Source organism: Bacillus sp. FSL R5-0447 (genome assembly GCF_038606125.1).
Classification (GTDB): domain Bacteria; phylum Bacillota; class Bacilli; order Bacillales; family Bacillaceae; genus Bacillus; species Bacillus velezensis.
On record NZ_CP152012.1, the window covers coordinates 2,422,431 to 2,479,424 of the forward strand.

At 46.8% G+C, this 56,994-nt stretch carries 64 protein-coding genes (2 of these 64 running past the window's edge); 6 read left to right on the plus strand and 58 right to left on the minus strand.

Features of this window, described 5'->3' with window-relative positions; all coding sequences use genetic code 11:
• Positions 1-77: the final stretch of a YppF family protein gene (locus NYE68_RS12105; protein ID WP_003153532.1), read on the plus strand. The gene continues 106 nt to the left of window position 1, outside the view; 77 of the gene's 183 nt are visible here — the last part of the coding sequence; its start codon lies off the left edge, out of view; the stop codon is at positions 75-77.
• 38 nt (positions 78-115) lie between these two features.
• On the opposite strand, the gene NYE68_RS12110 is transcribed toward NYE68_RS12105, so the two are convergent.
• Complete coding sequence (locus tag NYE68_RS12110) at positions 116-484, minus strand: YppE family protein (RefSeq protein WP_061862317.1); 369 nt, start codon at positions 482-484, stop codon at positions 116-118.
• Between the two features lie 45 nt (positions 485-529).
• Positions 530-775 carry a DUF5446 family protein gene (locus NYE68_RS12115; protein WP_014418233.1) on the minus strand — a complete coding sequence of 82 codons (246 nt, stop codon included), beginning with the start codon at positions 773-775 and terminating at the stop codon, positions 530-532.
• Positions 776-980: 205 nt separating this feature from the next.
• Here NYE68_RS12115 and sspM point away from each other — a divergent pair, with 205 nt between their 5' ends.
• Positions 981-1,085, plus strand: coding sequence for an acid-soluble spore protein SspM (gene sspM / locus NYE68_RS12120; protein ID WP_003153525.1), 105 nt, complete (start codon positions 981-983; stop codon positions 1,083-1,085).
• Between the two features lie 43 nt (positions 1,086-1,128).
• Here the strand turns inward: sspM and NYE68_RS12125 are convergent, their stop codons facing one another.
• The gene (locus NYE68_RS12125; protein WP_031304204.1) at positions 1,129-2,091 is read right to left on the minus strand and encodes a DUF2515 domain-containing protein; all 963 of its coding nucleotides are present in this window, start codon (positions 2,089-2,091) and stop codon (positions 1,129-1,131) included.
• Positions 2,092-2,132: 41 nt separating this feature from the next.
• Here NYE68_RS12125 and recU point away from each other — a divergent pair, with 41 nt between their 5' ends.
• On the plus strand, positions 2,133-2,741 hold the full coding sequence (gene recU / locus NYE68_RS12130; protein WP_031304205.1) for a Holliday junction resolvase RecU: 609 nt from the start codon (positions 2,133-2,135) through the stop codon (positions 2,739-2,741).
• 38 nt (positions 2,742-2,779) lie between these two features.
• Positions 2,780-5,563: a PBP1A family penicillin-binding protein gene (locus NYE68_RS12135; protein WP_324636761.1), complete on the plus strand. Its 2,784-nt coding sequence runs from the start codon at positions 2,780-2,782 to the stop codon at positions 5,561-5,563.
• Between the two features lie 77 nt (positions 5,564-5,640).
• Here the strand turns inward: NYE68_RS12135 and NYE68_RS12140 are convergent, their stop codons facing one another.
• The 18 genes from NYE68_RS12140 to NYE68_RS12225 all read right to left on the minus strand — a co-directional run bounded on the left by NYE68_RS12140 (position 5,641) and on the right by NYE68_RS12225 (position 21,856).
• On the minus strand, positions 5,641-6,132 hold the full coding sequence (locus NYE68_RS12140; protein ID WP_061046661.1) for a YpoC family protein: 492 nt from the start codon (positions 6,130-6,132) through the stop codon (positions 5,641-5,643).
• A complete protein-coding gene (gene nth, locus NYE68_RS12145) occupies positions 6,129-6,788 on the minus strand; it encodes an endonuclease III (protein WP_063094937.1) in 660 nt (219 codons plus the stop codon). The genes NYE68_RS12140 and nth overlap by 4 nt, the downstream gene beginning before the upstream one ends.
• Before the next feature lie 18 nt (positions 6,789-6,806).
• Positions 6,807-7,505: a DNA replication protein DnaD gene (gene dnaD / locus NYE68_RS12150; protein ID WP_003153516.1), complete on the minus strand. Its 699-nt coding sequence runs from the start codon at positions 7,503-7,505 to the stop codon at positions 6,807-6,809.
• A 94-nt stretch (positions 7,506-7,599) separates the two neighbouring features.
• Positions 7,600-8,892, minus strand: coding sequence for an asparagine--tRNA ligase (asnS, locus tag NYE68_RS12155; protein WP_012117840.1), 1,293 nt, complete (start codon positions 8,890-8,892; stop codon positions 7,600-7,602).
• A 134-nt stretch (positions 8,893-9,026) separates the two neighbouring features.
• Entirely contained in the window at positions 9,027-10,208 is a 1,182-nt protein-coding gene (locus NYE68_RS12160) for a pyridoxal phosphate-dependent aminotransferase (RefSeq protein ID WP_020955983.1), read from the minus strand.
• A 22-nt stretch (positions 10,209-10,230) separates the two neighbouring features.
• Complete coding sequence (gene tseB / locus NYE68_RS12165) at positions 10,231-10,716, minus strand: cell wall elongation/penicillin-binding protein regulator TseB (RefSeq protein WP_007409483.1); 486 nt, start codon at positions 10,714-10,716, stop codon at positions 10,231-10,233.
• A gap of 9 nt (positions 10,717-10,725) precedes the next feature.
• Positions 10,726-10,896, minus strand: a complete 171-nt coding sequence (locus NYE68_RS12170; RefSeq protein WP_003153512.1) for a YpmA family protein — start codon at positions 10,894-10,896, stop codon at positions 10,726-10,728.
• Positions 10,897-11,043: 147 nt separating this feature from the next.
• Positions 11,044-13,830, minus strand: coding sequence for an ATP-dependent DNA helicase DinG (gene dinG, locus NYE68_RS12175; protein WP_324636756.1), 2,787 nt, complete (start codon positions 13,828-13,830; stop codon positions 11,044-11,046).
• Positions 13,831-13,951: 121 nt separating this feature from the next.
• The gene (gene panD, locus NYE68_RS12180) at positions 13,952-14,335 is read right to left on the minus strand and encodes an aspartate 1-decarboxylase (RefSeq protein ID WP_003153510.1); all 384 of its coding nucleotides are present in this window, start codon (positions 14,333-14,335) and stop codon (positions 13,952-13,954) included.
• Between the two features lies 1 nt (position 14,336).
• Complete coding sequence (gene panC, locus NYE68_RS12185) at positions 14,337-15,197, minus strand: pantoate--beta-alanine ligase (RefSeq protein ID WP_012117844.1); 861 nt, start codon at positions 15,195-15,197, stop codon at positions 14,337-14,339.
• 3 nt (positions 15,198-15,200) lie between these two features.
• On the minus strand, positions 15,201-16,034 hold the full coding sequence (gene panB, locus NYE68_RS12190; protein ID WP_007409480.1) for a 3-methyl-2-oxobutanoate hydroxymethyltransferase: 834 nt from the start codon (positions 16,032-16,034) through the stop codon (positions 15,201-15,203).
• Between the two features lie 244 nt (positions 16,035-16,278).
• The gene (locus tag NYE68_RS12195) at positions 16,279-17,256 is read right to left on the minus strand and encodes a biotin--[acetyl-CoA-carboxylase] ligase (RefSeq protein ID WP_163069093.1); all 978 of its coding nucleotides are present in this window, start codon (positions 17,254-17,256) and stop codon (positions 16,279-16,281) included.
• Complete coding sequence (locus tag NYE68_RS12200; RefSeq protein ID WP_324636755.1) at positions 17,241-18,431, minus strand: CCA tRNA nucleotidyltransferase; 1,191 nt, start codon at positions 18,429-18,431, stop codon at positions 17,241-17,243. Before NYE68_RS12200 ends, NYE68_RS12195 begins: the two co-directional genes overlap by 16 nt.
• 4 nt (positions 18,432-18,435) lie before the next feature.
• Positions 18,436-19,569, minus strand: coding sequence for an N-acetyl-alpha-D-glucosaminyl L-malate synthase BshA (bshA, locus tag NYE68_RS12205; protein WP_324636754.1), 1,134 nt, complete (start codon positions 19,567-19,569; stop codon positions 18,436-18,438).
• Entirely contained in the window at positions 19,566-20,279 is a 714-nt protein-coding gene (gene bshB1 / locus NYE68_RS12210) for a bacillithiol biosynthesis deacetylase BshB1 (protein ID WP_324636753.1), read from the minus strand. Before bshB1 ends, bshA begins: the two co-directional genes overlap by 4 nt.
• On the minus strand, positions 20,272-20,685 hold the full coding sequence (mgsA, locus tag NYE68_RS12215) for a methylglyoxal synthase (RefSeq protein WP_003153499.1): 414 nt from the start codon (positions 20,683-20,685) through the stop codon (positions 20,272-20,274). Before mgsA ends, bshB1 begins: the two co-directional genes overlap by 8 nt.
• A 23-nt stretch (positions 20,686-20,708) precedes the next feature.
• Positions 20,709-21,512, minus strand: coding sequence for a 4-hydroxy-tetrahydrodipicolinate reductase (gene dapB / locus NYE68_RS12220; RefSeq protein ID WP_003153497.1), 804 nt, complete (start codon positions 21,510-21,512; stop codon positions 20,709-20,711).
• Between the two features lie 8 nt (positions 21,513-21,520).
• A complete protein-coding gene (locus tag NYE68_RS12225) occupies positions 21,521-21,856 on the minus strand; it encodes a nucleotide pyrophosphohydrolase (RefSeq protein WP_003153495.1) in 336 nt (111 codons plus the stop codon).
• A 142-nt stretch (positions 21,857-21,998) separates the two neighbouring features.
• Here NYE68_RS12225 and NYE68_RS12230 point away from each other — a divergent pair, with 142 nt between their 5' ends.
• The gene (locus NYE68_RS12230) at positions 21,999-22,871 is read left to right on the plus strand and encodes a YitT family protein (RefSeq protein ID WP_003153493.1); all 873 of its coding nucleotides are present in this window, start codon (positions 21,999-22,001) and stop codon (positions 22,869-22,871) included.
• Between the two features lie 23 nt (positions 22,872-22,894).
• Here NYE68_RS12230 and NYE68_RS12235 read toward each other — a convergent pair whose 3' ends face one another.
• The 35 genes from NYE68_RS12235 to NYE68_RS12405 all read right to left on the minus strand — a co-directional run bounded on the left by NYE68_RS12235 (position 22,895) and on the right by NYE68_RS12405 (position 54,771).
• Positions 22,895-24,070 (minus strand): oxalate decarboxylase family bicupin, encoded by a 1,176-nt coding sequence (locus NYE68_RS12235; RefSeq protein ID WP_020955992.1) that lies wholly within the window; start codon positions 24,068-24,070, stop codon positions 22,895-22,897.
• Between the two features lie 29 nt (positions 24,071-24,099).
• Complete coding sequence (gene ypjB, locus NYE68_RS12240) at positions 24,100-24,882, minus strand: sporulation protein YpjB (RefSeq protein WP_324636752.1); 783 nt, start codon at positions 24,880-24,882, stop codon at positions 24,100-24,102.
• 67 nt (positions 24,883-24,949) lie between these two features.
• Positions 24,950-25,543, minus strand: coding sequence for a DUF1405 domain-containing protein (locus tag NYE68_RS12245; RefSeq protein ID WP_015240097.1), 594 nt, complete (start codon positions 25,541-25,543; stop codon positions 24,950-24,952).
• 106 nt (positions 25,544-25,649) lie between these two features.
• Positions 25,650-26,417, minus strand: coding sequence for a menaquinol-cytochrome c reductase cytochrome b/c subunit (locus tag NYE68_RS12250; protein WP_007409471.1), 768 nt, complete (start codon positions 26,415-26,417; stop codon positions 25,650-25,652).
• 31 nt (positions 26,418-26,448) lie between these two features.
• Complete coding sequence (locus NYE68_RS12255) at positions 26,449-27,123, minus strand: cytochrome b6 (RefSeq protein ID WP_003153485.1); 675 nt, start codon at positions 27,121-27,123, stop codon at positions 26,449-26,451.
• Position 27,124: 1 nt separating this feature from the next.
• Positions 27,125-27,628 carry a ubiquinol-cytochrome c reductase iron-sulfur subunit gene (locus NYE68_RS12260; protein WP_003153484.1) on the minus strand — a complete coding sequence of 168 codons (504 nt, stop codon included), beginning with the start codon at positions 27,626-27,628 and terminating at the stop codon, positions 27,125-27,127.
• A 137-nt stretch (positions 27,629-27,765) separates the two neighbouring features.
• Entirely contained in the window at positions 27,766-28,212 is a 447-nt protein-coding gene (locus NYE68_RS12265; RefSeq protein ID WP_032866304.1) for a YpiF family protein, read from the minus strand.
• Between the two features lie 54 nt (positions 28,213-28,266).
• On the minus strand, positions 28,267-28,806 hold the full coding sequence (locus NYE68_RS12270) for a ReoY family proteolytic degradation factor (protein ID WP_015417715.1): 540 nt from the start codon (positions 28,804-28,806) through the stop codon (positions 28,267-28,269).
• 73 nt (positions 28,807-28,879) lie between these two features.
• Positions 28,880-30,151: a tetratricopeptide repeat protein gene (locus NYE68_RS12275; protein WP_014418250.1), complete on the minus strand. Its 1,272-nt coding sequence runs from the start codon at positions 30,149-30,151 to the stop codon at positions 28,880-28,882.
• Positions 30,152-30,467: 316 nt separating this feature from the next.
• A complete protein-coding gene (gene aroA / locus NYE68_RS12280; protein ID WP_015417717.1) occupies positions 30,468-31,754 on the minus strand; it encodes a 3-phosphoshikimate 1-carboxyvinyltransferase in 1,287 nt (428 codons plus the stop codon).
• 11 nt (positions 31,755-31,765) lie between these two features.
• Positions 31,766-32,881, minus strand: coding sequence for a prephenate dehydrogenase (locus NYE68_RS12285; RefSeq protein WP_061890952.1), 1,116 nt, complete (start codon positions 32,879-32,881; stop codon positions 31,766-31,768).
• Positions 32,882-32,932: 51 nt separating this feature from the next.
• Positions 32,933-34,015, minus strand: coding sequence for a histidinol-phosphate transaminase (gene hisC, locus NYE68_RS12290; protein ID WP_039254705.1), 1,083 nt, complete (start codon positions 34,013-34,015; stop codon positions 32,933-32,935).
• 11 nt (positions 34,016-34,026) lie between these two features.
• Positions 34,027-34,824 (minus strand): tryptophan synthase subunit alpha, encoded by a 798-nt coding sequence (gene trpA, locus NYE68_RS12295; RefSeq protein WP_007409464.1) that lies wholly within the window; start codon positions 34,822-34,824, stop codon positions 34,027-34,029.
• Positions 34,817-36,019 carry a tryptophan synthase subunit beta gene (gene trpB, locus NYE68_RS12300; RefSeq protein ID WP_020954213.1) on the minus strand — a complete coding sequence of 401 codons (1,203 nt, stop codon included), beginning with the start codon at positions 36,017-36,019 and terminating at the stop codon, positions 34,817-34,819. The genes trpA and trpB overlap by 8 nt, the downstream gene beginning before the upstream one ends.
• Complete coding sequence (locus tag NYE68_RS12305) at positions 36,000-36,653, minus strand: phosphoribosylanthranilate isomerase (protein WP_324636751.1); 654 nt, start codon at positions 36,651-36,653, stop codon at positions 36,000-36,002. The genes trpB and NYE68_RS12305 overlap by 20 nt, the downstream gene beginning before the upstream one ends.
• Positions 36,654-36,657: 4 nt before the next feature.
• Positions 36,658-37,410, minus strand: a complete 753-nt coding sequence (gene trpC, locus NYE68_RS12310) for an indole-3-glycerol phosphate synthase TrpC (RefSeq protein ID WP_082998677.1) — start codon at positions 37,408-37,410, stop codon at positions 36,658-36,660.
• Positions 37,403-38,419 (minus strand): anthranilate phosphoribosyltransferase, encoded by a 1,017-nt coding sequence (trpD, locus tag NYE68_RS12315; protein WP_031378983.1) that lies wholly within the window; start codon positions 38,417-38,419, stop codon positions 37,403-37,405. Before trpD ends, trpC begins: the two co-directional genes overlap by 8 nt.
• Positions 38,391-39,938 carry an anthranilate synthase component I gene (trpE, locus tag NYE68_RS12320; RefSeq protein WP_031378982.1) on the minus strand — a complete coding sequence of 516 codons (1,548 nt, stop codon included), beginning with the start codon at positions 39,936-39,938 and terminating at the stop codon, positions 38,391-38,393. The genes trpD and trpE overlap by 29 nt, the downstream gene beginning before the upstream one ends.
• 223 nt (positions 39,939-40,161) lie before the next feature.
• On the minus strand, positions 40,162-40,545 hold the full coding sequence (aroH, locus tag NYE68_RS12325; protein WP_003153463.1) for a chorismate mutase: 384 nt from the start codon (positions 40,543-40,545) through the stop codon (positions 40,162-40,164).
• Positions 40,542-41,630 carry a 3-dehydroquinate synthase gene (gene aroB / locus NYE68_RS12330; protein WP_324636750.1) on the minus strand — a complete coding sequence of 363 codons (1,089 nt, stop codon included), beginning with the start codon at positions 41,628-41,630 and terminating at the stop codon, positions 40,542-40,544. Before aroB ends, aroH begins: the two co-directional genes overlap by 4 nt.
• Positions 41,630-42,802 (minus strand): chorismate synthase, encoded by a 1,173-nt coding sequence (gene aroC / locus NYE68_RS12335; RefSeq protein ID WP_003153459.1) that lies wholly within the window; start codon positions 42,800-42,802, stop codon positions 41,630-41,632. The genes aroB and aroC overlap by 1 nt, the downstream gene beginning before the upstream one ends.
• A gap of 71 nt (positions 42,803-42,873) precedes the next feature.
• Positions 42,874-43,644 (minus strand): protein-glutamate O-methyltransferase, encoded by a 771-nt coding sequence (locus NYE68_RS12340; protein ID WP_015417726.1) that lies wholly within the window; start codon positions 43,642-43,644, stop codon positions 42,874-42,876.
• 189 nt (positions 43,645-43,833) lie between these two features.
• A complete protein-coding gene (gene ndk / locus NYE68_RS12345) occupies positions 43,834-44,280 on the minus strand; it encodes a nucleoside-diphosphate kinase (RefSeq protein WP_015417727.1) in 447 nt (148 codons plus the stop codon).
• A gap of 120 nt (positions 44,281-44,400) precedes the next feature.
• Entirely contained in the window at positions 44,401-45,363 is a 963-nt protein-coding gene (hepT, locus tag NYE68_RS12350; RefSeq protein WP_003153454.1) for a heptaprenyl diphosphate synthase component II, read from the minus strand.
• 28 nt (positions 45,364-45,391) lie between these two features.
• Positions 45,392-46,093, minus strand: coding sequence for a demethylmenaquinone methyltransferase (gene menG / locus NYE68_RS12355; RefSeq protein WP_003153453.1), 702 nt, complete (start codon positions 46,091-46,093; stop codon positions 45,392-45,394).
• A 5-nt stretch (positions 46,094-46,098) separates the two neighbouring features.
• Entirely contained in the window at positions 46,099-46,854 is a 756-nt protein-coding gene (hepS, locus tag NYE68_RS12360; RefSeq protein WP_007409455.1) for a heptaprenyl diphosphate synthase component 1, read from the minus strand.
• 156 nt (positions 46,855-47,010) lie between these two features.
• A complete protein-coding gene (mtrB, locus tag NYE68_RS12365; protein WP_003153449.1) occupies positions 47,011-47,238 on the minus strand; it encodes a trp RNA-binding attenuation protein MtrB in 228 nt (75 codons plus the stop codon).
• Between the two features lie 20 nt (positions 47,239-47,258).
• On the minus strand, positions 47,259-47,831 hold the full coding sequence (gene folE / locus NYE68_RS12370; protein ID WP_003153448.1) for a GTP cyclohydrolase I FolE: 573 nt from the start codon (positions 47,829-47,831) through the stop codon (positions 47,259-47,261).
• 186 nt (positions 47,832-48,017) lie between these two features.
• Positions 48,018-48,296 carry a non-specific DNA-binding protein Hbs gene (gene hbs / locus NYE68_RS12375; RefSeq protein WP_003153447.1) on the minus strand — a complete coding sequence of 93 codons (279 nt, stop codon included), beginning with the start codon at positions 48,294-48,296 and terminating at the stop codon, positions 48,018-48,020.
• A gap of 374 nt (positions 48,297-48,670) precedes the next feature.
• Positions 48,671-50,149 (minus strand): stage IV sporulation protein A, encoded by a 1,479-nt coding sequence (spoIVA, locus tag NYE68_RS12380; protein WP_007409454.1) that lies wholly within the window; start codon positions 50,147-50,149, stop codon positions 48,671-48,673.
• Positions 50,150-50,334: 185 nt separating this feature from the next.
• Positions 50,335-51,069, minus strand: coding sequence for a hypothetical protein (locus NYE68_RS12385; protein WP_014418263.1), 735 nt, complete (start codon positions 51,067-51,069; stop codon positions 50,335-50,337).
• A gap of 19 nt (positions 51,070-51,088) precedes the next feature.
• Positions 51,089-51,292, minus strand: a complete 204-nt coding sequence (locus NYE68_RS12390) for a DUF2768 domain-containing protein (protein WP_003153435.1) — start codon at positions 51,290-51,292, stop codon at positions 51,089-51,091.
• Positions 51,293-51,610: 318 nt separating this feature from the next.
• On the minus strand, positions 51,611-52,648 hold the full coding sequence (locus tag NYE68_RS12395) for an NAD(P)H-dependent glycerol-3-phosphate dehydrogenase (RefSeq protein ID WP_029973642.1): 1,038 nt from the start codon (positions 52,646-52,648) through the stop codon (positions 51,611-51,613).
• 17 nt (positions 52,649-52,665) lie between these two features.
• The gene (engA, locus tag NYE68_RS12400; protein ID WP_003153433.1) at positions 52,666-53,976 is read right to left on the minus strand and encodes a ribosome-associated GTPase EngA; all 1,311 of its coding nucleotides are present in this window, start codon (positions 53,974-53,976) and stop codon (positions 52,666-52,668) included.
• Positions 53,977-54,168: 192 nt separating this feature from the next.
• Complete coding sequence (locus NYE68_RS12405; protein ID WP_015417729.1) at positions 54,169-54,771, minus strand: hypothetical protein; 603 nt, start codon at positions 54,769-54,771, stop codon at positions 54,169-54,171.
• A gap of 76 nt (positions 54,772-54,847) precedes the next feature.
• Between NYE68_RS12405 and NYE68_RS12410 the strand changes: the two genes are divergently transcribed.
• A complete protein-coding gene (locus NYE68_RS12410; protein ID WP_003153429.1) occupies positions 54,848-54,979 on the plus strand; it encodes a YpzI family protein in 132 nt (43 codons plus the stop codon).
• 34 nt (positions 54,980-55,013) lie between these two features.
• Here the strand turns inward: NYE68_RS12410 and fni are convergent, their stop codons facing one another.
• Both fni and rpsA read right to left on the minus strand, forming a co-directional pair.
• Entirely contained in the window at positions 55,014-56,063 is a 1,050-nt protein-coding gene (gene fni / locus NYE68_RS12415; RefSeq protein ID WP_015417730.1) for a type 2 isopentenyl-diphosphate Delta-isomerase, read from the minus strand.
• 14 nt (positions 56,064-56,077) lie between these two features.
• On the minus strand, positions 56,078-56,994 hold the 3' portion of the coding sequence (gene rpsA / locus NYE68_RS12420) for a 30S ribosomal protein S1 (protein WP_003153426.1). 232 nt of this gene lie beyond the right edge of the window; the window shows 917 of its 1,149 coding nt (coding positions 233-1,149); its start codon lies beyond the right edge, outside the window — the gene reads right to left on this strand; the stop codon is at positions 56,078-56,080.

Here is a 56,994-nt window from a genome sequence, read left to right on the forward strand (position 1 = left end):
ATCTCACCGCAACCGAATTTCGAAACAGTATGAAGGTTCTCGAAGCAAGTGGAGCAGAAAACCCGGCGTATGAATAACATACCCGACCCCTTTATATAAAAGAAGGCAGCCGTTTTCAGCTGCCTTCTTTTTCAATTTCATCCCTTAATATACGAAGCGTATATAAAACAGATTCAGTTAAATCCCTGTATCTTTTTTTATGAATATGATGAACATATGATTGGAGCATCAGCTCTCCGAAATTTTCTGTAACGGCCTGAATTTGTGCGTGATGAACGTATTTCGGACGGTTTTCCTGAATAAACGCAAGCGCTGCTTTAGTCCAAAGCGCGCAAAGCCGGTCTCTTTTTTCAACATCGGGTTTAATAATCTCAAAAAAATCATATGAACGGCCGGACTCTTTTCCATCCTGATATCTTTTTTCGGCTTCAAGAACCGCCTCTATCATTAGTTCTGTCAGCTCCAATAACGACTGTGTCTGCAAACGGACTCACCTCAGTACATATGGTACCAAAGTTTTTGCATAAAATCAGCTGATCCGGCAGGCTCTCGGCAAATCCTTTTTACGCCGGTCAGCCAAAAACAGGTCATCAATACAAACATGAAGCTCCCGCGCCTCTTCCTCAAGGCGGGAAAGTTTCTCCTGTCTGATTTCTTCAGCTTCCGCCTGACAGGATCTGACTGCTTGGGTAAGCGTTTTTTCAGCAGCAGAAATCCGGATTTCAATATCAGAAAGCAGACGGAGAATATCAGCCTTGCTCGTGTAAACAGACATTCATGTTCCTCCCTTTTATCACTTGCGTCTCTTTAGAATATAATTCTCGTTTTCATACCGCTCTCCTCTGCACATGACAAAACTAGAAGCAGTTCGGCAAACAAACAGAGATTATCCTAAAAGGCGTGCCTTTCGACAAAAAAGTGCCGCAAACTTTGTATGAACCGGCACGTTAATGCAAACGATACAGTTGAGGAGGTGCCGTATGAAAACGAGACCGAAAAATGCAGGTAAACAGCAAAAAACCGAAGCAAAAACGACTGATACGCTTGATAAAAAATTAGGCGGCCCAAACCGCCCTTCCACGTAACACATCAGCAGCCCGAAACCCCAGCGAACGGTTTCGGGCTTTTTCATTTCTTCAGCCACTCTTTCACCGCGAAGAGCGCATGGAGCTCCCGTCTTTTCTGGAAGTACCAGTCCGTCAGTTCAAGCTGTTTCGGCATTTTCTCCTGTAAGAAAGCCCCTTTTCTTAACCTTTTTTGAAACCAATCCGCCCTTGCGCCGTCTAATGGGTGGGCAACAATGGGATAGGTTGTCCTCAGCATCGGTGATGTTCTTTTTTTGATGCCGATCATTTTCTCCATATCAAAGCGCGAACCGGTATGAGGAACGGTATCAAGAAAACGGTAAAAAGAAGCGTGCAGATCAGGACTGAACAGAAGGCGGGCCAGCTGTTTCCCGAGCGTAATTCTTTCTTCGGTTTTCGAAAACCGTTTGACGGAAATTCCGTATAAATGTCCGTCACATGAAGGGAATACCACCGTATTAAAGTGAAACCAATCACTTAAATAAAAAGGAATCGTGCCAAAAACATTCTTTTTAAACGAAGGATTTTGTATAATAGGTGCTTGGATAGTGTTTTGTTCATTTATAATAAGAGCATACATGAGCCGTTCCGTATCTCCGTCACGCCAAAAGCGGAACCATTCTTCCTGCATAAAAGCCGAGACGCGGAAATGAGGAAGATGACGGAAAAGAGGTTCGCCGATTTGTTTTGACCACTGGTAGACCAGAAGCTGAGGATAGGCATCAGAAAAAATCAGCCAATTCGCCCTTTCATACGAAAGGAAAAACCAGTTTTTCTGACTGCTGTCAAGACCCTCCTGATAAAGGATGCCTCTTAGATCAGTCATCGACCAGCCCGCATTGCGGGACACAAAGGATGCCAAAAGCGGCCACTTGATCTCAGGATGGCGGTCATAATATGCTTTATAGGCATTCGTCCGGGAAATATTATCGGCATTTTTTATTTTCGTCTCTTTTTCGATCAGGCGAAGAATGGCGGTTACGGTCTGTCGTTTATGCACGTTCATTCACTTCCGTCACTATTAGTTTGATAAGGAGGATGGAAAAAGTGATTCGGTACCCGAATGGAAAAACTTTTCAGCCGAACAAAACGGTTTCATCCCAAAACAGCCAGAAACGGTCCCATTCATACAGTAATCGCGGCATGACCCTCGAAGACGACCTGAATGAAACGAATAAGTATTATCTGGCTAACCAAATTGCTGTCATTCACAAAAAGCCGACACCCGTCCAGATTGTAAACGTCCACTATCCGAAAAGAAGCGCCGCAGTCATTAAGGAAGCTTATTTTAAACAGTCTTCAACAACTGACTACAACGGCATTTATAAAGGACGCTACATTGATTTTGAGGCAAAAGAAACAAAAAACAAAACGGCATTTCCCCTGCAGAATTTTCATGATCATCAGATTGAACATATGAAGCAGGTGGTCAGGCAAGACGGCATTTGTTTTGTTATTATATCCGCTTTCGGAAAGGTTTATTTCCTCGAAGCCGACAAGCTGTTTGTCTTTTGGGACAGAAAGGAGAACAATGGCAGAAAATCGATTCGCAAAGACGAATTAGAAGATGCTTCCTTTCCGATTTCCCTTGGATACTCACCGAGAATTGATTATATTAGTATTATTGAACAGCTTTATTTTTCGCAGGAACAGTAGACTGAGCGAAAGGTTGATAAACGAAAGGTTGAGATGTTATGTCAGATCAATTTATGAGCCGTGAAGAACGCCGTAAGGCAAGGCAGACGAAAAGCACTAAGCCCTCTTCACCGAAAAAAGGCAAGAAACAGCGTAAAGGCGGTTTATTCAAAAAGATTGTGCTGTCCTTGGTTATTCTGTTTGTCCTTGGCATAGTCGGCGGAGCGGCGGCATTTGCCGTTTTGGTTTCCGGCGCGCCGTCTTTGGACGAAGCCAAGCTGAAAACGCCTTACTCTTCAACGATTTACGATAAAAACGGCAAAGAAATCGCGGAAGTGGGCGGCGAAAAACGAACCTACGTCCCGATTAAGGATATACCCGATGTTGTGAAAGAAGCATTTATCGCAACTGAAGACGCCCGTTTTTATAAGCACCACGGTATAGACCCGATCCGGATCGGAGGCGCCTTGGTCGCCAACTTTACGGATGGATTCGGTTCAGAGGGAGGAAGCACAATCACCCAGCAGGTTGTGAAAAACTCGCTTTTGACCCATCAGAAAACGATTAAACGGAAAGCACAGGAAGTGTGGCTTTCACTGCAGCTGGAGCGCCATTATTCTAAAGATGAAATCTTAGAAATGTATTTAAACAGAATTTATTTCTCACCGCGCGCCTATGGCGTCGGTAAAGCGGCTGAAGAATTCTTCGGCGTAAAAGATTTGAGCAAGCTTACGGTTGAACAGGCGGCGACGCTTGCCGGAATGCCGCAAAGCCCGACCGGATATAACCCGGTTAAAAATCCGAAGGCTTCCGAAAAACGCCGAAACATTGTTCTCAGCTTAATGGAAAAGCAAGGATTCATTTCAAATTCTGAATACCAAAAAGCGAAGAAAGTGTCCATGAAAGATGAAGGCGTCGTCAGCCAAAAGGAATACGATAAAAAGGACACAAATAAATACAGCGCTTTTGTTGAAGAAGTTATGAAAGAAATTGAGACAAAAGAAAAGAAAGACGTCGATATTTCAACTGACGGACTGAAAATTTATACGACTCTTGATACGAAAGCACAAGATTATCTTGATCAATTGATGAACGGCGACACAGCCGGATTTACCGAAGGCATGCAGGGCGGCGTCACGCTCCTTGATACGACAAACGGAGAAATCCGCGCCATCGGAGCAGGACGGAACAGAACTACCGGGGGATTCAATTATGCAACACAAGGTAAAACCCAGCCCGGTTCAACGATAAAACCGATTCTGGATTACGGCCCGGTCATTGAAAATAAAAAATGGTCGACGTATGAGCAGATTGATGATTCGGCTTATACGTACTCTGACGGCACACCGATTCACGACTACGACAATAAATACAGAAATATGATATCAATGCGAGAGGCCCTCTCAGACTCGCGTAATATTCCGGCTCTGAAAGCATATCAAGCAGCCGGTAAAGATAATGCCGTCGACTTCGCAAATGACTTAGGACTAGGATTAAACAAAGAGAGTGTAACCGAATCTTATTCGATCGGAGGATTTGGTCAGGATAACCGCGGTGTATCTACTATGACAATGGCGGGCGCCTACAGCGCTTTCGGAAATAACGGAACGTACAATGAACCGCATGCGGTCACATCGATTGAATTTAATGACGGCACTAAGCTTGATTTAACACCGAAACCGAAAAGTGCTATGAGCGATTACACGGCATTCATGATTACCGATATGCTCAAAACAGTCGTGCAGTCAGGAACAGGCAGACTAGCTCAAGTACCGAACGTGGAAGTCGCCGGTAAAACGGGTACCACTAACTTTACTAAAGAGGACATTCAAAAATATAATATCGCACAAGGCGGAGTCCCAGACTCATGGTTTGTCGGATACACCCCTCAATATACAGCAGCGGTTTGGACCGGAGTTGAGTCTGGCAACAAAGCAGGTAAGAAATCACTGTCTTCTGCTGACCAGCAAGTCGCAAAACGGATTTTCCAAAAGCTGATCTCATACGTTGATGACGGTAAAGGAAGCTTCAAGCAGCCTGACAGCGTCGTCAAAGAAACGGTTGAGAAAGGCTCGAATCCTGCCGCTTTAGCCGGACCGAATACACCGGATGATAAAAAAGTGACGGAGTACTTCGTGAAAGGAACGCAGCCAACTGCCGTTTCTAAAACGTACACGAAAGAAAAAGCCGATAAACCGACAGGATTGCAAGTGAAATACGACAAAGATAAAAAATCATTAACCTTAAGCTGGGATTATGACGGTGATGCAACATTCAATGTCAAACAATCCGTTGACGGCGGAAGCTATAGTGACATTCAAAACAGTTCGGCAAAAGAAGCCGTCGTCTCAGATGTCACGCCAGGCTCCACATACAGCTTCCAGGTGACAGCGGAAAACGATGACGGAAAAAGCGATACGGCATCAGCATCTTTCAAAGTCCCGAAAGATGAAGAAGACGATGCAGATAAAGATAAAGCGACTGACGATGAACAGAAGTCTGATGAAGATAAAGATAAAGACAAGACGCAAACCGATGATTCAAACACAGATGACAATCAGACAGATACGTCTGACGGATCGGATCAAACACCCACTGATGACTCAGATAAAAATCAGGATCAATCCGATAAGGATCAAACAGATAACAACAATCAGAATCAGCCCGGTAACGGGACCGATAACAACGGACAGCAAGATAACGGCTCTGATAATGATTCCGATTCCGGTTCAGACGGCTCAAACAAACCTGACAGCGGTCAAACGGACAAAAACCAAGACTCATCTTCAAATATCAACGGGCAGTCCAATTCGTCAACCATCCAGTCAAATTCCGTTCATTAGCGGACGAAATCCTTCACCTCAAACAGGTGAAGGATTTTTTTCATTCAAAAAAACCTCCTTATGAGAAAAGGAGGTTTTTAACCTTTGTTCATGGCTTCATATTTATGATATTGTTTCTTCATCTCCGTCATCAATTCATCAAGCTGAATAAACGAGTGATATTGAGTCGGTTTTGTTAAAATAAACGCCATTCGCTCCGCCCAATTGATCGGTTCGGCGGGAAAATGCTTTGTTTCAAGCACAGTCCAGTCGAGTGATGTAACCCGCTCCCCTGCCGTCCAGTGAAAAGCGGCAATCAAACAGGCAATTCCCTTCAGCATGTCATTTTGATCACATCTCGATTTTCTTGTTTGAAAAACGGGAAGCAGCGTTTCTTTCGTTTCGTTCCAAATCTGAAACAGAAACGGGACATATTCGCCCCTTTCCCTCCATGGCTGCACTGTTGGCTGACCGCTGAAATCCATATACAGCGGATGGCGGCGCAGCGCCGTTTTGATCTCGAGGCTTTCCAAGTCCGTAAGACTGCGCAGGTATGTTTCATAGCCTGTCAGAATGTCAATCGCCGTCACCGTCTCACCAGCCCTTTTTTGTCACGCTTCTGCCCTTCTCTGCATAGCGGAAGCAAAGGGCATTCCGCACAGCGGGGAGATTGCGCTTTACAATGATACCTGCCGAAAAATATTAATCTGTGATGCGTAACAGACCAATCCTCTTTCGGCACTTTTTTCATTAATGTTTTCTCTACTTCCAAAACAGAGTCCTTCCAGCGGCAGATACCGAGCCGTTTAGAGACCCGCTCCACATGAGTGTCTACTGCGATCGCAGGTACGCCGAAAGCAACAGAAACGACCACATTTGCCGTTTTCCGTCCGACACCCGGCAGATTCACAAGCTCATCCCGGTCTTTCGGCACTTCTCCGCCGTACTCTTCGATGATCATTTTGCTCAGCTTTTGAATATTTTTGGCTTTATTACGGTACAGGCCGATTGATTTAATATCCTGCTGGAGTTCTTCCAGCGATACGGCAAGATAATCTTCGGGCCGTTTATATTTTTGAAATAGCGTTTTTGTCACTCTGTTGACGAGAGCATCCGTACATTGCGCGGATAATGCGACTGCCACAACCAATTCGAAAGGATTTGAATGGACAAGTTCACATTCTGCGTGCGGAAACATATCGCCGATTTTTTCAAGACAATATTCAATCTGCTTTAAATTTAACACGTTTCTCCCCTTCTCATGTTATTGTTCCAGCCAATTGTAAAAAGGCACCTGCCTCGTATACTCTTTTTGCGGATCATTTTGTTTTGTTTGAACACGCCGGAATTTTTGGCTGTGCGCCTTCGCCTGCTCAACCGTTTTGAAGCCGTTCTTTTTCCATTCAAATAAAATCCTGTCAATATAGCGAAAACTGAGTTTTCCCGATAAAACGGCTTCTTTTAAGGCGTGTTTAATCAGAATCGCATCATGCTGATCCTGATCCTGCCATATGGCCAGCGTCTCGCATTCAAGCGGCGACAGCGGTCTTCCGAACTCTTCTTCAAAGATGGTATACAGGCTTTTTTGTTCTCTTTCTGACGTTCTTTCCTGCGTTTCATTTTGAGAATGCTGCATGTAATCATACAGCTTCGCCCATAACGGCTGCAGAGAATATTTTTCAAACTTTATGCCGTTATGGTCTTCACATTCTTCAATAAACAGAAAACCTTTTTGAATAAACATTCTCAGGCAGCTTGTACATTCTTCAGCAGAGATGGACATGCCTGACTGAAGTTCAAACGGCGTCGGAAAATAAGAGCCCTTTTCCAAATGCATTTTAATCTTCAAAAGCAGGATCAATTCGGTTTCATTCAGCCCGAGCTGCCGGTAATGTGTCAGCAGCAGGTTGGGAATGCTTGAAATGCCGAGTTCCTGCATATCTATAAATTGCTGTTTTTTCATCCTTACACCTCTTACTGTAAAAGGTTATCTCCGGGAGCTTTCCCCTTTACTTAGAAAAAGTCTCCCTTGCAGGAGACTTCGTTTTTCATAACTATTACGGATACAGACGGTTCAGAAGTCTCGGGAACGGAATCGTTTCACGCACGTGAGGCGCTCCGCTGATCCAAGCCACTGTCCGCTCAAGTCCGAGGCCGAAGCCGGAGTGCGGAACAGAACCGTATTGTCTGAGTTCAGCATACCATTTGTAAGCATCTGAATCCAGACCGTGTTCTTTTAATCTTTCTTCCAATAAATCCATATCATGAACGCGTTCTGAACCGCCGATGATTTCCCCGTAGCCTTCCGGAGCGATTAAGTCGGCACATAACACGACATCGTCACGATCTTTGGCAGGCTGCATATAAAACGGTTTTAATGACGTCGGGTAATGAGTGATAAACACCGGTTTGTCATAGCTTTCTGCGATCGCTGTTTCATGCGGCGCACCGAAGTCATCTCCCCACTCAATATCGTCAAAGCCTTTTTCTTTCAGGAATTCGATCGCTTTATCGTACGTAATGCGCGGGAATGGCGCTTTGATTTGTTCAAGCTTCGATGTGTCTCTACCTAATGTGTTCAGCTCGATCTTACAATGTTCCAGCACACTTTGTACGATGTATGCAACATAATTCTCCTGAACTTCAAGGTTTTCTTCAAATTCAACAAATGCCATTTCAGGCTCAATCATCCAGAATTCGATGAGATGGCGTTTCGTTTTCGATTTTTCCGCTCTGAACGTCGGTCCGAAAGAGAATACTTTTCCGAGCGCCATTGCAGCTGCTTCCATATACAGCTGGCCGCTTTGAGACAAGAAGGCGTCTTCATCAAAATATTTTGTCGCGAAGAGCTCAGTCGTGCCTTCCGGAGCGCTTCCCGTCAAAATCGGCGGATCAACTTTCACGAAGCCTTCTTTGTTGAAAAATTCATAAGTCGCACGGATGATTTCGTTGCGGATTTTCATAATTGCGTGCTGGCGTTTCGAACGGAGCCATAAATGTCTGTGATCCATTAAGAATTCCGTACCGTGCTCTTTAGGCGTAATCGGATAATCAGTCGCTTCGTGAATGACTTCAATGGATGTAACAGCAAGCTCATAGCCAAGCGGTGAACGCTCGTCCTCTTTCACAATTCCTTTTACATAAAGTGACGTTTCCTGCGTCACTGATTTTGCGATTTGGAAGATGTCTTCTTCTACTTCAGCTTTGACGACAACTCCCTGAATGAAGCCGGTACCGTCTCTCAGCTGTAAAAATGCGATTTTACCGCTTGAGCGTTTATTAGCGACCCAAGCTCCAATCATTACTTCCTCGCCTGTGTGTTTATACACTTGGTTGATTGTTGTTTTCAAACTCTTTCCCTCCAGAACAAGAAAGACATTCAGGAATCTGCCTGAATCTCTTTTTTCATCACTTTATTATACCCGTTCTACTCTAACGGGGTCAATGCAAGTGAAAAGCGGCTTTAAAAGCCGCTTTTTCAGAATCAGCTGTGTTTTTCCGTGAAGCGGCGGATTCTTTCGACCGCTTCTTCTAAAAGATCGAGTGACGTTGCGTAAGATAAACGGACGTTGTCCGGTGAGCCGAAGCCCGAGCCCGGCACGACGGCGACTTTTTCTTCTTCCAGAAGCGCCTTGACGTATTCATCGACATCTTTGAATCCGCAGTTTTCTGCGGCCGCTTTGGCGTTAGGGAACAAGTAAAACGCCCCTTCAGGTTTGACACAGGTGAATCCGGGAATTTCACTGAGCTGAGCGTAAATGGTGTTCAGTCTGTGCTCAAATGCCTGTCTCATCTCTTCCAGCGGCTCAGCCGGCCCGTTATAGGCCGCAATAGCGCCGTATTGAGCGATAGATGTCGGATTTGATGTGCTGTGGCTCGCAAGGCTCGTCATCGCTTTAATAATCGTCTCCGATCCCGCCGCATAGCCGATCCTCCAGCCCGTCATGCTGTGAGATTTCGACACGCCGTTAATGATGATCGTCTGCTCTTTCAATTCATCTGAAAGCTGTGCGATTGAGACGTGTTTTTTTCCTCCGTATGTAAGCTTCTCATAAATCTCGTCGGAAACGATCAGAATGCCATGCTCCAGACACACTTTTCCGAGTTCCGCAAGCTCTTCTTTCGTATACATAACACCTGTCGGGTTGCTCGGTGAATTGATAATGAGCGCTTTTGTTTTCTCGGTGATAGCCTGCTTCAGCTGCTCCGGTGAAATTTTAAACTGATTGGATTCCAGCCCTTCTGCATAGACGGGACGCCCCCCTGCCAGTTTCACCTGCTCAGGGTAGCTGACCCAGTAAGGAGTCGGTATAATCACTTCGTCCCCTTCATCGAGAATAACCTGAAATAATGTATACAGAGCGTGTTTCGCTCCGGTGCAGACAATGATTTCTGACGGCTTATATTCAATCCCCTGGTCGTTTTTGAATTTTTTTGCGATACTGTCTTTCAGCGCCGGCAGACCGCCTGATGGCGTATATTTCGTATGGCCTTCATTCATGGAACGCACCGCGGCATCTATAATGTGCTGAGGCGTATTAAAATCCGGTTCTCCTGCTCCGAGGCCGATGACATCATGGCCTTCTGCTTTCAGCTCTTTCGCTTTTGCAGTAATTGCAAGTGTTGCAGACGGTGTTAATGCGGATACTCTTTTTGCCAATTTCAACTTGAACTCCCCCTAATACGTCTCACGGTGTGATGTTTTTGAGAATCTTGCCGCTTGTAAAGTCCACATAACTAAAGCTATACTGCCCGCTTTTGTTGATATAGGTCACTTCCCATAACGGAACATTGTTTTCTCTCGCCGGGTGAACGCCATTCAGCTTGGAAACAAGCCCTTCGTCCCGAACGATCTTGGCAGCCTTGCCGCTTGAAATGCCGTCACTGGCTTTTTTTGAGAGAATTTTTGCTTTTTTGTCGGCCGGAACCCATACATACATATCTTTTCCATGTTTATCCGTTCCGGTAACAACATAATATTTCTGTTTGCCGACAAAGGTCTCCACTTTCTCAGCATCTGTCAGATCCGTTTTTTCTTTAGCGGCTGCGGCAGCTGTTTCGTGGCCTTCTTCTTTTTGAGCCATTGCAGATTTAAAAATGCTGGCCGAAAATAAAAGCACTGCTAAAAAAATAATACCAAATACGGCTGTAAATATTAATGCTTTTTTTCTCATCTTTTTCACCTATGTGCGATAAATGGTGAAGACCGCTTCATTTTGATTTTCTTCGTCGAGCGCAAGGCCGAACATCAGATTGTCCCGTTTCAAAGTCCGGTTTAATGTATCGACGATTTTATATAAATCATCTGAATGCTCCACATTAATCGTTGACAGAATTTCAATTTTGCTTTCCATTTTTATACCCTCCATCGGTCGAACAAATTTTGTTAGTCATAACGGGATGCGCCCGCGGCATAATAAAATCACAAGGCGGCATGAACCCGCTTTTACTATAAAAACAATTCCTCATCCCACACCACGAAAGCCGCGTTTATGCGGCTTTTATTCCGTTTGGCTGACATAAGCCCCGAGTTCGGCATCCGTCAGCTCTAAAAGGGATGAAGTCGGGAGCGCTTCAAGAAACAGCCGTCCGTATCCCGCCGTCTTTACACGCTGATCTAAAAGAACGATCGTTCCCTTGTCTCCCGCCGTACGGAGCAGGCGCCCGATCCCCTGTCTGAACGTTAACACGGCCTCAGGCAGGGAAATCGTCTGAAACGGATTTTTCCCCTGCTTCTTGGCAAATTCGCATTTTGCGGCGTGAAGCGGATTGTCAGGCGCCCTGAAAGGAAGTCTTGCGATCATGACGGTTGACAATTCATCCCCCGGAAAATCAACGCCTTCCCAGAAATGATTCGTCCCGAGCAAAATCGCCCGGCTTGCCGTTTTAAAGGTTTTCATTAATTTACCGGGACTCCCGCCCGAAATACCTTGGGCGAGAAGCTGAATGCCTGATATCTCCATACTGAGTTTCAGTTCCTGATACACTTTTTTCAGCATATCATGAGACGTAAACAGGACAAGGATCTTCGGCTGTTTTCCCTTTGACATGATTTCTGCATACTTGGCAATATGCTCAATGACTTCCCGCTCCCCGTCATATTTAACGGATTTCATCTCTTTCGGAATGATGACGTTCATCTGATCATCGTAAGAAAAAGGAGACGGGATGCTTTTGGTGCGCGGATAAAAATCCGCAAGTCCGAGCCTTTCAATCATAAATTGAAAAGAATGCTCCACCATTAAGGTCGCTGATGTGAGCACAACGCTTTTTTTGCGGGCGAAAAACTGGTCTGCCAGCATTTCACCGGGCTCCAAAGGCTGCGCATAGATACTGACGGCATTTTTTGCGCCCTTCGCGTCAATTTCAACCCAAACGGCTTCTTTCTCATCATTTTCAAACAGCAGCCTGCTGAACGTATCGCGATATTCTTTCAGCCCCCTGATACACTTTACATATTCGGCCGCTAAAAAAGCTGCTCCGCTTTTCATCTGATCAAGCTTTTGATGTAACAGTTTCTCCTGTACTGAAAACATGTCAAGCAGCTGATCCAGCATCGCACAAAGCCGCTCCGCTCCGTCCGTTATCATGTGAAACCCTTTATCCTGGCTTTTATGATTGAGACTATAGACGAGACGGTTCGAATCGTCTTTAGGTTTTCTTCGTTTGACAAAAGAATGCACCGAACTGAAAAATGCGTCGCTTTCCGATTGAATATGCTTCATCCACTCATCGGCGTCAAAAAAACTTTCCGCCGGCAGTTCATACGTATAAAACAGTTTTCTCATCCGCTTTAACAGTCCGTGTTCCTTTAAGGTGCCGATTCGGCTGAGCTTTGTGTGCAGTCCGATGTATGAAGCTCTCTTCCCCAGGTGCTCGCTGGCGGCGCGTTCGAAATGATGCGCTTCATCAATGATGACCGTTCCGCTTGCAGGCAGTTTTTTCGTTTCACTGCTTTGATCTGAAAACAGCAAAGCATGGTTTGTGATAATCAGATCTGCGGCCTGCGCTTTTTCTTTAGCCCGTTCATAAAACCCGGCAGCCGAGTCCTTCCCTTTTTTAAAAAAAGAATTCTCATCGTAAGCCATGCGCTCCCACAGCAATCTGCCGCCTGATGGAAGATTCAGCTCAGCGGCGTCGCCCGTTTCAGTCTCCGTCAGCCAGACGAGAAGCTGCGCTTTCGTCAAAACCGCATCATAGTTGTCATCTTCCTCATGCAGAATATGTTCAAACTTAGGCAGGCACAGATAATGTGATTTCCCTTTTAAAATAGCGGCTTTGACCGACCAAGGAAACATACGCTCCAAAAGCGGAAGATCTTTAGACATGATCTGCTGCTGCAAAAGAGTAGAGTACGTGCTGATAATCACGGGAGTTTGCTCCGCTTTGGCAAATAAAACAGCCGGAGCGAGATAACCGATCGTTTTTCCGATGCCGGGTGCCGCTTCAATCAGCGCATGCTCCCGATTGCGGAAGGCGCCAAGCACTTCATCCATCATCGAAAGCTGCCCTGTCCGTTTTTCATAGCGGGGGATGATGCCGGATAAGATCTGTTCTTTTTCTTCGTTCCACTTTTCAAGGTCAATGGCCGCATTCACCGGACGGGAAACCGGAATGTGATCGGGCTCTTTAATTGAAAAAGAGGCGTATGGAATGCAGCTCTTTTCTTCCGCCGGCCTGCTTTCATGTATAAAAGAATCCAAAAGCAGCGTCAAATCGCTGATAAAATGCTGTGAAAGCCTTCTAAGCTGCTTTAATGTCGGTAAAGGCAAATGTTTCAGTTTATGTAAAATGTCTAAAAAGACCAGTCCCGTAACCTCCGCATCGCTGTCTGCGCGGTGAGGTCGGTCATGAACAATATTTAGCTCCGCGCACAACTCACCGAGCTTATATCCTTCAAACCCCGGGAAAACAATACGTGAAAGCTCAACCGTATCAAGCACTTCACAATCCGGCAGCTCATAGCCCGCTTCGCTCAGTTCATACCGGACAAATCCGAGGTCGAAATGAATATTGTGGGCAACAAAATACGCGCCGTCAAGCAGATGAAAAATCTCCTCTGCGACCGCTTCAAACGGCAGTTCATTTTCAACCATTCCGGACGAAATTCCGGTCAGCTGTTCAATAAACGGCGGGATGGCCTGATTCGGATTGATATATTTTGAAAACCGCTCAGTTATTTGTCCATTTTCAATGACAACCGCTGCGATTTGAATGATTTTATCGCCCTTTTTCGGCGAATTTCCTGTTGTTTCGACATCTATGACAACGAACCGTTGTTTGTTCATTAAAATGGACACCTCAATTCTTGCATACGAGAAAAGTGTAACACGTTTTGTTGAGAAATGGAGCGGAAAAACAGCTTTTGCCCCTAAATCTTAAAAGAAAACCCCCATGAAGGGGGCTCTTTTACAAAATCGTGTGTGCCGGCTCCTGGCCCAGCATCTGCTCGATTTTATTCTGATCATCCAGTACGGCCACCTTCGGCTGATGGCTTTTTGCTTCCTGATCAGACATCATTTGATAAGAAATAATAATGACTTTATCTCCTTCTTGGACGAGACGGGCGGCAGCTCCGTTTAAACAGATGACGCCGCTCCCCCGCTTACCGGGAATAATATACGTTTCAAGTCTCGCTCCGTTGTTATTATTCACAATCTGAACTTTTTCATTAGCGAGCATTCCGACGGCATCTAAAAGATCTTCATCAATCGTAATACTGCCGACATAGTTTAAATTGGCTTCCGTCACGGTAGCGCGGTGCAGTTTTCCGGCCATCATAGTGCGGTACATATTATGATCTCTCCCATTCATCAATATCAATAATGATATTATCAATCAGTCTGGCTTTAGAAAATTGGACGGCGCAGGCCAGAATGACCTTGCCGTTTAATGTTTTAAGCGGAGTCAGCTCCGGATAAGCGTACAGTTCGGCATAATCAATGACGCCGCTTGTGTTTTCGATGATATCGGTGACGGTTTTTATGACGGTTTCCGGATTTCTTTCACCGTCTCTGATCAGTTCGGCACCTTGCTGCAATGCTTTATAGATCATCGGCGCTTCTTTGCGTTCCTGCTCAGTCAGATAGACGTTGCGAGAGCTTTTGGCAAGTCCGTCTTCTTCTCTGACCGTGTCCACTGCAACCAATTCGATATCCATAAAGAAATCCTCAATCAATCCGTCCACAACCGCTGCCTGCTGGGCATCTTTCAGGCCGAAGTAGGCGCGGGTCGGTTTAACGAGATTGAAAAACTTCGTCAGCACAGTGGCCACTCCGTCAAAATGGCCGACGCGGGAGGCGCCGCACAACACGTCAGTTCTCCTTTTCACTTGCACGGCAACATTTTGCTCGCCTTTATACATGTCACTTGGAGACGGCGTAAACAAAACATCCGCCCCCGCCTGTTCTGCAAGCCGGGCATCGCGCTTTAAATCCCGCGGATATGCTTCGTAATCCTCGCCCGGTCCGAATTGAGTCGGATTGACAAAGATGCTCATCACGACAATATCGTTTTCTTTGCTTGCTTTTTCAACCAGCGTCAGGTGCCCTTCATGAAGAAAACCCATTGTCGGGACGAATCCGATCGTCCGGCCTTCTGAGCGGTATTGTGCAATCAATTCTTTCAGCTGTTGAGTTTCTGTCAGTTGTTTCATCGCTTACTTTCCTCCGTACAAGCCTTGCAGCACAGTTTGGTTTATCTGAAAGGAATGCTTTTCTTCCGGGAAAACCCGTTCTTTCACATCACGGACATAATCACTGAGGGCCGACTCAATCGTGCCGTCGATTTTGGCGTATTGCTTCACGAACTTCGGTGTTCTGTCCACGCCGTGGCCGACGACGTCATGATAGACAAGGACTTGGCCGTCCGCTTTTGAACCGGCTCCGATTCCGATGACGGGAATGGATACTTCTTCTTTTATTTTAGCAGTCAGTTCAGCAGGCACGCATTCAAGCACGAGCATCATCGCTCCCGCCTGCTCGCATTTGATGCTGTCTTCAATGAGCTTTTTCGCGCTTTGCTCATCTTTTCCCTGCACTTTATATCCGCCTAATACGCCGACAGACTGCGGTGTAAGGCCTAAATGGCTGACGACGGGAATTCCGCCGAGAGTCAGCGCGCGGATGGATTCGAAAACGCCGTCTCCGCCTTCCAGCTTTAACGCGTCCGCGCCGCTTTCCTGAATAATGGCCGCGGCGTTTTTCAATGTATCCTCTTTTGAAAGGTGGTAAGACATAAACGGCATGTCAGTTACGATAAACGTATTTTTCGCACCGCGTTTTACCGCTTTTGTATGGTGAATCATGTCACTGACCGTTACGCCGACTGTTGAATCGAGTCCGAGCACGACCATTCCGAGCGAATCCCCGACTAAAATCATGTCGACTCCCGCCTGTTCCGCAAGCTTTGCCTGCGGATAATCGTAAGCGGTGAGCATCACGATCGGCTCTCCGTTTTCCTTCATTTTCATGAAATCCAGTTTTGTTTTCATTCTGTTTCTCCTCCTCTAAACGGTGAGGAGATGAGCCGCCAATTCTTCGCAAGCAAAAAAGCCTTCTGTAAAATAAGAAGGATTCCCACTTGTTTAACGTTCGGCGAATGTCATCCCTCTGTCCCAGTCCTTTTTTGGATCAAGGCAGACTTTTCGTAATCTCTGTTCTGCTGATCAGGTGCAGTTCATTATGATACTGCCCATAGGAAGTATACCAAATTCACGAGGCTTGTACCAACTAAGATTAATTGAGCTCAATATCGGCAGAATAGATCTTCTTTATGCCGTCTTTCGTTTCCAAGAGAAGAACTCCCTCATCATCAATGCCGAGCGATTTCCCGTAAAACGTCCCTTGCAGCGTTCTCGCTCTGAGCTCGTTCCCCAGTCCGACCGCATAGCTTTCCCATAGCAGCTTGATCGGTGTAAAGCCGTGGTTCAAGTAATCCTGATAGCGTTTTTCAAAAGTCAGCAGAATCTCTTGTATCAGACCCGCTCTGTCAATTTTTTCGCCAGCTTCCATGCTGAGGCTTGTCGCAATGTCCTGAAGCTCTCCGGGAAAATCGGCTTCCTGCTGGTTCACGTTGATGCCGATCCCGAGAATAACCGAACGGACACGGTCTTCTTCCGCCTGCAGCTCAGTTAAAATCCCGACGGCTTTTTTGCCGTGAATCATTAAATCATTCGGCCATTTAATGGCGGGCTGTACACCTGTAAAAGCCTCGATGGCCTGTACGACCGCAACGGCGGATAACAGGGTGAGCTGCGGCGTTTTTTGCAAAGGAACGTCGGGTCTCAGAATGAGGCTCATCCAAATCCCGTTTCCCTCCTGTGAATGCCATACTCTGGCCATTCTTCCTCTGCCTTCCGTTTGTTTATCGGCGACTACGAGCGTCCCTTCCGGCGCGCCGTCATTGGCAAGTTCATGAGCGGTTTTTTGGGTGGACGGCAGGACGTCCCGGTAATGAAGCTGTTTGCCCAAAACCTCTGTTTTCAGCCCGAAACGGATTTCGGACTCACTGAGTTTCCCCGGTTTTTTAATGAGCCTGTACCCTTTTCGTCTGACCGCCTCAACCTCATAGCCCTCTTTGCGGAGCTCCTCTATATGTTTCCAAACGGCGGTTCTCGAGCAGCCGAGCGCGTCACTTATTTTTTGCCCGGAGATAAAGCCGTCACCCGCCTCAGAAAATAAATCAATTAATCGGGTTCTTAATGTTGATCCCATGATGCGAGCCACTCCTTTAGGTCATGTTTTCGGTTAGGGAGCTTCCCTGCCAATACCGCTTCTTCGATCCGGCGAAGTTCTTCGGCCACCCATTTACCCGCGCGGCGGTTTCTGAGCTCCATCAGATCAGCGCCTGAAATGTCGAGGTCTCGAAGGCTTTTGATCGGCAGCTGCTCATACAGGCTCTGAACCTCTTTCAGCTTTTGTTCATCAATCGTCTTATGCTTTTTCAGCATCTCGATTTTAACGGTTGAAAACAGCGCCTCTCCCGCCCGGTACATCGCTTCCGCTTCCAGCTGCGCCGGATAAACGCTTATGATCTGCACCGCTTTTTTTATGACTTTTCCCGGCAGTTTCCATTGTTTTAAAAACGCCTCGGCGCTTTTCGGACAAAGACCGAGAAACAATAACAGCGCTGCCCAGCGTTCTTCGCGTGCATCTAAAGAAGAAAACGGAAAGCCGCTCGCTTCCAGCATTTGCTGCTCATAACCGGAAAGGCCGGGCAGCTCTTGTATCAGACCTGTCTGCACCATCGTTTGAATCGCTTCTTGTGAGGAAGCGCCCTGCAGCAGCTTTTCAAACTCGGCGGTCTTTCGTTCTACTGATACATGTGCCAAAAGCTCCCTGTCTTTTATGACGGCCTCTCTTGTTTCTTTTTCTAACAGAAAGCCGAGCTGACTCATAAAGCGGACGGCTCTCATCATCCGCAGAGCGTCTTCCCGAAAACGGTCTTCAGGATTACCCACCGTACGGATCAGCTTTTGTCCGATATCATGTGCGCCTCCGAAATAATCAAGCAGCTCTCCTTCGGCAGACATCGCCATCGCATTAATCGTTAAGTCTCTCCGCTTTAAGTCTTCTGATAAAGAAGTAATGAACCGCACAGCTTCAGGGCGCCGGTAGTCCTTATATTCTGATTCGGCACGAAAAGTGGTGACTTCATAGGTTTCATCTTCCCACAAGACGATGACGGTGCCGTGCTCTTTTCCTACATCGACAGTCCGCTTAAAGAGACGCTCCACCTCATTCGGCGAAGCGCTGGTTGCGATGTCCACATCACCTATTTTTCGTTTCATATAGCTGTCTCTGACGGCTCCCCCGACAAAGTACGCCTGATGGCCCGCCTTCATCAGATGATGAAGGATGGGGAGGGCTTTGACAAATTCCTGTTCCATAAGATCACTCCGGTCCTGCCAATTCGTCATAAATCCGTTCATACTGACTGACGATTCTTTGCGAAGAAAAGGCGGTCTCCACCTTTTTCAGCGCATGATCAGTCAATCGTTTGCTGAGCTGTTTATCTTCTAAAACGGCAAGCGCTTTTTCAGATGCCGCCTGAATATCGCCGACTTCCACCAGAAAACCGCTTACTTGATCTTTAATCACTTCCGGGATGCCGCCGATATTTGTTCCGATGCACGGCACGCCGCAGGCCATCGCTTCAAGGAGGACGAGTCCGAAACTTTCTTTTTCAGAAAGAAGGAGCTTAAGGTCACTGATGGAATACAGCTCTTCCACCCTGTCCTGATTTCCGAGGAGCAGCACTTGATCTTGCAGTCCGTATTTTTCGACAAGCTGCCAAGCGACGCACTTTTCCGGTCCGTCGCCGACAAGCAGGAGCTTCGCCTTTGTTTTGGCTGCGATATTACGGAAAACGCGGATGACATCTTTAACACGTTTTACTTTTCTGAAGTTCGAAACATGGATGACGACCTTTTCATCCGGCAAAATGCCATGTTTCTCTTTTATACTCTCTGTATTTTTCTTAAGATAAACACGTTCATCAATAAAGTTGTAGATGGTCTCAATTTTTTTATCCGGCTTGATTAAGTCATATGTTTCTCCGGCAAGCGCGGTTGATACCGCCGTCACTCTGTCGGACGCTTCGATGGCAAAACGGATTAAATCTTTTAATGACGGATCATATCCTAAAACGGTGATGTCCGTACCGTGAAGCGTCGTCACGATGCCGATGTCGCGCTTGAGCATCTGTTTGGCGAGATAAGCACATACCGCATGCGGCAGCGCATAGTGCGCGTGAATGATATCAAGATTTTCCCTCGCGGCAACCTCGGCGATTTTGCTCGCCAGCGTAAGGTCATAAGGCGGATATTTAAATACCGCGTATTGGTTGACTTCCACCTCATGAAAATGAATATTCGGATGATATGTATTTAATCTGAACGGGATGCTTGATGTGATGAAATGAACCTGGTGCCCTTTTTCCGCAAGCAGCTTGCCGAGTTCCGTCGCAATAATACCCGAGCCTCCGACACTCGGGTAGCATGTAATCCCTATTTTTAATGGTCTCATTGTCCGCCCCCAAAAACATCATCATTCAAAACGGGAATCTGTTTTGAAAAGAAGCCTTCGGCATACCCCGTCCCGGCTTCTTTGCCATACAGTCTTTCCCGCGCTTCCACCATTTCGATATAACCGTTGGTCAGCGGTGTGTTCACTGACTGCGCCGTAGGAATAAACTGGCTTTGATAGGCGTGCAGGCTTTCTTTTTTCAGATCGATGGTTTCCGTTATGTCGATTACAAAGTCCGGACGGTGAAACCCGTTGATCATATAATAGTATACGCGCTGTGCCTTATGAGCCGGCAGTTCCTGGTGATCTCTGTATTTATGAATTCCCGCCGAGAACACCGCTTCTTCGACCAAAGCCGCCGCATTGCCGTGGTCAGGATGGCGGTCTTTCGGATAAGGCATGAAAACGGTTTTCGGCCGGCAGGCTCTGATGACACTGACAATCCGGCGGATGCCGTCCTCACTTTTCAAAAGCCCGCGGTCGGGAAGCGTAAGCTGGATTCTCTCTTTTACGCCGAGAATCCGGGCCGCCTTTGCCGCTTCTTCTTTTCTTATCCCTACCGTTCCGTTGGATGATAGTTCGGCCTCGGTCAAATCGCATATCACCGCGGTTTTTCCTTGAGCCGTAAATTTTGCGATCGTGCCGCCCATACCGATCTCGACATCATCACTATGGGCGCCGAACGCCAGAATATCAACGTGTTCAGACATTCGGCTCTCCTCCGCGCACAAGATTGCGGAAATCAAATGCCCCGCCGTCCAGCGTCCGGACGAGGATTTCCGCTGTTCCCATATTTGTGGCGAGCGGGATCGCGTATACGTCACACAGCCGGATCAACGCCGAGACATCCGGTTCGTGAGGCTGCGCAGTTAACGGATCGCGCAGAAAAATGACAAGATCCAGGGCATTTGCCGCAATCAATGCGCCGATTTGCTGATCTCCGCCGAGCGGGCCGGATTGAAAACGTTCAACGGACAATCCGGTCGCTTCCTGGATTTTCAGGCCTGTCGTACCTGTCGCGTATAACTCATGATGGCTCAGTATATCTTTATATGCGGTCGTAAACTGAACCATATCCTGCTTTTTCTTATCGTGAGCAATCAAAGCGATTTTCATTTGATGTTCTCCCCCTTGCCGATTCAGTCGATAATATTTTCGAGTCCGTATACAAGCTGGTCGATTTTCATCACTTGCTCCACTGACAGCTTCACTCCTGACATAAAGGAAGCCCGGTTATAGGAGTCATGGCGCAGTTTCAGCGTCTGGCCGTCCATGCCGAACATGACTTCCTGGTGGGCGATAAGGCCCGGCAGACGCACGCTGTGAAGGCGGATGCCGTTTAATTCAGCACCGCGGGCGCCCGGCAGAATTTCTTTTTCATCAGGATGGCCCTGCTGCTTTTCTGTACGGACGCTTGAGATCATTTCCGCTGTTTTCAGCGCCGTTCCGCTCGGGGCATCCAGCTTTTGATCATGATGAAGCTCAATGATTTCTACATCTTCAAAATAGTTGGCGGCCATTTGTGAGAACTTCATCATCAGCACCGCGCCCAATGCAAAGTTCGGAGCGATGATGGCGCCGATTCCTTTTTCTTCAGTCAAGGCTTGAAGCTCCTCTAAATCCGCTTCAGAAAATCCGGTCGTTCCCACAACGGGGCGGACGCCGTGTTCAAGAGCGGCTTTCGTATGTTTTTTGCCGATTTCAGGCGTTGTCAAATCGATCAGCACATCCGGTTTTGTTTCTTGGAAACATGCGCGGATATCCGTATAAATAAGAGCGTCTGAATCAGCTGACATCACTTCCCGCAATGTTTGCTGATCGTATGTATGGTCAATGGCGCCGACAAGCTCAAAATGAGGCGTGCGGACGGCAAGTTTTACGGCCTCCTGGCCCATTCTGCCTCTCGGTCCGGCAATGACGACTTTAATGGTTTCATTTGACATGGTTTCTCCTACTTTCCTTCTTCTTTTCTAGTCCAGCGGTCTTTATCACGTGTATTAAATTTATGCATGACGCGGTTATGAGCTTCCTCCAATGAAATATCAAGGGAGTTGGCGAGGCAGATCAGGACGAACAGCACATCGCCCATTTCCTCTTCCATGCTTTTCTCATTTTCCGTCGTTTTCTTCGGCTTTTCCCCATAATAATGGTTGACTTCTCTTGCAAGTTCGCCCAGTTCTTCCGTGAGACGGGCCATCATGGCAAGCGGGCTGAAATAGCCTTCTTTGAATTGGCCGATATATTCATCGACCTCAGCTTGTAAGTCTTTCATCGTTTTGTCACTCACTGTGCGAATACCTCCTGTCATCTCTTCCATGTTAGCTAATTCAAGTACATTTGACAAATGTTAAAAACGACAGTTTGCTGTTTTCTTTTGTATCCACTATAATATTTACGCAATCTTATGGAAGGAAAAGGGGTTTGATGCAATGCTTGGAGAAATCAGAATTAAAAACATTTGCTTTATTTTAATCGGTGCCGCTGTTTTTTCATTCGGACTGGTTCACTTTAATATGCAGAACAATTTGGCGGAAGGCGGATTTACCGGCATTACGCTGCTTTTATATGCGTTATTCCACATCAGCCCTTCTATTTCCAACCTGGTATTGAACATTCCTATCTTTTTCATCGGCTGGCGTATGCTCGGCCGGACGATGTTTGTCTATACCCTGATCGGCACCGTCTCTCTTTCTGTTTTTCTGAGTGTTTTTCAGCGTTACGAAATTCATATGCCGCTGTCGCATGATTTAGCGCTGGCCGCCTTATTCGCCGGTGTATTTATCGGCGCGGGTCTCGGCATTATTTTTAAATACGGCGGCACGACGGGCGGGGTCGATATCATCGCCAGGCTGATCAACAAATTTTTCGGAATTCCGATGGGCCGGACGATGTTTGCCTTTGACGCCTGTGTCATTCTGCTTTCTTTGTTTACGTATCTTTCTTACAAGGAAGCGATGTACACGCTTGTAGCCGTTTTTGTCGCTGCGAGATTGATTGATTTTATCCAGGAAGGCGGCTATGCCGCAAAAGGGGCAACGATTATTTCTTCGAAAAACGATTTGATCCAGCAAAAAATCATTGAAGAGATGGAGCGCGGCGTCACTGTTTTAAAAGGACAGGGGTCATATACAAAAGAAGACAGGGACGTTCTTTACTGCGTCGTTCCGAAAAACGAAATTGTGCTTTTGAAAAGCGTCATCACTTCCGTTGACCCGCACGCCTTTGTTGCAGTAAGCGACGTTCATGATGTGCTCGGCGAAGGATTTACGCTTGATGAAAATAAAAATCCGATCAGACGATAATAAAAAGGCGGCTTTTGCCGCCTTTACTGTTTGTGTTTCCATTTGACAACCGGTGATTTTTTCTTTTTCAATCGGCGGGCGAATGCCGGACTGACATTGAGCGTCTGCTCGACGAAGCGCTGCGGCGTCAGTGCCAGCCATTGGTTTAAAGAGACATCTTCAAAACGGTCGCTTTTGAAGATTTCCAGAAAGCGAAGCACGGTGTCACCGGTATTCTGAACATAATGTCCCATTGCAAAAGGAACATATCCTACGTCACCCGCTTGATAGTTAAATGTCCGCGCTCTTCCCTCCGCCGCAAACACCGTCATTTTCGCTTCTCCTGAAAGATAATACTGCCACTCGTCCGTATTCGGATGCCAATGCAATTCTCTCATGCCTCCGGGTTCGACTTCCACGAGAGCTGCGGCAATCGTTTTTGACACCTTAAACGTTTTTGAATCGACAATCTTTACTCTTCCCCCGCTGGTAACAAGGGGCTCCTGCCGGGAAAGCTTGTAGCTGAACGGCTCCAAAACGGTGCCTTCCGGGGAAGAAACTGCTGCCTTTTCAATCGGGGGAGGCGGTTCCAGCTGGAACATGTAACGCTCTTTCTTGTGAATGTAGGCCAAGTCATATCCGGGAACACCGAAGTTCGCCTCCAGCACGCTGCGCGGGGTATGGGCAAACCAGTCCGTTACTGAAAAGGTGCTGTTTTCTGAAAAAGAGCCGTCATCAAAGACGAGCAAAAACTCACTGCCCTGCTCTAATCCTTGAATGGAATGAGGAATGCCGGAAGGAAAATACCACAGATCCCCTTCACTTACGTTGTCAATAAAATTCCTTCCATTTTGATCGACCGCAGTTAAACGGACTCCTCCGTTAATCACATATCCCCATTCGGCTTCTTTATGCCAATGAAGCTCCCGCACAGCTCCCGGCTTCAGTCTCATGTTCACCGCCGCGATGTTTTTGGATACCGGCAGTTCCCTGACCGTCACCTCTCTGGACCATCCGCCGTCTTCAAGCCTCATATGCGTATCAGAAAATGAGAATTTTAAGTTTTGAACCGTTCCTGCATCCGTTGAAGGCGGAACGAGCATGTCAGGATTCTGGAAGTCACGCGCGAGGTTTCGCGGTCCTTCGTCAGTCGCCCCTTTTCTGCCTCTGATCGGCTGCGGGAGGTGTTTTGAAGCCAATTGCTGGATGAGTTTTTTCACTGGCTTAGCTCCTTTACAGCAATTTGTGTTTATTTAGACTTAGGATACTCACGCTTTTTCTCTTTCTTTTTTTCCGCTCTGTATTTTCGGTAGCCGACATATGTCAGCGCAGTAATAATGATACCGCCAGTTGTCAGAATGACCCAGAGCAGCGAAGGGTCAGCGTCATCCCGCTCTACCTTGTCAAAAACCCGCTTTAAATCCTGCTGCAGGAGCGTCAGACGCTCAAGCTTTGTTCCTTTTGTCATCTGCTGAAACCCGTCCTGCTCAATCACCTCGATATGTTTCGTCACCGTATCAAGCTGGCCGGCCGACACATCCATTGTCAGGCTGGGATAAATTAAATCATATAATGATATAAATTCATTCCACTTTTCATTGAAATTTTCACTTCCGTTTCCGCTGACATCTTCTTTTAAGGCGCTGAATGTCGCCATAATCGGTCTTTCAAGCGAACCCCACAGCGGATCGGAGTGGTCTTCCATCGCATCCATTACCAACCTGAACTGGGCGGCTGCCCGGATTTTTTCGGTATCTGAGGCGTCTGCCTGTTTTAGAACGCGCACTAAATCATTGAAACCCAGAGTCACCTGCCTGACTTCGGCGCCGCTCAGTGAGTTTACGTGTGTCATTTTTTTCTTAAAGTAGCCAAGCACTTGCAGAGCCTCATCATACTGCGAATGCCGCGTCATTTGGAAAACGGTATCCGAAAGGTCGTTCAGTTCCTTGAGACCGCCCTCATCTTCAGCTTTGGCAGTTGTGATGAAACACATAAGAGCAAGTAAAAGACAGATCGTCAGCTTTCGTTTCATAGAGGTCCCTCCCACTCCTTCTCTTTACAGAATATGAGGAGCGGGACAAGGTTAGACCAAGATTCTATCAGTGTAAGTCAAGCTTTATCCGTCTTTTAGAAATCACCAAATAGTATGCAAGGCCGAGTGAAAATATGCTCAGCCAGAATGTAGCATAGCCGATCTCTTGCATATAGTCATTGAGCATTGAGTAGCGGGGCATCATGCCGAAAAGATAATCAATGACATCATTATGAAGCGTCCAAACAGCAGCAACGGCAAGATGCCTTAACCGGAACCGAAAATACGGGCTGTATAAAACGCCTTGAACGGCCATGGCAAAATGTGAAGCAATCAGCATGTACCCTTCCCAAGGCATCTGCCCCATTTTGACCAGCACAAAGACATTCATTCCGACCGCCCACAGCCCGTATTTTACAAGGGTTACAAGAGCCAGCGCTTCAAACAGCGGCGCGTTTCTTCCCATAAGAAATGCCAGAAGCACGAACAGGAAGAAAAACGTCGCCGTCGGGCTGTCAGGTACAAATATCAGAAATCGGAACGGCGTGTCCGCAAGCTGAGGCACATACCAATAATAGCCGTACACCGTACCGATAAAATTAACGGCAAGAACAAGCAGAAGCATGCCGCGCAACCCTAAAAGATAAGAAATCCACCTCATACCATCAACTCTCAGTCCGTAAAAAGTATGTATCATGCAAAAAAAGCTGACATCCGGTCAGCTCTTTTCATAAAAGTATATCCTGCTATTGTCTACTTCACAATCGTTATTTTGCTGTCGTTTCAGAAATGAACTTCGCCAGCTGATCAAGCTGTTTGTCATTCCCTTTAAAAATACCGGCTGGCATCTGCCCTTTCCCTTTGACGGCGATTTTTTTAATTTCTTCCGGGCTCAGCCCGTTATCGACCAGGGACGGACCGGCGCTTCCGCCTTGAAGATTATCCCCGTGACAGGAAATACAGCCTTGTTCTTTAAATACCTTATAACCGTCTGATTCAGTATCAATGGCGGCTTCTTTTTTGATTTTCCCTTGCTCCTCCGCCTTCGCCCAGTCATGCGTCGCGACTGACTGCCACGTTAAAAAGACCGTAGCGCAAAGCGCCAAAAGCATCATGCCGACCGCAACCGGACGCTTCCACGGCCTTCTTTCAGACCCCCTGTCGAGAAACGGAGCCAAAAGCAGCGACCCGAAGGCAAGACCCGGTATAATCATCGCGCCGATAACGGTGTAGCTCCCTGCGGCATATTCATATTTTAATAGCTGGTATAAAAATAGAAAATACCAATCCGGCAGCGGAATATACCCTGTATCCGTCGGGTCCGCCACTCGTTCCAAAGGCGGCTCGTGCACAATCGTTAAAACGAGAAATCCGACGAGGAAAACGGCCCCGACCATCCATTCTTTCAGCAGGAAGTTCGGCCAAAACGCCTCTGTCTTTCCAGGATACTCTGAATAGTCTTTCGGTATATTCGGTTTTTTTTCAGCCGGTATCCTTGAATCTCCTACAAACTTCATTCCTTTCCCCCGGTGCATGTCATCCCCTCCCTTTTATATCAGATTTGTATTAAAGCGGTCCTGAAATTCCCTGCTTGCGGATCATGACAAAGTGGGCGCCCATGAGCGCAAACAAAGCGGCAGGGAGAAAAAATACGTGAATCGCAAAAAATCTCGTCAGCGTTTGGGCGCCGACAATATCGTGGTGGCCGGCAAGAAGAGTTTTCACCTGCGCTCCGATCAATGGCGTCGCCTCCGCAATCTGAAGACCTACCTTTGTCGCAAACAGCGCCTTCATATCCCATGGAAGCAGATACCCTGTAAAACCGAGACCGAGCATCACAAAAAAGATCAGAACACCGACGATCCAGTTCAATTCCCGAGGCTTTTTATAAGCTCCCTGAAAGAAAACCCGCAGCGTATGTAAAAACATCATCACAATGACTAAACTTGCCCCCCAATGGTGCATACCCCTTACAATCTGCCCGAAAGCGACTTCATTCTGCAAATAATACACAGATTCCCACGCGTTTTTTATATCCGGCACATAATACATCGTTAAAAACATCCCGGACAACACTTGGATAACGGTTACAAAAAACGTCAAACCGCCGAAACAATAGACAAAAGCCGAGAAATGGTGAGCGGGATTTACATGTTCCGGCACTTCATGGTCGGCGATATCCCGCCACATCGGCGTAATATCGAGACGTTCATCCACCCAGTCATAAATTTTGTTCAGCATGTCACCCTTCCCCCCTAGGCTTTGCTTTTCCAAGATACAAAAAGCCGTCCTTTACTTTTTGCTCATAACGGTCAAGAGGCGCGAGCGGCGGCGTGCCCGGAACGTTCGTGCCGTCTTTTTCATACAGCCCGTAATGGCAGGGACAAAAGAACTTGTTCGGATTTTTAGGATCATTGTTCCAGTTTACGGTGCAGCCCAAATGCTTACAGATCGGAGAAAGCGCTATAATTTCATCCCCATGCTTGTAAACCCAGGCTGACCTGGATTCTTCCGATTCGTACCAGGCGTCGACTTGATGAATTTTAAAGTCAAACCGCTTCGGCTCCTTCGTCAGCTCATCCACACTGACAACCTGCACCATTTTTTGATCTCCCGTCGGTTTTAATACCGGGTCCAGCGCAAAACGGACCATGGGCATAAGCGCACTGGCGGCCATAAATCCCCCCACGCCGGTGAGCGCATAGTTTAAAAATTGTCTTCTTGATATATCTTGTTTTCCGCCCATCTCTTCCCCCCCTAAAGATTGACCAAAAATTAACTAAAATAGAAAATAATTCTGAGATTTGACACCCTCATAATATATGAATCTTTCAGCAAGGTCAACAGAGGCAAAACGGGTGTTTTGCGGGATGCCTGGTGTTTTTAAGAATTGTTCCACTTCTGTAACAAAACGTTCAAAATTTCTCCGCACTTGTCATCCGCAATTTTTCTCTTTAAAGAGTCTTTCATATGTTCAAACGGAACGGCAGGTATGTATATGACATCAGACCCTATTTCAAAATCCTTCCATTTTTCGTCTGCCGTCAGGAACAAGACGTGCCGAAAGTTGGTCATCACCTCGTCTTTGAGTTTTTGAAGCAGGGCGATTTGTGATTGGTCTATATCAACATATGTATAAGAGGGGAATAAATATACCCGTCCCTTCAATTGGCGCTCAAGCTCTTCAGAAAGCAATTGGGTGCTTTCCCCCTGTTCAACGGCCTCTTTTAAGCCTCCTGAAGATGTTATGGAAATTAACGGAATGACAGCGGTATCAATGTAATCCGCAGATTGTAAATAGGCATCGGCATCAGCGGCCCTCCATCTCATGTCTCGTTCCTCCTCTTTACGCAACAAGCCTTGCATATTCTGCAAGGCTGTCATTTATGTGAGCTGATTCAATTGGCGGGAAAGCTTTTCAAATGTTTCTTTGTCGTGGCGGTCCAGCGCCTCGTCGATATCTTTAAGCAGCTTTTCCCGCCGGAAAGTGGAGATGGCATGTTCTAATATTTTTTCGGCCATCCCCTGATCCTGTTTATTTTCAAACAGGTCTTTCGGCAGATGCGGATTTGATTCAAGAACAGCGGCATATTCCGGTGAGCTGTAGGCCGAACGGAAATTCAGCTGGATAAATAAATCCTGCTGTTTATTTAACCGGATGTCGTGAAAAGATTTTTCCGCGTCCGTAGTCATGACATTTTCTTTGTAAAACCTAAACGGCACCTCATCAACGCAATGAGTAGACATGATAATGCCTCTCGGGCAAAATTCGGCTTGTTCTACAAAATGGACTTTTTCCATTAATGAATCATGACTCATTAAATAATTTAAAATCCAGACGCACTCCCGGCGTTTAAGCTGATAATGATTTAAAAACCAACGGATAAAATCCTTTTTTTCATTGACAGAAACAGGGGTCTGCATGTAATTCCCTCCTCTATCGATCGTATAATCTGACATCACTTATACATTCAGCAAGCATGGTCCAAAATCCTGCTTATCTTAAAAATTCATCCTCTATCCGTAAGATTGTTTCTTCAAGCTCTTCGTTTGTTCCATCCATTGAAAGCACTTGTTTTAAAAGCGGCAGCGCTTCTTTCTGGAGACCCTCTTCCAATAAGAAGTGAGCGTATTCATATAAGAAATCCCGATCATCCTGATAATGGAGATACGCAGCTTCGAAGCTTTTTTTCGCTTCAGCGTATTGCTCAAGGCCTGTATAAGCACCCGCCAAATACCAATTGTATTTCGGATCTTCTTCTCCGTAGCCGCGGACTTCCTGAATCAGATCAATAATCTCTTCAAAACTTTCTTCTTTATGATAGACGGCTAAAAGCGTATGGAGCGCTTCCACGTAACCCGGATCGAGCGCCAGCGCTTCCTGAAGAAGCTTTTTGCCTTCCTCTTCGTTGCCGAGCTTTAACGCCATTTTCGCCGCATAGAGAAAAAGCTCTTTATTGTATTCATCGTAAGTAATACCTTCTTTAGCGGTTTTTAATGCATCTTCATACATGCCTTCTGCCTCGTAGCTTTTTGCAAGCGGCATATAAAGCGATGAATAGGAAGGATCAAGCCCTTTTAAATCAGACAGCTGCTTGATGGCTGTTTTGACCATTCCCGCCTGATAGGCTGTGAACCCGTACCCGAAAATCGTATTCGGTTCTGTATGTTCTGCCGCCGCTTTTTCATACCATGAAATCGCTTCCTCAAATTCACCCGCCGCGCTCAATGACTCAGCCAGCCTCTGATGAACATTTACGCCGCCGATTTCGTGCCGTTCTTTTGCCGTCTCTTCATAGTAAGGAACGGCTTTTGCGTATGATCCCTGAGTGAAGTATAATTCCCCCAGAGCGAAATCAATAACAGGTTCATCTTGTAACATCGCTTTCGCCTGTAACAGCTTTTGCTCACTTACTTCAAATAAGCCCTGCATCTGATACAGATCAGCCATTAAAAGAAGGCTTTCCGCGTAAGACGGGTCTTCCGGAGAAATTGTCTCCAGCACCTCAAGAGCTTTTTCTTCTTCATCAATATCTATTAACAATTCGGCGTAAAAATTCGTCAGCTCAGACTCATCCGGATAAAGGTCATGCAGATCACTGATCAGCGCTAACGCTTTTTCGGCGTTTCCCCATTCATAGTAGAGCTGGGCTGCAATGGCTTTGTCTTCGTCATGAAGCTGCGTTTCAGCTTTTGAAAGCGCTTTTAGTCCCTTTTCGGTTTCACCTGCTTCAACTAATTTTATGGCTTCTTGGATCAATGTATTCAAATCAGACCGGTCCTTTCTTTTCCTATACCTCATCAACCAATGAAAAGGGTTTTTATTCGGGTTATTCTTATCATAATTCAGACAGGGCCTGCCCGCAAATAAGATGCTTCACCCGGCATTATAGTTTATCAGAAAATGGTTAAGAGGAAAACGGCAAAAAAGGGGACGGCATCTTTATACGCAAACAGCGCAATTTGTTCCGGCTGTTTCTGTAACGAAAACGCATTCCCCCTTTCTGTTATTTTCTGTTTAAGACAAGCTATGTCAAAGCCCAAAGTTTTATGACACATGAAGAAAAAAGCCCGAAGAATCGTCTTCAGGCTTTTTTGGCTAATTGATCTAAATGCTCAAAAAATGTCGGATATGAGACATGGATTGCCTCAGTATCACAGATGTCAATCGGCTCTTCTGTCAGGCATGAAGCGACACCGAGCATCATGCCGATGCGGTGGTCACCGTGGCTTGACACATCGGCTCCGCCCGCAAGCGTTTTTTTGCCGTGTATTTTCATGCCGTCTTCAGTCGGTTCAATGTCTGCGCCGATTTTCCGGAGCTCTGATACGACGGTGTCGATCCGGTTCGTTTCCTTCACCTTCAGCTCCGCAGCGTCTTTAATGACAGTTGTGCCTTCAGCCTGCGTTGCCAAAAGGGCGATAATCGGGATCTCGTCAATTAAACGGGGAATGATTTCTCCGCCGATTTCTGCCGCTTTCAGATCTGAAGTTTCAATAACCAGGTCTCCGTAAGGCTCTGCGCTGTCCGCTTCTGAAGGAATCACTTCAAGTGAAGCCCCCATTTGCTTTAAGACATCAATCATTCCCGTGCGTGTCGGGTTCAGGCCGACATTTTTCAGCACAATCCGACTTCCGGGAACGACAGCGCCTGCCGCGAGGAAAAAGGCTGCTGAAGAAATATCGCCGGGCACGAAAATATCAGCTCCCCGGAGATTCTGACCGCCCGTTACGGAAGCGCTCGTCTCCGTTTCCGCAAGCTCGGCGCCAAAAGCGTTCAGCATCCGTTCCGTATGGTCTCTTGATTTATGAGGCTCAGTGACGGTCGTCGTCCCTTCAGCCTGCAATCCGGCAAGCAGCACGGCGGATTTGATCTGCGCGCTTGCAACAGGGGAGACGTAATCAATGCCTTTCAATTGTCCGCCTCTTACGGATAAAGGCGTAAATCCTCCGTCCGCTCTTCCGTCAATCGCGGCTCCCATCTGTTTTAAAGGCTCCGTCACCCTCTTCATCGGGCGCTTTGCAATACTTTCGTCGCCCGCTACCGTACTGTGAAATGGGCGTCCGGCTAAAATGCCGAGCATCAGGCGGATGGTCGTGCCGGAATTTCCGACATCAAGAAGGCTGTCAGGCTCACAAAGTGCGTCAATGCCCTTCCCGTATATCGTTACATCACTTCCGTTTTGTTCAATGGAGACACCCATTTTTCTGAAGCAGGCAATGGTGCTCAGACAATCGGCTCCGGGCAAAAAGTTTTTTACCGTTGTCGTTCCTTCCGCAAGCGCTCCGAACATAACAGAACGGTGGGAGATGGATTTATCCCCCGGAATATGAATTTCACCGTTTAAAGACGTCACTTTTTCTCTTTTCAATGTTTTCCACCTCAGTCAGCGTAAAATGTGTCATATTTGGCGCGGGATTGAATGCAGGTTTCCGCGCGCTTCCGGTCATCATCAGTCTGGAAACTGATTCTGAGAATTCCGTTAATATCTTCTCTTGTTTCGATAATGCGGATGTTGGTGATACTGATTTTTTCTTCTGCCAATATCGCCGTAATTTCCGAAATGACCCCAGGATGATCGGGAACATCGACATAAAGGTCATAAAAGGACGGGATCGCTCCTTTTTGACGGAGCGGCAGACCGTCGCGATAATCTTTCGCTTTTTTAAAATATCCGAACAGGCTGTCCGCATCTTCATTTTCTACATAAGATTCGATCGTGTCAATCTCCCGTTTCCATTCTTTGAAGCGGTCAAGCAGTTTATCTTTGTTATGAAGAAGTATGTCCCTCCACATCGCCGGGCTGCTTGAGGCGATCCTGGTGATGTCCCGAAAACCGCCGGCTGCGAAACGTTTCAAAAACGGATAATCTTCTTCAGCATGATGAGCCTGATGTACGAGGCTTGCAGCAACGATATGAGGGAAATGGCTGATGACGCTCGTTACGCCGTCATGCTCCTCGGGGGTCATCTCCACAAAGTGGGCGTTTGCCGCTTTCAAGAGTTCCTTCAGATGCATTACTGACTCTTTAGAAGTTGATTTTCCGGGTGTTAAAATGTAAAACGCATTTTCGAATAAAAATTCTTTCGCGGCAGCGGCCCCGGATTTATGAGATCCCGCCATCGGATGACCGCCGACAAATTGATAGTGAGCCGGAAGCACTTTGTCGGCGTAGCTGACGACTTTCTGTTTCGTGCTGCCCACATCCGTAATCAGGAGTTCGTGGGTGATGTCTGATGAAGCCAGCACATCGAGCATTTTCAGCGTTTGGGCGACAGGCGTGGCGATAATGACAACAGACGCTTGCTGCACACCTTCCGTAAATGAGCCGGCCCGCTCGTCAATAATTCCGAGCTTCAGCGCGGCAGTGAGCTGTTCTTCCGAAATATCCACACCGATAATCCGTTTATGCGGATGCTCCTTTTTGATGGCCAATGCGATCGATCCGCCGATCAGCCCGATCCCCGCAAGCAATATAGTATCCTTCATTTCACTCATTTCCTTTTTCAACTATTTTAATAGAGCAAAGAGGTGATGCCTGATCACCTCTTATAATATTTCAGCTAAAATTGTGAGAATTTCCTCATTCTGCTCTTTCGTACCGACCGTAATCCTTAACGCTGTCGGAAATCCGAGCGCCTGTCCTGAGCGGACGATATATCCTTTTTCCAACAGGGCTTGGAACAGTTCATCCGCCGGGCGGTTAAAATCAATGAGCACAAAGTTGGTTTGTGAAGGATAACAAGTTAATCCGTGAGTTTCTGCAAAATCATAATACTGCTTAAGGCCTGCTTTATTTTTCTCGACGCATTCCTGAATAAATGTCTGGTCATCAAGCGCTGCCAGTGCCGAAGCCTGACCGATTCTGCTCGTATTGAACGGCTCTCTCGCCGGTTCAATCTGGCGGATCAGTGCTTCGTCCGCAATGCCGTATCCGACGCGCAGCGCGGCAAGTCCGTACGCTTTAGAGAAGGTGCGGAGGATCATAACATTCGGATATTGCTTTAAAAGCGGAATGCTTTCTGGGTAATCTTCCGCCGTAACATACTCGTAGTACGCTTCATCAAGTACAACGAGTATATGCTCGGGAACTCTGTTTAAAAAGGCAATTAGCTCTTGCTCAGAAGTATATGTCCCCGTCGGATTATTGGGGTTGCATACCCATATGACTTTCGTCCCGCCGTCAATTGCTTCCAGCATCCGGTCCAAATCATGAGCGCCGTCACTGCGGAGCGGCACCTCGCGCACCTCAGCGCCTTCAATCACCGCATTGTGTCTGTATTGCGGGAAAGTCGGGGCGGCGGTAATCGTGTTTGCTTGATCATTTAATAAAGAACGGCAGATAATCTGCACAAGCTCATCAGAGCCGTTGCCGAAAATGATCGAAGATTCACTGACCTGCAGATGCTCACTGAGCCGTGTTCTCAAAGCGGCACTGTAACCGTCGGGATACAGCGCAAGCTGCTCAATCTCCTGATGCAGCGCATCTTTAGCGGCCTGTGAACAGCCGAACGGATTTTCGTTAGAAGCGAGTTTTACTACTTTCTCAAGCCCGTATTCCATTTTCACTTCTTCTATTGGTTTGCCCGGCTGATACGGTTTCAGCTGCCGCAGCTGTTCTTTAATCTGCAAATCCAGTCACCTCATTTTACACTGTACAGTCGTCCGAACGTCTTTGCGTATTCTTCAAATTCAAGAAGCGCATCGGCTCTTGTGCCGGGATTCACAAGCTTTGTTTTAAGCTCTTCAACTTTTTTGACAAGCGCGCTGCCGACAACGACACCGTCAGATATTTCATTCATCCCGTCAACCTGTTTGCGGTTTGAAATGCCAAAACCGACCGCCACCGGAACAGGGCTGAATTCTTTCACCTTACGTATGAAAGAGTATACAGACGGGTCGAATTCGCTGCGTACGCCCGTCACTCCTAAAGAGGATACACAATACACAAAGCCGCAGGCCTGTTCAGTAATTATTTTCAAACGGTCTTCACTTGTCGGCGCAACCAGAGAGATATAAGCGATGTTCTCCTTTTTGCATGTCATTTGCAAAAGGGCGCTTTCCTCTAATGGAAGGTCGGGTACAAGCAGACCGTCTATGTCGTTTTCCCGCAGTAAAGCGAAAAAGTATTCTTTTTCTAATTGTAACACAGGATTATAATACGTAAAGAGGATAATTGGAATATGAACGCCGTTTTTTTTCATTTTGCCGCCAAGTTCAATGGCTTTTACGATATTCATTCCGTTTTCCAGAGCCCGTTTTGAAGCCCGTTGTATGACGGGTCCGTCCGCAAGCGGATCTGTGTAAGGAACGCCGATTTCAAGGGCAGAAGCGCCTGCATTCTGCAATGATATTGCCAGCTCAACAGAAATGTCAGGAAGCGGATCGCCAGCTGTAATAAAAGGGATAAATAATTTTTCAGAATCTCGCAGATTAAACATGTGTCTCCACCCCGTTTTCCAAAACATTCATCAGCGTATGAACGTCTTTATCTCCTCTTCCCGACAAACTGACGAGAATGATTTTGTCTTTATCCATGTCTTTTGCCATTTCAAACGCTTTTGCCAGGGCGTGGGCAGATTCAATAGCCGGAAGAATACCTTCTGTTTCAGAAAGCAGACGTAACGCGGCAATCGCTTCATCGTCTGTCACGCTTTCGTACGTTACACGGCCGCTTTTGTGCAGGTAGGCGTGCTCAGGACCGATCCCCGGGTAATCAAGGCCTGCTGAAATGGAATACGGTTCGATAATCTGCCCGTATTCATCTTGTATTAAATAGGTCATTGAACCGTGAATCACCCCGAGCGTCCCTTTTGCGATCGTTGCCGCATGCAGCGGCGTATCAATTCCTTTTCCGGCAGCCTCGGCGCCGATCAGCTCAATATCTTCGTCTAAAAAGGCCTGAAATATGCCCATCGCATTGCTTCCGCCGCCGACACATGCAACAACCTTGTCCGGGAGCGTTCCTTCAACCCGGCGGAGCTGTTCTTTCGCTTCCTCGCCGATGATTTTCTGAAATTCGCGAACGATATATGGATACGGGTGCGGCCCCACTACAGAACCGATAAGGTAGAAATGATCTTCACAATGCTGGACCCAATACCTGATCGCCTCATTCGTCGCATCTTTCAGCGTGCCGTTGCCGCTTGTGACCGGCACCACTTCCGCGCCGAGCAGTTTCATCCGGAATACGTTCAGCGACTGGCGTGCAACGTCTTCTTCACCCATAAAAACTGTACACTTAAAACCGAATTTTGCGGCGGCTGTCGCGGCAGCCACACCGTGCTGTCCCGCACCGGTTTCGGCGATGATTTTCGTTTTGCCCATCTTTTTAGCAAGCAGAATCTGGCCTAACGCGTTGTTAATTTTATGAGAGCCGGTATGGTTTAAATCTTCTCTTTTCAGATAGATTTTCGCCCCTCCCAAATACTCTGACACCCTGTCTGCGAACGTTAATGCGGTCGGTCTTCCGGAGTAATCAAACAATAGCTTTTTATATTCGGCATGAAAAACGGGATCATTCTTTAATTCTTTGAAAGCCGTTTCGATTTCCTCAAGGGGCCGCATCAATGTTTCAGGGACAAATTTGCCGCCGAATTCGCCGTATCTTCCGATTTCATTTGGATATGGATACATAGTGGTTCATCCTTTCTTCTAAAAGCCGGATCAGTGTTTGATCCTTTTGTCCGTTTTTTTCAATTCCGCTGGCAAGATCTATACCGCACGGACGCGATCTCAGTAAGCCGGTAATCGTTTCAGGATTAACGCCGCCCGCAATAAAACAGCGCTTGTTTGCATTTTGAGCCTGCTTTCGGTACAAGGGGACACGAGCCCATGAAAACGCGATTCCCGTGCCGCCTCTCATTCCTTTTACTGAAGAATCAATGACATATCCGTCGACAGCAGGTGCAAATTGAGCCATCTGACGAAGCGTCCCTTCCCCGTGATGGAGCGCTTTCCATATCTCCGAGCGCACAAGCGGACGGAGACGGAGGGCATCCTCAGGCGATTCATCACCGTGAAGCTGGATGGCGTCAAGTGCCAGATCAGAGGCGATTTGCGCGATGTTTTCTATCGTTTCATTTACAAATACTCCGACATGTTTCTTGTCTGTCCGGACCTCCTCTTTCCATTTCCGGACCTCATCCGGCGTTACTCTCCGTTTGCTTGCGGCAAAAATAAATCCCAGATAATCCGCTCCTGAAGCTGCCGCAAGTTCGTAATCACGCTTCGATCGTATTCCGCAGTACTTTACATCAGGCTTTTTCATATCGTCACTCCCCGAACAGTCCGCGGATCGCCTTTTGCTGCGAATCCTCTCTCATTAAGGATTCTCCGACCAATACAGCCTGCGCCCCGTGCTTGTTGACGAATTGCAGGTCAGCCAAAGAACCGATGCCGCTTTCGCTGACCAGCAGGCAGCCGTCCGGTACAAGCTGCGCTATTTTTTCCGTTTGCGAAACAGAAGTACGGAACGTTTTTAAGTCCCGGTTGTTTATGCCGAGAATATCCGGCTGAAACACTTGTAAAATCCGTTCAAGCACAGTTTCATCATGGACTTCAACGAGAACGTCCATGCCCTTCTCGCGGGCTTCCAGATAAAGCTCATGAAGCTCTGAAGGTTCCAGCGCTTCCCCGATCAGCAAAATGGCATCGGCGCCGATCCTGAACGATTCCTCCACCTGAAGGGAATCAATAATAAAATCTTTTCTCAGCACGGGAAGAGACACGGTTTGTTTAACATCTGTCAGAAATTGATTTCTCCCCTGAAAAAAACGGGTATCCGTGAGAACCGAAAGGGCGTCGGCTTTAGCCGCTTCATAATCCGCCGCAATCGTTTCCGGAACAAAATGCTCTTTAATCAATCCTTTAGACGGCGAAGCTTTTTTCACTTCGGCAATCAGCCCGATAAAACGGTTCGGGTTCAGGAGCGCTTCTTTAAAGGATCTCCGTTCAATTTGACAAGTTTCCGGCAGCACGATGGATTTGATTTCTTCTTTTTTCTGCTGAATGATTTGATCAAGCATACATTTCTTCCTCTTTCTGTTTCAGACGTTCGAGCTGCCTTTTGGCATCTCCGTTTTGAATCGCTTCTAAGGCGGTTTTCGTTCCTTCTTTCAGATCGTTTGCAAGACCTGCCGTATAAATGGCCGCGCCCGCATTTAAGGCGGTAATATGCAGAGCGGATGACGGAGCTTCATTTGCAAAAATATTCTGAATGAGGAGCGCGCTTTCTTCCGATGAACTCACTTGAATATCCTTTAGTGAACCTTCTGCAAAACCGAATTGTTCAGGTGAAACGGAATATTCCAGACGTTCACCGTTTTTCAGTTCAATAATATCGGTCGGTGCTGTGATGGACAGTTCATCTAATCCGTCACGGGCCGACACAAGCATGACGTGTCTGACATCAAATTGTTCCAACGCGCTTGCCATCAGGCGCGCTTTATCTAATGAATAGACGCCGATCACCTGCCGCTTCACCTGCAGCGGGTTGCTGAGCGGGCCCAGCAGATTAAATACGGTTCGGAAGCCAAGCTCTTTTCTTGCGGCGGCGACGTGCTTCATTGACGAATGAAACAGCGGCGCAAACAAAAACCCCATTTGTTTCATTTCAATGCTGCGTTGAACGCTTTCTGGAGTGGCTTGAATGGAAACCCCCAGCTTTTCCAGCACATCCGCGCTGCCGCTTTTAGACGAAACGGAGCGATTTCCGTGCTTGGCAACTTTAGCTCCGGCGGCAGAAGCTGTAATCGCCGCTGCCGTGGATATGTTAAACGTAGAAATCCCGTCTCCGCCTGTTCCGCACGTATCAACGACATCCGCCAAGCCACCTGATGTCTGTGCCCGCGCCCGCATCACTTTTACAAATCCGGCAAGCTCCTCCGCCGTTTCACCTCGGTGGGCTAATACCGATAAAATCCCGCCGATCTCAGACTGCGACATGTCCCCGTTCATCATCATCTCCATCAGCTTTTCGGCTTCTCCGGTTTTCAGCGTACGGCCATTAACGCACGATTGCAGAAATTTGTTCATCCGTCTTCTCCTCCCCGCCAGAAAAGATGTCTTCTGCAATTTGAATCGTTTTTAAAAGCGCCCCCGCTTTGTTACAGCTTTCTTCATATTCGGCTTCAGGGACGGAATCGGCGACTATTCCCGCACCCGCCTGCACCGACGCCATACCGTTTTTGACACTCATGGTGCGGATGGTAATACACGAATCAATTGACCCGTCAAATCCGATATAAGCGATACATCCGCCGTAGGTTTCTCTGGAAGTCGGTTCTAATTCATTTAAAAGCTGCATCGCGCGGATTTTCGGAGCGCCCGTGAGTGTTCCTGCCGGGAATGCCGACATCAGCGCGTCAACGGGATGGACGCCCTGCTTTAAACGGCCGGTTACAACAGAGATGATGTGCATCACATGTGAAAAAGAAACGACCTTTGTGAATTCCGGAACGGCTACGGAACCGTACTCCGCAACTCTGCCGATGTCATTGCGCGCAAGATCGACGAGCATGTAATGTTCAGCTTTTTCTTTTTCGTCATTCATCAGCTCTTTTTTCAGGCGTTCATCTTCTTTCGTTCCGGTGCCTCTTCTTCTCGTTCCGGCAATCGGATGAATTTCCAGGTGCCTGTCATGCACGCGGATCAGACGTTCAGGCGAACTCCCGACAATGTCTCTGTCAGGCAGTTTGATATAGTACATATAGGGTGAAGGATTGATGATGCGGAGCACCCTGTACAGCTCAAATGAATGTCTGGATACCGGAATGTCAAACTTTTGCGAAAGCACCCCTTGAAAAATGTCTCCCGCTTTTATATATTCTTTCAGTTTATTGACGCCGGCCATAAACTCTTCTTTCGTATAATTGGATGTCACAGCGGCAAAACTTGGCGTGTCAAACGTTTCTTTAGAAAAAAACGGCTCTTTCATATCTTTCGATTCTGTCAAAATACCGATAAGCTTACGAAGCTCCGCGCAATTTTCTTTAAAAACGGCCCGCTTTTCTTCCTCCGTCTCCCGGCCGTTAAGCGCCGCATATTGAATGAAATGCACTTGTTTCGTTTCGTGGTCGTACGCGATGATTTTCCGGCAGACAAACAGCATACATTTTTCGAAATCTGTTACTTTCGCGTGGCTTGGCACGGAAGGCTCAATCAAAGGAATCATGTCATAGCTCAGATAACCGACCGCCCCTCCCGAAAATGGGATATCAAGCTCGGGTGTTTTAATGCGAAAGCTCTCATTCATCCAGTCAAGCACGGCTTTTAATTCTCCGGCTTCAAACAGCGTATGCCCGTTTGGATCAGCGGCAGTGAATGTGTTATGACTCTCTTTAATGGTGATAAAAGGATCAAGGCCGATAAAAGAGTATCTCGACCAGCTTGACGACTCATCCTTGCTTTCTAAAAGATACGTAATGTTTCTGTCCAGTTTTTCAACCATCTGAATGGGTGTGATCGTGTCGACCGTAAAAGTCTCTGCGATTGGAATGGTGCGGTGTGTCAGACTGTCCTTTAAAAATAAAGAAACATCCGATTGTAAATTCATGATTCTCCTCCTTACGGTAAGGAGAATGAGATGAAGAGTGAGAGGAGTCTTGCGTATAAGAAATAAACCCAAAAGAAAGGCTTCTTTTGGGCAGAATAAAAACGTGTTTATCTCAGCTCAGCTAAACTCATTCTCTGCTACCCTATTCTAAACTCAACTGTTCAATGTCTTACTTACCAGCTCTATACACACTCTTGTGTATTTCTAAGCTTTGTTTATCGTATTACATGTCAGTATTTTTTGTCAATGATAAATCCGGCCTTAACACAACGGCTTTTTCTAAATAGACATGCTTGATTTCATCCTGAGGCGTATCCGTCTGAACCGTCATCAGGACACGGATACACTTTTGCAGAGCGCCGGTAACATCCATTTCCTGCATGCACGTCACCGGGACGTACTGCCACCCGGAAAGGCGGCGGACCGCTTTTGCCGGAAATACGGAATGGATATCAGGCGTGGCGGATAACAGGATCTGTACAACGTCTTCCGGCTTGCATCCATTTTGTTCAATGATTTTTTCAAGCAGCTGCTGTGTTTTTTCTAAAATTTCTTGTTCGGTGTCTTGTTCCACCGTTGTTGCTCCGCGAATGCCGCGTATCATCATGCTGTTTCCTCCATTCGCCATTTGTTCAGCAAATTTTCGAGCTCATCTTTTGAAAGCATGCAGTCCCGCGCTTCGCCTAATTCCTTTAACACGATGAACTGTGTCATGCCTCCGCGCGTTTTTTTATCATTCATCATCCGGGCGGAGAGAACCGGCGTTTCAATATCTTGTCTGATGCTTCCCGGGTAGCCGAGCCCAATCAGCCATTGTGTGAGTTCTTTCCTGTTCATCTTGCAACCCGCAACCTGTTCACTCACGTAAAGGGCAAACTGCATGCCGAGGGCGACCGCATCTCCATGTGTAATCCGTCCGTAGCCGTATTCCGCCTCAACGGCATGGCCGAGCGTATGGCCGAAATTCAGAAAAGCTCTTATCCCCTCTTCCTTTTCGTCCTCACGCACGACGGCCGATTTGATTGAAATTCCTTTATAAATCATTTCATTCAGCTCAGCGCTTGTCAGTCCTTGCAACGTGTCAAACGTGAGAAGTTTTTCTAAAAAAGCATGATCGGCGATAAACGCGTGTTTGATCACTTCAGCCATGCCCGATCTCAGCTCTTGTTCCGGCAGGGTTTTCAGTAGCTCCGTATCGTAAATCACCGTTTTCGGCTGATAAAACGCGCCGATTAAGTTCTTTCCGAGTTTATGGTTGACGGCCACCTTGCCGCCGACCGCGCTGTCATGGGCAAGCAGTGTCGTCGGCATTTGAATGAAATCAATTCCGCGCATAAAAGTTGCTGCGCAAAAGCCGGCCAAATCACCCGTCACGCCGCCTCCGAAGGCGATCATACATGAGGAGCGGTCCATATGGAAAGCGATCGCTTCCGTTTGAATCCGTTCATACTCTTTTAGAGACTTCGCTTCTTCTCCGCTTGGAACGATCACTTTTTTCACGGGCCATGTTTCGTTTAAAAGCCGGAACATCTCATCACCGTAAAGCCGGTCAACTTCAGCATCGATGATGAGAAGGATCTTTGTCAGCGGCCTGTTCAGTGAAGACAAAAGGGCAGCGGCCTGTTTCCTTATGCCTTCACCGATATACACGGGATATGCGGAGGAAGCTGTCCGAACCTCAAGCTCTTTCATCAGAATTCCCTCGATAGTTTTTTCATGTTTTCAACATTTTCTTTAATGCGGTCGATCTGGTCAAGCCCGAATTGTTCGACGACTGCATTTGCGATTTCCCAGGCCACTGCTGCTTCAGCCACTACACTTGCTGCCGGAACCGCGCAGCTGTCTGAACGTTCAATGCTCGCTGTAAACGGTTCTTTCGTTTCAATGTCGACGCTTTTCAGCGGCTTGTACAAAGTAGGGATCGGTTTCATAACGCCGCGGACGACAATCGGCATTCCCGTCGTCATACCGCCTTCTAATCCTCCGAGCCTGTTTGTGGCGCGTGTATAGCCTTTCTCTTCATCCCATACGATTTCATCATGAACTTCACTGCCGTTTTTGCCGGCCGCTTCAAAACCGATGCCGAACTCTACGCCTTTAAACGCGTTAATCGACAGAACGGCAGCAGCGAGCTTGCTGTCCAGCTTACGGTCATAGTGGACATAGCTTCCGACACCGACCGGCATACCTTCGACGATCACTTCAACGATTCCGCCGATCGAGTCGCCGTTTGCCTTCGCTTCATCAATGGCCGCCATCATTTGACGGCCTGCTTCTTCATCGTAGCATCTGACCGGTGATTCTTCCGTTACCCGTTTGAGATCCTCAATGGATGTGTAATCGGTTTTCTCTGCTTTTACGCTGCCGATTTGCAGGACATGCCCGGCGACTTTAATGCCAAGCTCCGCTAAAATCTTTTTAGCGACGGCTCCGGCAGCTACGCGAACCGTTGTCTCACGCGCGGAAGATCGTTCTAACACATTTCTCATATCACGGTGATTATACTTAATAGCACCGTTCAAATCTGCGTGCCCCGGTCTCGGTCTTGAAATCTGGCGTTTCATTTCACTTTCTTCTTCTTCTGTAATCGGTGCGGCGCCCATAATTTTTGTCCAGTGGGTCCAGTCTTTATTTTCTACAACGAGCGCGATCGGTGAACCGAGTGTCCGGGCATGCCGCACGCCGCTTGTGATCTTCGCTCTGTCCGTTTCAATCTGCATGCGGCGTCCGCGGCCGTGTCCTTTTTGACGTCTGGCAAGCTCAAAATTAATGTCTTCTTCAGTTATATAAAGCCCCGCAGGCACACCTTCTATAATTGTCGTCAGCTGCGGACCGTGTGATTCTCCGGCTGTTAAGTATCTCATTTCTTTCTTCTCCCTTCATCGCATTAACGCTTTTAAGTAAAACTATACCACAAGTTTTCATTAAATGTCTTCTATCTTTTTTGATAAAAAAATGTATCAGTGCTCTCAAGGCCGAATTTTTCCGGGCTGAAAATTTGTTCTGTACTGCCTACAAACAGAATTCCGTTCTTTTTCAGACTGCCCGCCATTTTCACATACAGCTCTTCTTTTGCTTTTTCAGTAAAATAAATAAAGACGTTGCGGCAGACGATCAGATCAAAATCCTGTTCATAGCTGTCGGCAAGCAGGTTGTGCCGCTTAAACCGGATGTTTTTCTGAATCTCTTGTTTTACTTGATAACTGTTGTCAGCCTGCTTAGTGAAATAACGGCTTTTCACGGAAGCCGGCACCTCTTGCAGCGAGCGTTCCTGATAGATGCCCCGCTTGGCTTTGCTTAGCGCCTTTTCATCAATATCTGTCGCCAATATATCAAATCCGGCCAGTCCCGTCTGCTGATTGAGAATCATAGCCAAAGTATAGGGCTCCTCTCCCGTTGAACAGGCCGCACTCCATATTTTTAACGGTTTTTTATGCTTTATTAACGGAAGAATTGAGGTTTCAAGAACTTCCCACCGTTTATAATTTCGGTAAAATTCAGAAACATTGATCGTCATTCTGTCCAATGTTTCGTTTAATAAAAGCTTGTCCTTTTCCAAAGCGGCGGCAAATTCCTGAAAATCCCTGAACCCCTTCTTTTCATAAAGGGACGTCAGCCGCCTTTTCATCTGTGCTTCTTTGTATAAAGATAAATCAACGCCGGTTATTTGTTTCCACTTGGTGATAAAAATGTCGTAAGGCTCCATTGCTTCTCTCCCAATCTCGCTGTCTTTTGTCCTAGTATAGCCTGTTTTCTTTCTAATTTGTACGATTTCAATAAAAAAATCAGCCCGCAGGCTGATTTGTGAGAAATGAAAAGACAGGGCAGCGCAGCCTCTGTCTTTCTTAAAATATGTAAACCTTTTCATAACAAGAGAAAAAGAAAGGCTGACGGCTTAGTACACCCAGTCGGCCATTAATTTTTGATACGGTACAAGCTCTTCCTGTTTGAAGAAAATGTCAATTTCCCGCTCAGCGCTTTCTAAGGAGTCTGAACCGTGAATGATATTTTTGCCGACAAACATGCCGTAGTCACCGCGGATCGTGCCCGGCAGTGCATCTTTCGGGTTCGTTTTTCCGATCAGCTGTCTTGTGATCTCTACTACATTTTCCCCTTCCCATACCATTGCAAATACGGGTCCTGATGTAATGAATTCCACAAGCTCGCTGAAAAACGGCTTCCCTTTATGTTCAGCATAATGGTTTTCAGCCATCTGTTCTGAAACTTGCATTAGCTTGGCTCCTGCCAATTGTAAGCCCTTACGCTCAAATCTGGATAAAATCTCTCCGATTAGCTGGCGCTGTACGCCGTCCGGTTTTACCATGATAAAAGTTTTTTCCATAAGATTCTCCACCCCATCATTATGTATAGGCTTTCAAGTTGCACACCGAAATCGTAACATCTTTCTGACAATTAATCAATCCAGGGCGGAGAATGTTCACATCTTGTTCGTAAAAGGAATTTAAAATTTCCGTTTGCCGATATATTTGGCGATGGCGGCCAATGATGAGCGCGCACGTCCTCTCGGCAGTGTATTCAGTTTTTCAAACGCTTTTTTTAAGTACCTGTCACTGACGGCCATTGATTTTTCAATCGCGTCTGTGCGTTTAATATTTTCAATAATGGGGGCGAGCTGCTCCTGTGTTGTTTCACTGTTAATTAATTTCAGCTGATTTTTCAATTCAGGCTGACGGAGCGCGTACAAAACGGGCAGAGTGACATTTCCTTGCAGCAGATCCCCTCCGACCGGTTTTCCCAGTTCCTCTTCCGTTGAAGTGAAATCAAGAATGTCGTCAATAATCTGATAGGACATGCCCACGTAATAACCGAACCAATATAATGCTTTGTGAATCTTCTCATCAGCTCCCGAAGCGATGGCGCCGAGCTGGCAGCTGACGGCAATGAGAAGAGCCGTTTTCCGTTTGATGCGGCGCAAATAGGTTCTGAGGTTTTGTTCCATATTGTATTTATCTCTGATCTGTTCAATTTCTCCGAGGCATACTTCTACGATGGTTTTGGACAGGATCCGGTGGGCTTTCGGCTCATCCAATCTCGTCATCATCTCAAGTGAGCCCGCAAGCATATAATCACCGGTATACATAGCGATGCGGTTGTCCCACTTGGCTTTGATGGTCGGTTTTCCCCTCCGCAGCTCGGCGTCATCAATGACGTCGTCATGCACGAGGGACGCCATATGAATCATTTCCAGCGTCACCGCAACATATTTTATTTTATTAATGTCATAGTCGCCAAACATGCCGGAAAGCAATACGAAAACAGGGCGGATCCGCTTGCCGCCCGCCTGGAGCAGGTGAAGCCCGGCTTCACTCAGCAAAGGATAGTCTGACCGCACCGTTTGCTCAAGCTCCCTTTCAATCACATCAATATCGTCATTTAAAAAAGAATAGGCCATTTTAAATTTCATATCATTCACCCAAACATCTGTATATTCATCATTTCCAACCGATATGCGTAGCGGCCACTCCGCCGGTAAACGAATGGTATTTGACATTCGTCAGGCCCGCTTCTTCAAACAGACGCGCAAGTTCTTTCATACCGGGAAATTCTCTTGCCGATTCTTGAAGCCAAGAATATTCTTTATAGCTCTTCGCAAACATTTTTCCGAAGAAAGGCATGATGTATTTAAAATAAAGAAAATACGCCTGTCTGAATCCGAACATTTCCGGCTGGGATGTTTCCAGACATACGACCTGCCCGCCCGGTTTGACGACCCGCCGCATTTCTTTCAGCACGGTCAGATAGTCGGGAACGTTCCGCAGCCCGAAGCCGATGGTGACAAAATCAAAAGAATCATCAGCGAAAGGAAGCTCCATCGCATTTCCGTGCAAAAGCTCAATTTGGCTGTAACCGCCCTCTTTCACTTTTTTCTCACCGATGCTCAGCATATTTTTGCTGAAATCCAGTCCTTTGATTTCGCCGCTTTTTCCGGCCGCTTCTGCGAGGGCAATCGTCCAGTCAGCCGTTCCGCAGCAGACATCAAGCGCTTTTGCGCCTTCTTTTACATTCATGATCTGCATCGTTTTATCGCGCCATTTTTTATGCTGCTGAAAACTGATGACAGAGTTCATTTGGTCATAATTTTTATAGATTTTTTCAAACACGCCGTGTACGCGCTGTTCTTTTGACTCCTGCATGTTGATTACCCTTCTTCCACTTTCTGATGATATGTTTTGTCCTGGCTGATCGCTTTAAGCCGGTTCAGCATGAGGTTTTGGATTGGTGAATTGAGCGGCAGCAGCGTTTCAATGCTTTGCTTTGCCTTTCGGAAGCTATCTTCCATTATGTCAGCCTTTGATTTCCCTGACTTTACAATATTGCCGATGACATCGAGAAATATAGCATTGCCGTTCATCAGCCGCTTATATACAAAAAAATCACTCGCCAGCTCTTTCCAGCGCGGAAGATTAAAGTGGTCTGACACTCTGTGAAACAGGGCCGCTTCCACAATCGCCATGCTTTCGATCAATTGATTCAAGTCATTGACAGACCGATCGTACAGACGGATTTTATGCTCATTGATTTCTTTAATTGCCGTAGCGAGCGTCCGAATCATATAGATATCCTTCATTTCAGATAAAAGCGAATAATACAGTCCGCTGAAATAGTCGCCGGCAAGCACGGTGAGCTGCCGGTTTTTATTTTCGTCTCGCTTTAACGCTCTGGCTGTTGTCACTTCATCGTGGGTATCAAGGGCGCTTTGGACAAGCATCGCAGTTACTATGTAATTTTCTCTGTCGTTGTTCTTAATGTCCGCCTCTTCAAACAAAGCGTGAAAAAGAAGAAGCTTATCCTCATCGATTTTAGGCGCAGAAATATGTTTCGCTAAATAAGGATGAGACAGCTTTTGTTTTAATTTCGTATTTAGATTCGCTAAAGTTCCGTAGATGTCTTGCAAAAATATCACCCTTGTCCCCAAATTCACATTTATTCTAATATGTATGAGATTTACTCGTCATTATTATTCGCAGGTATCATTATAGCATAAAAAAAAGAAATTGGCTGTATTCTCCCGCCGTTTGCGGGCATTTGGCAAAAGCGGGAAACAGCCGGCTTATTTTTTTTCGCTGTTCATTTCTCCGTAAGCGGTCTGGATGAGGGCGTTGCCTCTCACTTTGATGGCAGAGGTATGCTCAGTAAACTGAGCGATAATCACTTCGCCTTTGTCCAGTTTTTCGGAATGGTGAAATTTCGTATCCGTTCCTCTCGTTAAACCGATGACGTTCACGCCGTCCTCGACCGCTTTAATGACGACAAAATCACTTGAATGCTTTGAATTCATATCTGCACCCTCTATCATTATTAATCCGCACGTTTAATATGTTCTAACACTTCGGAACGCGCCGCTGCGTCATCTTTAAAAATACCTCTTACAGCGGAAGTCACTGTTTTTGCACCCGGCTTTCTTACGCCCCTCATTGTCATGCACATATGCTCAGCCTCGACGACAACCATGACGCCATGGGGATCTAAGGTCTCTACGATGCTTTCTGCAATCGTTGAAGTGATGCGCTCCTGCAGCTGCGGGCGTTTTGAGACGGCTTCCACCGCCCGCGCCAATTTACTCAGGCCCGTCACTTTGCCGCCGCGCGGAATGTAGGCAATATGCGCTTTTCCGTAAAAAGGAACAAGGTGATGTTCACACATGGAATGAAACGCGATATCTTTTACAAGAACAAGCTCCTCATGGTCTTCTCCGAAAACGGTTTTAAAGTGTTCTTTCGGGTCTTCATTTAATCCCGAGAATACTTCCGCGTACATTTTCGCCACGCGTTTCGGCGTATCTAAAAGCCCTTCCCGGTCCGGGTCTTCTCCAATCGCCTCTAAAATCTGGCGAACCGCCTGTTCAATCTGTTCTTTATTAACTTCTTTCATTGTCTGTGTCCTCCACCATTGAATACATTTAATTTCGATTCTAGCACATTTGCCGCGCCAAAAGCAAAACGAAAGTCCTGCCCGGTGACCGAGGCTGCTTAAATATGAAAAGCCCCTTTATCAAGGGGCTTTTCTGTGAAGAAACAAAGTGTATGTATCAGATGCATACACGATCTATATTCACAATTATTTTCCTGCAACAGCGTCTTTAAGAGCTTTACCTGGTTTGAAAGCAGGTACCTTGCTTGCAGGGATTTCGATTTCTTCACCAGTTTGCGGGTTACGTCCTTTACGTGCAGAGCGCTCGCGCACCTCAAAGTTACCGAAACCGATCAGTTGGATTTTATCACCGTTTTTAAGTGCATCTAAAATCGTATCAAAAACAGAATCAACTGCTTTTGTAGCGTCTTTTTTAGACAATTCGCTTGCTTCAGCAACCGCATTGATTAGTTCTGTCTTGTTCATGCCTTTCACCTCCTCCCAAAAGGGTATCAAATCAGCAGTTTATTATCATTTCTTCACAGTTCAGCCTGATTCTAAACCTGTCTGATAAAAAATCAAAGCAGGGAAGAACAGACAAGTAAACGGCTTTTCAAAAGAAAACAGACACTTTGAGGAATGTTTGTCCAACAAAGTGAAGATTTTCTGTATGTAGAGTAACACATATAAAAAGCCATATCAAGCATTTTAAAGCCTCAATCCCTTGCTCGTCAAGGTTTTCACGTGTTTTACCGAACAAATATTCCTTTTTTTGCTTTTTTCCTCCTAATCCTTGATTGATTTCCAGTATCTAAAAAGAATAAAAAAAGACCCCCCGTTTCAGGAAGAGGTCCTTCAGCTTACAAAATAATGGCGATCAGGCCGCCTGAGCCTTCGTTAATAATTCTCTCCAGCGTTTCTTTCAATTTATATCTCGCATTTTCCGGCATGAGTGACAGTTTTGCGGAGATTCCTTCTCTTACGATAGAGCTCAATGATCTGCCGAAAATATCGGAGTTCCAGATAGAAAGCGGATCATCTTCAAAGTCCTGCATTAAGTAACGGACAAGTTCTTCACTTTGTTTTTCCGTCCCGATGATCGGCGCGAATTCACTTTCCACATCCACTTTGATCATATGAATGGACGGAGCGACCGCTTTGAGCCTTACTCCGAATCTTGATCCCTGTCTGATGATTTCCGGTTCATCAAGGCTCATATCGGCTAAGGCCGGGGCGGCAATGCCGTAGCCGGTCTGTTTCACCATTTTCAGCGCATCTGATACCTGATCATATTCTTTTTTCGCGTGGGCGAAGTCCTGCATTAATTCAAGCAGGTGGTCTTTCCCGCGGATTTCAACGCCGACCACTTCTTTTAAAATCTGGTCATATAAATGATCCGGCGCATACAAATCAATTTCTGCGACACCCTGGCCAAGTTCGATTCCGGCCAATCCGGCGCTTTCAATAAACTCAAATTCACTGAAGTGGCCGACAACCCGGTCGACATCGCGCAGGCGTTTAATATCTTTTACGGTTTCTTTCACTGATTCCTGGTAGCTCTCTCTGAGCCAGTGATTTTCTTTCAGCACCATGACCCAGCTCGGAAGGTTGACATTGACTTCCAGCACAGGGAACTCGTAAAGCGCTTCTCTGAGGACGCTTAACACATCTGTTTCCCGCATGCTTTCAACACTCATGGCGAGGACGGGAATATCATATTTCGCGCTTAATTCAGCTCTGAGCGCTTCTGTTTCCGGGTGGTACGGTTTTACCGAGTTGATAACCATAATAAACGGTTTGCCGACTTCCTTCAGCTCGTCGATGACTCTTTCTTCCGCTTCCACGTAATCGCCCCGCGCAATATCGCCGATTGAGCCGTCTGTCGTAATGACGACCCCGATTGTGGAGTGTTCCTGGATGACTTTTCTCGTACCGATTTCCGCTGCCTCATGAAAGGGAATCGGTTCTTCGTACCAAGGTGTATTGATCATTCTCGGGCCGTTTTCATCCTCATATCCCTTCGCCCCGGGAACCGTATATCCCACACAATCCACAAGACGGATGTTGACATCAAGTCCTTCCGCGACATGAACGGACATGGCTTGATTCGGGACAAATTTTGGTTCTGTGGTCATTATCGTCTTTCCTGCTGCGCTTTGCGGAAGCTCATCCTGCGCCCGCGCTCGGTCGGCCTCATTGCTGATATTCGGGAGCACCACGAGCTCCATAAATTTTTTAATGAATGTAGATTTCCCTGTACGGACAGCGCCAACGACTCCTAAGTATATATCGCCCCCTGTTCGTTCAGCGATATCCTTGAAAATATCGACCTTTTCCAAGTGATCCCCTCCCGGACTTCCTATCCTTATCATTTTTCATTCACCATTCTCCAATCAAATACAGGACACTATATGTGTATGACGTTGTCCTATTTCAATATGACATCTTTAGAAAATTTTCAGGCAGTCTTTTCTATCAAAATCAAAAAAACCTTTCTCCCTATTTGTATGCGCGGGAAAAAGGTTCATTCCTGTTTCGTTTGACTTTCTAAAAAAACGGGTTCCTGTTTTTCATTTACGGTGTATGTGACTGAAAAGGCCGGGACGAAAGGAGTCTCTTTCCATAAAATATCCTGAATTTCCGCGCCCGGTTTGATTTTCTTTTTGTTTTCCTTCAGGCAGCGGGCTAGATCGACGCGATAGTCGGCATAGATTTCTCCGTCAGCGCCGATTAAAAGCGGCAGAGACGTGCCTGAAACCGGACTTTTGACTGAAGGAGAGTCTTTCATGCCGAGCTTTTTTTTATTTAAAGTGAACAGCCCTTTTGAAACGGCGTCCTCATAGGGAGGATATGTATGCTTTTCCTGATACATTTTGACACGCAGCTTCATGTCGCGGATTGCTTCCGCCATTTGGAGATCGACCAGCTTGACGGTCGGCTTATTTTCCACGTCGACAAGCACGTATTGGTACATTCCTCCGCTTTCATAAGCTGAGGCCGGCGGCTCCTCTATGTATCTGGGCGCGAGCCGCTTAAAATCTATCGGATATTTTTGATAGAGCGGTGTTTTCATATCTTTTGTCTGAATCGGCAGAAGTCCGCCGTTCGCCTTTTTAAATTCATCCACTGCCGCTTGCACCTGCTGAAGCTGATGTTTGTAAGATACTTTATTTTCAGTTTTTTCCGCTTCAGGGTACAGACAGCCGGACAGCAGAAGCACCGCCATTGCCGTTATGACGGCCATTTTAAACTTATGCATTCCGCGCCCCCTTTTTGCTTTATTCATTGACAGGCCCGCTGAAAACGACCATTAACACGATCAATCCCGAGATGACCATGCAGGCATAAGCGAGTGAAGAAACCGCTGCTTTTATCAGTTTGTTTTTCACTTTGTACCTGCTGACATAAATAGAGGCCACCGCAACAAACATTAATCCCATAGCACCAAGCGCAAACCACATTTTCATCAATGCCACACTCACGTTCGTGCCCCCCGTCCCATCATTGTAAGCGTTATATTTCATTTTAATATACAAATGTTGAAAAGATCAACAGGTTTTCCATCTATTGAAAAAACAAAAAAACTGAAGCAAAGAGGGGGACTTTGCTTCAGTCAAGTTGACTATATTCACCTGTACGTCTGAGATACACTCTCTTGGACTTCGATGCTATAGTATGCGTAGATGCGTACGTCTGCATCCTCTTCTGCCTAAATCAGCAAATGTTTTAAGCGATTTCAGCCGGAGAGTTCTGCGTTTTGGACTTTCGTCACTTCAGAATATGCTGACGGCATGTTATTGTCACTTCACCCGGTTTTCGAATGTGTTGACCAAGTCTTCCATCTCATGGGTTTTCACTCTGGCCATTAAGGATTCTACGGCCGTTTCTACCTTCTGCCCGTTAAATAATACTTGGTGAAGCGCCTCTGTGATCGGCATTTTCACTTGGTATTTTTGAGACAGCTGATACGCAGCTTTCGTCGTCCGCACGCCTTCAACAACCATCCCCATCTTATCCAGGACAGCTTCCAGCTTATATCCTTTGCCGAGCAGGTTGCCGGCGCGCCAGTTTCGGGAATGAACGCTTGTACACGTCACGATCAAATCGCCTACGCCGGTCAGGCCGGAAAAGGTGAGCGGATTTCCGCCCATCTTTGTGCCGAGTCTGGCGATTTCAGCAAGACCTCGGGTGATTAAGGCCGCTTTTGCATTATCTCCGTATCCCAATCCGTCTGTAATCCCCGCTGCAAGAGCGATGATATTCTTTAACGCTCCCCCTATTTCAACACCGATCATATCCGGATTGGTATAGACGCGGAAATGCTGGTTCATGAATAAATCCTGAACCGCTTCTGCAGCCTTGATATTTTTTGAAGATGATGTAACAGTCGTCGGGTGTCTTAATCCGACTTCCTCAGCGTGGCTCGGCCCTGAAAGCACGACGATGTCTTTTCTGTACTCCTCAGGCAGCTCCTCTTCCATTAATTCTGAAATACGGAGAAGCGAATCCGGCTCAATTCCCTTGCTGACATGAACAAAAATCGATTGTTTCGGGATGTACGGCAGAGCCTTTTTCAGCACTTCCCGAATGGCTTTTGTCGGAACTGCCACAATGATGAAGTCCGCTCCTTTTAAAGCCTCGTTTAAATCAGCTGTACCGATGATAGAACTTGATAGCTCCACCCCCGGCAGGTAATCTTTGTTTTCATGCAGGTCGTTGATTTGATCGATCAATTCGGCACGGTGTCCCCACATCATAACTTGATGTCCGTTATCAGCCAGCACTAAAGAAAGTGCAGTGCCCCAGCTTCCCGCTCCAAGCATTGCCACTTTTTTCATCTCTGTATCACACCTTTTTATTTTCTTGCTCTTGCAAATATTTTAATTGGCGTACCTTCAAATCCGAAAGCGTCCCGGATTCGGTTTTCTAAAAAGCGTTCATAAGAAAAATGCATCAGTTCCGGATCGTTGACAAAAACAACGAAGCTCGGCGGCTTAACAGCGACTTGAGTCGCATAATAAATTTTCAGACGGGAGCCGTTGTGCGTCGGAGTCGGATTCATGGCGACCGCATCCATGATGACATCATTTAAGACATTTGTCTGCACGCGGAGAGAGTGGTTTTCACTCGCTTTAATAATCGCAGGCATGAGTGTATGAATCCGCTTTGTCGTCAGTGCCGACATAAACAGCACCGGCGCATAATCAAGAAATTGGAAATGTTCCCGAATATTCTGTTCAAATTCTTTCATCGTGCGCTCGTCTTTATCAACGGCATCCCATTTGTTTACGATAATGACGACGGCTTTCCCGGCTTCATGGGCGTATCCGGCGATCCGCTTGTCCTGCTCAAGGATGCCTTCTTCTGCATTCAGCACAACCCCGACGACGTCTGAGCGGTCAATGGCTTTTAACGCCCGAAGCACACTGTATTTTTCTGTTGTTTCATATACTTTACCCTTTTTTCTCATTCCCGCCGTGTCAACGATTACAAATTCCTGCTGATTGTAGGTGAACGCCGTATCCACAGCGTCTCTAGTCGTTCCGGCTACGTTGCTCACGATAACCCGCTCTTCGCCGAGCATCGCATTGACAAGGGATGATTTTCCGACATTCGGGCGGCCGATCAGGCAGAATTGAACGACATCATCACTGTACTTCGTCTCCGGAATGTTTTTAAAATGCTCGGCACAAGCATCGAGCAAATCTCCCAATCCTAAACCGTGTGTGCCCGAAATCGGATACGGTTCTCCAAAGCCGAGCGCATAAAAGTCATAGATGTTCGCTCTCATTTCGGTATTATCTAATTTATTTACGGCTAATACGACCGGTTTTTTCGTCCGGTACAGTATTTTTGCCACTTCTTCATCCGCAGACGTCACACCTTCGCGGCCGTTCACCATAAAGATGATCACATCAGCCTCGTCCATGGCGATTTCAGCCTGCTGGCGGATCTGTGTCAGAAACGGTTCGTCTCCGATATCAATTCCGCCCGTATCAATCAGGTTAAAATCATAATTCAGCCATTCCGCCGAACTGTATATCCGGTCCCGCGTCACTCCGGGGGTATCTTCTACTATTGAAATTCTTTCACCCGCAATCCGGTTAAAGATTGTGGATTTTCCCACATTCGGTCTTCCGACAATGGCTACGACAGGTTTACCCATAGTACCCTTCCTTTCAATCCAGCCGCTTACATTTTCACAAAAAATTGTTCAACCGGTTATTAAAAATCATCTTCGTTATGAAAAGAACCCTTCAAACAGAAGGGCTTAACTCATTTATTATATCAGTTTTCACTGAGATCACAATGTATTCTTCAAAATGTTTCGCATTCATGTAACAGTCTCCGTCTGTTTTCAAGACATTTTTGTCGCTCCTTTGCCCTGCTTTTTGCTTTTTTGGCTGATGCGCGCCGCAAGCTGTTCATATGTAGTCAGCCCGACGAGGAGAATCACTCCCGCCGAACAGCCTGAAAGCCACTTATAATCCCCGACGGCTGCCGCACCCGCAATGTTGCGGATGACCGCAGCATACAATAGCTCCCCCTGGCACATGCCGAGAACAAAAAGACAAAGCCTCTCAGGGAACCGCCCCTCAACGGAAAGCGTAATAACGGTAAGCAGTATAACCGCCGCCCATTCAGGTTTTATGATAAACCAAACAGGATCATATAATGCAAAAAGAAAAATAAAGCCGTACGCCGCAGACGCCGTCAGATGAATCACAATATTACGGAGCCGTTTATGCATGCCGAGGCTTCCCGCATAAACAAATGCCGCAGCAAAAAACATGACATATGCCGCATTCAGCGTAAAATAAGCCGTAATCTGATGTATGCTTGCCATCATATTAGTCAAAATAAAGACTGATACGTAAAAACGGCTTTTCGTTTTGGCAAAAATAAAAGTCGCAAGTATCCATAAAAACCACATTGACCAGTAATAATAAAACGGTTCCATAATCGCTCCTCCTCTGATCAGTATGGAGCGGGAACGCATTTTTTAAACCAATTATGCCTGAAAGGAGCGGATAAGGATGGGAAAAGACAGACAGGAGAAAAAACTGAAAGCCTCCCGCCGGGTGGAATCTGATCGCGATGATTCGATTCACCATAAAGGAGCGACAAGCCTTGAGCAGAACGGGGAATTCCGAAAAAGAAAATCGTAAAAAACAGAAAAAGGCATGCGGGTTCGCATGTCTTTTAACGTCTGCTGAAACGGGACGTGTCAATCCCCCGTTCAGAAAGCCAGTGATGTGTGTCACCTTTTATGACCAAAGGCGCCTTTTGCAATTGGGCAACCGATCGGCATCCGAGGGCGGTCATAATCATTTTCAGCTCTTGTAAAAGCGCCGTCATCTCGTCAAACAGGCCCTCTTCTCCTTTAGAGGTGAGAGCTTTCAGGAAAGTGCCCGCCATTCCCGCGCCGGAAGCGCCGAGGGCAATCGATTTGGCGACATCCAGGGCGCTTTGCAGCCCGCCGGATGCGATAATTGATTGATCAGCGGAGAGCGAATGGATTTCCGCTAAGCTTGCGGCAGTGGAAATTCCCCACGTATTAAAAAATTGAAGCGCCTTCTCTCTGCGCATATTTTCGATCTTAGAGAAATTTGTACCGCCGTATCCGCCGGCATCAACTGCTGCTGCGCCAGCATCAAATAACTGCCGTGCCGATTCCCTGCTCATTCCGAAGCCGACTTCTTTGACAAAAACGGGCACTCCCGCTTCCGCCGCAATCCGCTCAATGCGGCCGAGAGCGCCGGTAAAGCTTCTGTCACCCTCTGGCATGACGATCTCCTGAATCACATTTAAATGAATCTGGAGGGCATCTGCTTGAATCATATCAACTGCCCTTTTCGCCTGCTCGGCATCCGCCTCGCTGCCTAAATTGGCAAATATCAGCCCGTCCGGATTCTCTTTTCTGACGATCTCGTAAGAACACCGTTCGGAGGGATCTTTTAAAGCTGACATTTGCGAACCGACAGCCAGCGGCATGCCGGCTTTGCGCGCGGCTCTTGCCAGCGATCTGTTAATTTCGTATGTAAGCTGTCCGCCGCCGCCTGTCATCGCATTGATAAAAATCGGCGAACTGCTTGTGAGTCCGCCGATTTTCGTTGATATATCCACTTTTTCCAATGCTAGGTTCGGTAGGCTGACATGAACAAACGTAATATCATCAAGCCCCGTTTCCCGGTTTTGGCCGGTAGACAGCGCATGATTTATATGTTCTCTTTTTCGTTCTGCTCGTGTCACGTTTTATCACCAATTTATTTTAATTTATTAAGCTTGTCTCCGATTAAATCGCCAAGCTGGAAGCCGGTGCTCGGCTCTTCTTTCGCCTGGTATTGGCGGAAGTCCTCCTGATCGGCTTTCGGCGCTTCTTCAAGCTCACGCATGCTTAAGGAAATGCGCTCTTCGCTTTCGTTGACGTCAAGCACTTTCACTTTAACAGTCTGTCCTTCTTCAAGCACTTCATGCGGCGTTCCGATATGTTTATTGGAAATTTGCGAAATGTGCACAAGTCCTTCCACGCCCGGAAGAATTTCAACGAAGGCGCCGAAGCTTACAAGGCGCTGCACTTTTCCTTCAAGCACATCTCCCTGTTTTACCTTTTCGCCGATCTGGCTCCAAGGTCCCGGCAGCGTTTCTTTAATAGATAAAGAAATACGTTCGTTATCGCGGTCTACGGACAGTACTTTCACTTTTACATCCTGACCTTCTTCCACCACGTCAGACGGTTTTTCGACGTGTGAATGAGACAGCTGCGAAATATGAACAAGCCCGTCAATTCCGCCGATGTCGACAAATGCGCCGAAATCAGTCAGACGCTGCACTTTCCCTTCAAGCACGCTTCCAACCTCAAGCGTTTGGAGAAAGTCATGCTTTTTGGCTGTCTGTTCTTTTTCCACTACAGCCCGGTGTGACAGAATCACCCGGTTTTTATCACGGTCGAGTTCAACGACGATAAGAGAGAGGGTTTTCCCTTTATAGTCAGTGAAATCCTCGACGAAATGAGCTTCGACAAGTGATGCGGGAATGAAGCCGCGAACGCCGATATCTACGACGAGACCGCCTTTCACCACATCTTTCACTTCAGCTTCAAACACTTCTTTTGTGTCGAATTTTTTTTCAAGGTCTTCCCAAGCGCGGTCAGCATCAACGGCACGTTTAGATAAAATCAAAG

What these genes read in the sequence shown, in the direction of transcription:
- NYE68_RS12115 (WP_014418233.1), bottom strand. Translation starts at nt 775, where the DNA reads ATGTCTGTTTACACGAGCAAGGCTGATATTCTCCGTCTGCTTTCTGAT.
- sspM (WP_003153525.1), top strand. Translation starts at nt 981, where the DNA reads ATGAAAACGAGACCGAAAAATGCAGGTAAACAGCAAAAAACCGAAGCA.
- NYE68_RS12125 (WP_031304204.1), bottom strand. Translation starts at nt 2,091, where the DNA reads ATGAACGTGCATAAACGACAGACCGTAACCGCCATTCTTCGCCTGATC.
- NYE68_RS12135 (WP_324636761.1), top strand. Translation starts at nt 2,780, where the DNA reads ATGTCAGATCAATTTATGAGCCGTGAAGAACGCCGTAAGGCAAGGCAG.
- dnaD (WP_003153516.1), bottom strand. Translation starts at nt 7,505, where the DNA reads ATGAAAAAACAGCAATTTATAGATATGCAGGAACTCGGCATTTCAAGC.
- tseB (WP_007409483.1), bottom strand. Translation starts at nt 10,716, where the DNA reads ATGAGAAAAAAAGCATTAATATTTACAGCCGTATTTGGTATTATTTTT.
- NYE68_RS12170 (WP_003153512.1), bottom strand. Translation starts at nt 10,896, where the DNA reads ATGGAAAGCAAAATTGAAATTCTGTCAACGATTAATGTGGAGCATTCA.
- dinG (WP_324636756.1), bottom strand. Translation starts at nt 13,830, where the DNA reads ATGAACAAACAACGGTTCGTTGTCATAGATGTCGAAACAACAGGAAAT.
- panD (WP_003153510.1), bottom strand. Translation starts at nt 14,335, where the DNA reads ATGTACCGCACTATGATGGCCGGAAAACTGCACCGCGCTACCGTGACG.
- panC (WP_012117844.1), bottom strand. Translation starts at nt 15,197, where the DNA reads ATGAAACAACTGACAGAAACTCAACAGCTGAAAGAATTGATTGCACAA.
- panB (WP_007409480.1), bottom strand. Translation starts at nt 16,034, where the DNA reads ATGAAAACAAAACTGGATTTCATGAAAATGAAGGAAAACGGAGAGCCG.
- NYE68_RS12195 (WP_163069093.1), bottom strand. Translation starts at nt 17,256, where the DNA reads ATGGGATCAACATTAAGAACCCGATTAATTGATTTATTTTCTGAGGCG.
- NYE68_RS12200 (WP_324636755.1), bottom strand. Translation starts at nt 18,431, where the DNA reads ATGGAACAGGAATTTGTCAAAGCCCTCCCCATCCTTCATCATCTGATG.
- bshA (WP_324636754.1), bottom strand. Translation starts at nt 19,569, where the DNA reads ATGAGACCATTAAAAATAGGGATTACATGCTACCCGAGTGTCGGAGGC.
- bshB1 (WP_324636753.1), bottom strand. Translation starts at nt 20,279, where the DNA reads ATGTCTGAACACGTTGATATTCTGGCGTTCGGCGCCCATAGTGATGAT.
- mgsA (WP_003153499.1), bottom strand. Translation starts at nt 20,685, where the DNA reads ATGAAAATCGCTTTGATTGCTCACGATAAGAAAAAGCAGGATATGGTT.
- dapB (WP_003153497.1), bottom strand. Translation starts at nt 21,512, where the DNA reads ATGTCAAATGAAACCATTAAAGTCGTCATTGCCGGACCGAGAGGCAGA.
- NYE68_RS12230 (WP_003153493.1), top strand. Translation starts at nt 21,999, where the DNA reads ATGCTTGGAGAAATCAGAATTAAAAACATTTGCTTTATTTTAATCGGT.
- ypjB (WP_324636752.1), bottom strand. Translation starts at nt 24,882, where the DNA reads ATGAAACGAAAGCTGACGATCTGTCTTTTACTTGCTCTTATGTGTTTC.
- NYE68_RS12245 (WP_015240097.1), bottom strand. Translation starts at nt 25,543, where the DNA reads ATGAGGTGGATTTCTTATCTTTTAGGGTTGCGCGGCATGCTTCTGCTT.
- NYE68_RS12250 (WP_007409471.1), bottom strand. Translation starts at nt 26,417, where the DNA reads ATGCACCGGGGGAAAGGAATGAAGTTTGTAGGAGATTCAAGGATACCG.
- NYE68_RS12255 (WP_003153485.1), bottom strand. Translation starts at nt 27,123, where the DNA reads ATGCTGAACAAAATTTATGACTGGGTGGATGAACGTCTCGATATTACG.
- NYE68_RS12260 (WP_003153484.1), bottom strand. Translation starts at nt 27,628, where the DNA reads ATGGGCGGAAAACAAGATATATCAAGAAGACAATTTTTAAACTATGCG.
- NYE68_RS12265 (WP_032866304.1), bottom strand. Translation starts at nt 28,212, where the DNA reads ATGAGATGGAGGGCCGCTGATGCCGATGCCTATTTACAATCTGCGGAT.
- NYE68_RS12270 (WP_015417715.1), bottom strand. Translation starts at nt 28,806, where the DNA reads ATGCAGACCCCTGTTTCTGTCAATGAAAAAAAGGATTTTATCCGTTGG.
- NYE68_RS12285 (WP_061890952.1), bottom strand. Translation starts at nt 32,881, where the DNA reads ATGAGTGAAATGAAGGATACTATATTGCTTGCGGGGATCGGGCTGATC.
- trpA (WP_007409464.1), bottom strand. Translation starts at nt 34,824, where the DNA reads ATGTTTAATCTGCGAGATTCTGAAAAATTATTTATCCCTTTTATTACA.
- trpB (WP_020954213.1), bottom strand. Translation starts at nt 36,019, where the DNA reads ATGTATCCATATCCAAATGAAATCGGAAGATACGGCGAATTCGGCGGC.
- NYE68_RS12305 (WP_324636751.1), bottom strand. Translation starts at nt 36,653, where the DNA reads ATGAAAAAGCCTGATGTAAAGTACTGCGGAATACGATCGAAGCGTGAT.
- trpC (WP_082998677.1), bottom strand. Translation starts at nt 37,410, where the DNA reads ATGCTTGATCAAATCATTCAGCAGAAAAAAGAAGAAATCAAATCCATC.
- trpD (WP_031378983.1), bottom strand. Translation starts at nt 38,419, where the DNA reads ATGAACAAATTTCTGCAATCGTGCGTTAATGGCCGTACGCTGAAAACC.
- trpE (WP_031378982.1), bottom strand. Translation starts at nt 39,938, where the DNA reads ATGAATTTACAATCGGATGTTTCTTTATTTTTAAAGGACAGTCTGACA.
- aroH (WP_003153463.1), bottom strand. Translation starts at nt 40,545, where the DNA reads ATGATGATACGCGGCATTCGCGGAGCAACAACGGTGGAACAAGACACC.
- aroB (WP_324636750.1), bottom strand. Translation starts at nt 41,630, where the DNA reads ATGAAAGAGCTTGAGGTTCGGACAGCTTCCTCCGCATATCCCGTGTAT.
- aroC (WP_003153459.1), bottom strand. Translation starts at nt 42,802, where the DNA reads ATGAGATACTTAACAGCCGGAGAATCACACGGTCCGCAGCTGACGACA.
- NYE68_RS12340 (WP_015417726.1), bottom strand. Translation starts at nt 43,644, where the DNA reads ATGGAGCCTTACGACATTTTTATCACCAAGTGGAAACAAATAACCGGC.
- ndk (WP_015417727.1), bottom strand. Translation starts at nt 44,280, where the DNA reads ATGGAAAAAACTTTTATCATGGTAAAACCGGACGGCGTACAGCGCCAG.
- hepT (WP_003153454.1), bottom strand. Translation starts at nt 45,363, where the DNA reads ATGAAATTTAAAATGGCCTATTCTTTTTTAAATGACGATATTGATGTG.
- menG (WP_003153453.1), bottom strand. Translation starts at nt 46,093, where the DNA reads ATGCAGGAGTCAAAAGAACAGCGCGTACACGGCGTGTTTGAAAAAATC.
- mtrB (WP_003153449.1), bottom strand. Translation starts at nt 47,238, where the DNA reads ATGAATTCAAAGCATTCAAGTGATTTTGTCGTCATTAAAGCGGTCGAG.
- folE (WP_003153448.1), bottom strand. Translation starts at nt 47,831, where the DNA reads ATGAAAGAAGTTAATAAAGAACAGATTGAACAGGCGGTTCGCCAGATT.
- hbs (WP_003153447.1), bottom strand. Translation starts at nt 48,296, where the DNA reads ATGAACAAGACAGAACTAATCAATGCGGTTGCTGAAGCAAGCGAATTG.
- NYE68_RS12385 (WP_014418263.1), bottom strand. Translation starts at nt 51,069, where the DNA reads ATGCATAAGTTTAAAATGGCCGTCATAACGGCAATGGCGGTGCTTCTG.
- NYE68_RS12395 (WP_029973642.1), bottom strand. Translation starts at nt 52,648, where the DNA reads ATGAAAAAAGTGGCAATGCTTGGAGCGGGAAGCTGGGGCACTGCACTT.
- engA (WP_003153433.1), bottom strand. Translation starts at nt 53,976, where the DNA reads ATGGGTAAACCTGTCGTAGCCATTGTCGGAAGACCGAATGTGGGAAAA.
- NYE68_RS12405 (WP_015417729.1), bottom strand. Translation starts at nt 54,771, where the DNA reads ATGGAACCGTTTTATTATTACTGGTCAATGTGGTTTTTATGGATACTT.
- NYE68_RS12410 (WP_003153429.1), top strand. Translation starts at nt 54,848, where the DNA reads ATGGGAAAAGACAGACAGGAGAAAAAACTGAAAGCCTCCCGCCGGGTG.